The following is a 57,671-nucleotide window of genomic DNA, read 5'->3' on the forward strand; positions in this document are numbered from 1 at the left end:
ATCAAGGGTAACAAGCTGTTCATTACGCAATTGTTTTTCACGCACGTTTGCAATAATTCGCTCTCGCTCTTTAAGTGCCCTGCTCATTGCGCCAATAACAAGTGCAATTACGCTGGCACTTAAAACAAAATTAACCCACATGCCAATAAAATGACCACTCATATTCATTTGATGCATACTGTGATCGGGCATCTTTATAAGTAGCAAACTGTATGCGGCAATGGCTAATACCGCAATATAAGCTAATCCTTTTTCTCGCAGCGTAACAGCAGCGATCATTATTGGGAGCAATAATAACGAAACAAATGCATTAGTTGCACCGCCGCTTAGCGATAGTAAAACCGTTAAAAATAATACGTCTGCAGTTAACTGCATCAACATACCCAAAGGTTTAGCACGGCTTACATTACGATAAGCAAATAGGCTAATAAGCTGAAACACAGCCTCAACGGCAATAACAATAAGTAGAGGCAGTAATGCAATTTGATGTTCTAGTAAAAAATAAACGCTAAGTACCGCAATTAATTGCACGGCAATAGCGCCGCTTCGCAGCATTAATAATCGACTAATGGTGGGGTCGGTACGCATTAACAACAGGTTATTGCCCAATCAAATGTTTAATAAGGTTATTTTAACGGTTATATGATTTTTAATCATCATCCATCGAAATTAAAAACGGCGCACAAGGCGTTCCTTGGTGAAACACCATTTTCCATTGTTCATTACTTTTACGCCAAAGCGACATACGCAATGAATAATTAAACTCAGCGCGAGCAGAGCGCCTAAAAGCAGCTTGGTAACTAAGTTGCACTACATCATCGCTCAGCATTCGGCCCTTAAAATGCTGATTATAAAACTGTGGCACAACCTCGGTAGGTAAACGAGTTAGTACTTGGTATTTATTAAATGTAGTGCCATTGGCAGCAATTTCGATAAATTCATCATCGAGTAAAGCGTCTAATGCGCGCTCAGATTGGCGAACTTCTGGGTCTAGTAACTGGCGCTCAGCGTCAATCAAATGATTAAACAACGACACTTTTATTTTGCTGCTCATAACCTTCCCTATTGTTTATAAACTTGCCCGGCTTTCATAACAAATTGTACGTTTTTAAGTACGTCAATATTTTTAAGCGGTGAGCCATTCACACTGATAATATCTGCTTGTTTACCAACACTCAAGTCGCCAATGAGTGCGCTTTGCCCCAGCAGTTTAGCTGCATGTATGGTTGCTGATTTAATAGCTTGGGCTTCGCTCATACCATTGTTTACCATTAAACTAAATTCGTTAGCATTAAGCCCATGACGCGACACCCCAGAGTCTGTTCCAAAAGCTATATTAACCTTGTTTTTCAGTGCAAGTTTAAACGAAGCCTGCATTTTCGGAGTCACTTCACGCACTTTGTCGGCTATTGCCGGTGGCATATTTGGGTTTGTAAGCACCTCTTCACTTACCGTTGCCCCCGCTAAAAGCGTCGGTACTAAATAAGCCCCCGTTTTTTTAAATAACTTTATTGCCTCTTTATCTAAATAAGAGCCATGCTCAATAGAATCTACACCGGCTTTTAAGGCCGCTTTTATACCTTGTGTACCGTGTGCATGCGCTGTAACTTTACGCCCTAAGTGGTGAGCAGTATCAACAATTGCAACCAGCTCTGCATCTGTAAGTTGTTGGTTAACACCAGCAGCGGTATTACTTAGTACTCCACCCGTGGCAGTAATTTTAATTACATCAGCGCCACTTTTAATTACCTCGCGTACCGCACGGCTACAATCATCCGCGCCATTACAAATACCAATCCCGCCTGTAACCGCATCTGTAATATCTTTTCGATATCCGTGCATATCTGCGTGTCCACCAGTAGGCGATATTGTATTACCCGCTGCAAAAATGCGAGGGCCATTAATATCATTTCGCTCAATAGCGCGCTTTAGCGGAAATATTACTTTGTGATCGCTACCTAAATCTCGCACTGATGTAAAACCTGCATCGAGCGTACGTTGTAAATATTTAATTGAGCGCAAAGCATAATCGGCATCATATTCTGTTGCCCAGCGGTGAGGGTTTGCTTTAGCATCTCGCTCAAACGTAACGTGAACATGCATATCAATAAGACCAGGCATTACAAATTGATTTTTAAGATTGATAATATCGGCATCAGGTAGGTTAAGTTCTGCTTTTGTGAGGTAGCCGTTTTTAATAGCTGTTATTGTATTATCTGTTATGACTAACGTTTGCTCTGTTTTTACTTTTTGATCTTCGGATGCAAGTAAACTGCCCGCATAAATAATTTTATGCTGTTGAGCAAAAGCCCCAGTTGTTATTAATGCCAGTGTTATTGCAGTGAATGTTGTTATTAGTGTTGTTTTCATACTTGCTCCTTTTTTATACTAGCATTACCTTAAATAACCTGTAATTGCGAATATTTACGACACAAAGCATGCTATAAACTAGTCTTGAAAGCCGTTTTTTGGTATAACTCCCCCATTAGTAATACATGTCAGACCACCTTAAGAGAATATACTATGCCTTACGCACATATCACTGGTTGGGGTAAATGCATTCCACCAGCAAGCATTAGCAACGATGAAATTAGTGAAATAGTTGATACCACCGACGAGTGGATAACCACGCGTACAGGCATTAAATCTCGCCGGGTGAGCCATGTAAGTACCGCCGAGCTGGCAACTGTTGCTGCTAAGCATGCTATTGCGTGCGCAGGCGTTGATCCTAAAGATATTGATTTAGTGATATTAGCAACCTGTACACCTTCTACCGTTGTGGCAAATACCGCCTCACAAGTACAAAAAAATATTGGTGCAACAGGCGCTGCCGCAATGGATACAAACGCGGCATGTTCGGGCTTTTTATATGCGTTGCAAGCTGCTACAGCACAAATTCAAGCGGGTATGATTAAAAAAGCAGTGGTCATTGCCGCTGAACGTATGACCTGGTACGTAAACTGGGCACGTCGCGACAGCGCTGTTTTATTTGGCGATGGTGCAGGTGCAGTAATACTTGAAGCTGCCGATACACCAGCTGGTCTACTTGGTACCAAAACTGGTTGCGACAGCGAAGACCGCGATATTTTACACATCACCAACTTTGGTAGCGATTTAAATAAGTATGAGCCAATTGGCCCATCAGATTTATTATTTGAAGGTCGTGAAATTTTTAAACGTGCTGTAAAAGGTATGAGTGAAGCCTGCGACGACGTACTTAAGCAAGCTGATTTAAGCCTTGACGACATTAATGTACTCGTTCCACACCAAGCTAACTTACGTATTATTCAGGCTATTCAGCATCGCTTAAAAGTACCTGACGAAAAAGTAATGGTTAACATTGGTGAGTATGGTAATACCTCTGCTGCGACTATTGCTATTGCGTTATGTGAAGCGGTTGAGCAAGGGTTAATTAAACCGCATTCAAATATTATGTCTGCTGCATTTGGTGCAGGTCTTACGTGGGCTGCAAGTTACATAAAATGGGGCGAACGTGTAACGCCTATTAGTGTAAGTGATGCCGCTTTACCGCCATGTGATAAAACTGGTTTAGAGCTTGTAGCACCAGCTGTTAAAGCATGTAAAGAAGCCGAGCAAAGCTAACGCAGCATGTAATAAGCCACATTTAAAACGCACTTATTTAAGTGCGTTTTTTGCTTTTAAGGAATTAAACTTGAAACTTTTAGGTATTCATCACGCTGCGATTATTTGTAGTGACTATGCACGTTCTAAACACTTTTATAGCAATGTACTTAAACTTGACGTTATTAATGAGCACTTTAGAGCTGAACGCAATTCATATAAATTAGATTTAGCCATGCCCGATGGTAGCCAAATAGAGCTATTTTCGTTTGATGGAGCGCCCGCAAGACCCAGCTATCCCGAAGCACAAGGCTTAAGACATTTAGCATTTAAAGTGGCGGATGTACAGATTGCAAAAACGTATTTAGAGTCGTGCGATGTAAACGTTGAGGATATTAGAGTGGATGAAATAACCGGCAAAAAGTTTACCTTTTTTGCCGATCCAGATAATTTGCCACTTGAGCTTTATGAGGTTTAAAACTCATAAAGCTCAAGTTCTTACTATTGAATCAAAAACTTATTTATTAAAACGATTTTGTAAGTAGTTAAATACAGCACGAATACCTAATGCTTCACCACCCGTTGGGCGACCAGGTAAGGCACGTAAATTCCATGCCATTACATCAAAGTGTACCCACGGTGTTGTTGGTTCAACAAATTCTTTTAAGTAAAGCGCTGCAGTAATAGCACCACCAAATGGTGTGCTTGCACAGTTTGCCATATCAGCTACATCGCTCTTTAAGAAGCTTTTGTACTGATCAAATAAAGGCAATTGCCAAACCGGATCGCTTACGTCCATTCCTGCATCAATAATACCATTTGCTACATCGCGCTCTGTTGAGAAAAAGCCCGGAAGCTCAGTGCCCAATGCAACACGACATGCGCCTGTAAGGGTAGCAAAATCAATAATTAGCTCAGGGTTATCGTTTTGCGCTTCGCTTAATGCATCACACAATACTAAGCGGCCTTCAGCGTCTGTATTATCAATTTCGACCATAATACCTTTGCGCGTTTTAATAACATCGCCTGGGCGAAATGCATTGCGCGATACTGCATTTTCAACCGCTGGTACAAGTACACGTAATCTAATTGGTAAGTTAGCTGCCATAATAAGCTGCGCTAGTGCAATTACATGCGCCGCGCCGCCCATGTCTTTTTTCATGTTACGCATGCCAGAGCTCGGTTTTAAATCAAGTCCGCCTGAGTCAAAACATACGCCCTTACCGACTAGTGTAATTAATGGAGCATTTGTCGCGCCCCATTTTAAATCAAGTAAACGCGGTTTATTTTCGCTTGCACGACCCACCATATGAATAGTCGGGTAGTTTTGCTCTAGTAACTCATCACCAACCCACTGTGAAAATTCGCCATTGTAAGTTGCAGCTAAATCTTCCATAACTTGCGATAAATGTTGCGGCATCATATCTACCGCTGGAGTATTAACTAAATCACGTGCAAGTGTAATGGCATCAGCTTGTTGGCTAATGCGTTCATATAACGCTTTATCGCTAATGGCTAATTGCGCCTTTGCTGTTGGTTTTTCTTTGTATTCACTAAATTCGTAACCACCAAGTACAAACCCTAAAGCAACCTGCTCTACAAAAGCGCTGTCGCCTTGAATTTGATAAGTACCTGTAGGAAGTGTATTTGCTAAATTACCCGCAGCCCAAAAATCATCGCTGCTTTGCATTAAACAAAATACCTGGCTTAACTCGCCCGTTTTAGCATCAGGAATTAAAGCAACACCTTGCTTTTCAAAACCTGTATTAGTTAACCAATTTTGTATAAATGCAGGCTGCTGTGCTTGCCAGTCAGATAATTCGTTTTTAAGAATAAAAGATAAAGGAATACCAGAAGATGTATGACGTAGTAATGCACTCATTAAAAAGCTCATATAATATAAAAATGGTACTTAAGAGCATATCAATAAGCGCACCTAAAAGGTATCGCTAATTTGAAGGGATTTTAGCTACTTTTTTAAGCTGTTTTTAGATTCTTGCTTTTGATTTTCTTGATCTATTTTAGCATCTAGTTCTTTAATAGATTTGTTCATATTAAACGAACTTGGCAGTACATCAACTCCCACCAAACTCCCTAATTTAACAACTAAAGGAATTGTAAGCGGAGCAAAAGGTAATACAGCAAATACACCGAGCCCTAACCCTTTTAAAATATCAACAAATTGCTCATTTGCGCGTTTTAACTCTTCTTTACTTGTGTGGCCTTGAGTGTAACGCCTATAAATAGAGAGCATTTCTTTAGTTTCTTGTTTTTCTTGGGCGAGTGCGATTTTAAGCGCCACCATAGCACGGCGAAAACGCAGCTGTTGGCGTTTTTTACTAATTTTAACTACCCGCCAAGGTGCACGGTGAATAACTTTATATAATCGCATAACTTTTATTTTCACACAGCAGCGCAGGTTCACAAAGAATAATTTACTTTCAACACCCTTTAACTTACCCTTTGCACCAAATTAGTATTAAATACATACAACAATGCAGAATATAACAAATCAATTACCGCAAAAACCTGAAAAACCAAAATCTGATGAATGTTGCGGTGGTGGCAGTTGCTGTCCCTGCGTATGGGATGAATACAAAGAAAAATTAGCAGCTTGGCGGTACGCACAAAACATTGAAAACCCCACAAAAAAAGAAACAAATAAATAACATTTAAATGCAGTTAGCGCATTAATATTCCCCTCAATAGCCTTATTTGCACTTATTTAGTTCATTTTAGTTTTACTTTGCACCACTGTTGCATTTTTTCTTAAATTGAATCTTTTTGTTATCAAACGGTTAATTAGTAATTGCCCTTCCTGTTTTTTATCTATAGTCTGTAGATAGGACTTCACAAAAAGTAAGCTTAATTGATTAGGCTTTTGAGCTAAAACCTCAAACTTATGTGAAACAAAAAATTAAGTTAAAACAAATGATGTGAAATTTACATCAAAAATAAGAATTATTCTAACTGGGGAAAATTAGAATGAAATTAAAAAATAATGCGCTAAACCAAGCAATCAAATTTGCTTTAGCTACAACCACTGCAGGGTTATTTATTTCTGGATCTGCTATTGCGGCAGACGAGCAGGAACAAACTAAAGTAAATAAAAACGTTGAGAAAATTGCCGTAGTAGGTACGCGTTCAGCTCCTCGTTCAATAGGTGACTCACCGGTTCCAATCGACATTATTGGCGGCGAAGAGCTTGAAAAGTCAGGTAACACTGACATGCTTGAACTTTTAAAAGGTGCAGTACCATCGTTTAACGTACACCAAAACCCTATCAGTGATGCGGCTTCTCTTGTTCGTCCAGCTAACTTACGTGGTTTACCGTCAGACAGCACATTGGTTCTTTTAAACGGCAAACGTCGTCACCGTGCTTCTGTAATCGCATTTTTAGGCGGTGGTATCAACGATGGCGCGCAAGGCGCAGACATTTCAGTTATTCCAAGCATTGCGATTAAACAAGTAGAAGTACTTCGCGATGGCGCGGCTGCGCAGTATGGTTCTGATGCAATCGCCGGTGTAATGAATTTCCAACTAAAAGACGCTTCAGAAGGTGGTAAATTAGAAATCCGCCACGGTCAATTTTATGAAGGCGATGGCGATACAACACAAGTGTCGGGTAACGTAGGTTTACCGTTTACCGACAATGGTTTTGCTAATTTAAGCTTTCAATATAAAACAGCTGATGCAACAAGCCGTTCAGTTCAACGTGCCGATGCTGCAGCACTTTCAGCTGCCGGTGTGCCTGAAGTATCTTCTCTTGCACAAGTATGGGGTGCACCAGAAGTAGATGACGATATTACTATTTTTGGTAATGTGGGTTTAGAGCTAACAAACGACTCTGAATTTTACATGTTTGGTAACTACTCTGAACGTGATGTACGTGGCGGTTTTTATTACCGTAATCCGCAAACACGTTCTGGTGTTTACTCAAATGATGGTGGCGAAACATTACTTGTTGCCGACACAACACCTGATATGAGTGCTAACTGTCCAACTATCACAATAACAGACGGCAATGTACTAGATGATCCTGCTTACATAAATGGTGTAGCAAACAACCCAGATTGTTTTGCCTTTAATGAGATGCTTCCAGGTGGCTTTACACCTAACTTTGGCGGCAACATTACTGATACTTCTTTAACTATTGGTACTAAAGGTCGATTCACTGGTGGCTTCTTAAAAGATACTTACTATGACTTAAGCGGTACTGTTGGCTTAAATGAATCACGTTACTTTATTTACGACACGGTTAATGCCTCTTTAGGTGCAGATACACCACGAGACTTCAGCCCGGGTAAATACGAACAACTAGAGAAGAACTTTAACTTTGATTTATCAAAAGGTATCGACTTTGGTTTAGCTTATGATGTAAACATTGCCGGTGGTTTTGAATGGCATGAAGAAACATTTACTATCGTCTCTGGTGATGAAGCATCTTACACAGCAGGCCCTTTAACAGCACAAGGTTTTGGTATTGGCTCTAATGGTTTCCCTGGTTTTAAACCATCACAAGCAGGTGAATTTTCTCGCCGTAACTATGCAGCATATGTTGATGTTGAAGCGCCGTTTACTGAAGACTTTTTAATGGGCGTAGCACTTCGATTTGAAGATTACGACAGCTTTGGCACTACCACTAACTATAAAGTAATGGCTCAATACCATTTAACTGAAGATTTAAATATTCGTGGTTCTGTAAGCAGTGGTTTCCGTGCACCTACAGTTGGTCAAGCTAACGTAAGTAACGTACAAACAAGTTTAGATGGCGGTGTATTACAAGATTCAGCGCTTCTTCCACCAACAAACCCAATTGCAGTGCAATTAGGTGGTACAGAGCTTGAGCCGGAAGAATCGCAAAGTTATACGCTTGGTGCTGTATACACAATTGGCGAATTATTTTTAACGCTTGATTACTACAACATCCAAGTAGATGACCGTATTAGCCAATCAGATAAAATCAACTTAAGCCAAGCAGACAAAGATACCCTTGCAGCAGCAGGAGTACCTAATGTACAAGGCCTTGCTCAGGTAAGCTTTTTTACAAATGACTTTGACACAACAACACAAGGTATCGATTTAGTTGCAAACTATACAGCTGAATTAATGGGCGGTAGCTCTACATTTAGCCTTGCATATAACTGGAATGATACTGAAGTAACTAAATTTAGTGAAATTACAGGTGCGTTTAAAGTTAAGCGTTTAGAAGAAGATTTACCTAATCATCGTGCAACGTTCACATTGTCTCAACAATGGGAATCAGTTTCTGCATTTGCTCGTGCAAACTACTACGGCGAATACCAAGGTGTTCACGTTGATTATGATGCAACAGCTAAAACAGCAGATGCTGCAGTCACTATTGATGCTGAAGTAACTTACTTCTTAAATGAATCAGTTAGCTTCTCTGTAGGCGCTCAAAACTTATTCGACCAAGATGCTGAAAAACTTGATTTTGCAGATGCAACGGGCATCCCTAATAACAACTGGGGTGGTCAGTTCTACGAAACATCTCCGTTTGGTATTAACGGTGGCTTTTACTACGCTAAAGCAACATATACTTTTTAAACTATTTTCATGAAGAACCAAAGGCGAAATGTTAAAGACATTTCGCCTTTTTAATTTTATAGTGAATAAAAATAATAATGAACAATACCAATTGCATTGAATAAGTGTTCTATTATAGCGCTCAGAAAATAGCGTAATAACAAGGCGAAAACTATGATATATAGTTGCTCTATATGAATAATTTTTAACGCAGTGAGTACGCTATTTAATGCGATAGAATGATTATTTTTTAATAAAATTGGTATAACTATGCTACTTGAAAAAGCCAACCAACTACTGCAACAAAATAAACTCAAAGAAGCCGAGTTCCATTTTAAAGCAATTTTAAATAGTAACCCTGAAAATGGTGAGGCTTTATTTGGCTTAGGCAGAATTGCCTTACGACTAGAACGTTACGACGCTGCTGTATACCTACTCCAAAAAGCTTGTGAGCGCTTGCCTCATATGCTTGAACCATTACATGCCCTTGCTGATGCATTTAACGGTGTTCATTCGCCAAACGATGCACTAACGGTGCTTGAATACGCAAAAAAATTAGCAAGTCATAATCCAGAACCTCATTATTACTTAGCACAGCACTATTTAACACATGGCGAGTTAGATAAAGCTCATACAACTTTTGCTCATGCACTCAGCATTGGTGTATACCCTGTAACAGCCTATATTTTATTTGAACTTGTACAATTAGGTCGCTTTGATAAAGAACATAATTATGTAAGTAATTTGCACCACTTATTAACTCAAACGAGTAATTTACGTTTAAAAATGGTGTGTTACTACGCATTAGCAAACAGTTACGATGCACTTGAGGATACCGAGCAAGCATTTAATTATTTTATATTGGCGAATAAATTACAAAAAAAATTAAGTGAATTTAACACTAGAGATTTAATCCCTTTTTACGATGAAATAATAAAATACAACACCGAGGAGTTTATAGCCTCTGCCGATAAAAAATTTACGGATAATATCACGCCTGTATTTGTTATTGGCATGCCTCGTAGTGGTTCTACCCTTGTGGAGCAAATGTTGGCAAGCCATAGTCAGTTTTCGAGCCTAGGAGAGAGCACGAGTATTAGTAATAACGCAGTTGCTTTTATCGAACAAAAAACGGGAGTGACTTACCCGCAATGTTTAGCACATTTAACGCCGGATTTAATCAAAAAAGCCCGCGAGCTGTATATCACAACATTAAAAACAGCATCGCCCATCAGACCTTTTATAATAAATAAACTACCGAGTAACTATCAGTCGCTCGGACTTATATATATTCTATTTCCAAATGCTAAATTTATAAATTTAAGTCGTGATTTTAATGCCACTGCATTTTCTATCTTCACTAATTACTTTGCTGAAAACGAGCCTTACTTTTGCTCACTACCTGAGTTTAAGCTTTATCATAAGTTGTATGAAAAATTGATGAGCCATTGGCACTCTTTTAAAGAGATGCCAATTTATGATGTCAGTTACGAAGATTTAGTGAGTAACCCAAAAGAGCAGCTAACGCAGTTACTTGGTTTTTTAAACTGTAGTTTTGAAGAGCGCTGCTTAGCATTTTATAAACAAAAAACACCGGTAACGACCTTGAGTAAACATGCTATTCGCCAACCTATTAATAACGCCGCAATCGCTAAGTGGGAGCGTTACAAAACACCTCTTCTAAAGTTACTTGATGAGAATTAATTAATCGGATGTGCTTTAAACCAATTAAGTAAATCTTTAAATTGATCATCACGCGCACTTGGGTGGGTAAGCATATTAATATGATCGTAATCAAAATTATGCCCGTGTTTACGACCGTAAATTTGCATTTGTTGAATGCCTAGCCCCGATTCGTCCATAAATTTTTGAATATCGATTGGTTGCGCTAATGCTTTATCTTTTACCGCAGCAATATGAAGCGTTGGCGGTAAATGCAGGTTGTTTAGCGCTTTTGCATAATCAAAATTATCATCAGAATCTATCCATGGCTTCTTTTTAGCCCATTGCATACTTTGATAATGCGACTTTTGAGTTTCGTTATCGCTGCCCCACTTATAACCTTTAGCATTTAAATAGCCATGTTTTTTAGCAAGTAAAGGCGCCATAAAATACCAAATTAAATTGGCTTGTAATAATTTTTGAGGATGATTATTAAATAAAGAACGCTTAGAGCCAAAATACACACATGCTTTAACGTCGTTAATATATTCTGGAAAACGTGCAAACGCGCTGTTCATCAATACCCCGCCCCAAGAGTGAGCAACCCAGTAGTCTGGCTTTTTGCCTTCAATCAACTCTATTTGCTTAATAAAGGCAGGGATGTCTTCTAGGATAGACTCAGTTTGTCCATGTTCGGACTCACTCGAAATGATTGGCTTGCTATCACCTCGGCCACGTAAATCAGCCACATAACATCTATACCCATGCTCAGCTAAAAAAGGGGCAAGTCCTTTATTTGAGTGCGTGTAAAAAATCTTACCGTTTTCTATTGCTCCATGCATAAAAAATACGATAGGCCCTTGCTGATCTTCATCGCTAATACGGCGTAAATGAAGAGTTTGCCGAGAGTCTAAATCAACTATTATTGATTGCTGAGAAATTGCCACAGTTATTCCTTTTTATTATTTTCAACTCATCCTACCAGTAATATTAAATATACCAAAGGAAATGTCTGCACTTTACTCATCAGCATTTGTTACAATCACCACATCATATCTGTTGTTAAAATGAAGCCATGAAAGAAAATAAAGCACGTTCAAAATTACACCCTCGTAACCTACATAAAAATGGGTACGACTTCGATTTATTAACAACAGAGCATCCTGCTCTACTGCCCTTTGTTATAACCACACCTGCAAGGACTAAAAGTATTGATTTTAGTGATAACAAAGCCGTTAAAACACTTAACCAAGCTCTTTTAAAAGCACATTATAATATTGATTTTTGGGATATTCCCGAGCACAACTTATGCCCGCCTATACCTGGGCGTGTTGACTACATTCACTACTTGGCCGACCTATTAAGTGATGATAACCAACAACAAATACCTTTAGGTAAGCAAATTAAAGTACTTGATATTGGTACTGGTGCTAATTTAGTTTATCCGCTTACTGGTACAAGTGAATATAAGTGGCATTTTACCGGGACTGATATTGATACAGCCTCAGTAAAAATAGCAAAGCAAATTGCTCAGTTTAATGGTTTAAAAATAACCCTAAAACAACAAAAAAACGCATCACATATTTTTAAAGGCGTTATAAATCAAAAAGATCTATACCATTTAACGCTCTGTAACCCTCCGTTTCATGCAAGTGAAGAAGAGGCAAGTAAAGGCAGTGAACGTAAATGGAAAAACCTAGGAAAAACACCCAGTAGCACGCTTAACTTTGGTGGCCATAATAATGAATTGTGGTGTGAAGGCGGTGAAGTACAGTTTATCTCTAATATGATTAAAGAAAGCGAAGACTTTGCAGAGCAAGTACTGTGGTTTACATCGTTAGTCTCTAAAAAAGATAATATTGCAGCCCTTGAAGAAGTATTAAAAGCTCAACCAATAGAACAGTATAAAATAGTTGATATGGCACAAGGTCAAAAAATTAGCCGCTTTATTGCATGGACCTACTTTGATAAAGACACTCGTGAGCAAATTTGTAGCGAGCTTGATTAATACCAATTTTATTAAAAATAATAAAAAGGATAAGGCAATCATGATAGATTTTCGCTCTGATACAGTTACAAAACCAACAAAAGAAATGCGCGACATTATGTACAACGCACCGGTTGGTGACGATGTATATGGTGATGATGAAAGCGTTAACCAACTAGAAGCCTATGCGTGTAAGCGTTTTAATTTTGAAGCCGCACTTTATTGTAGCTCAGGTACACAAGCCAATTTACTTGCAATAATGGCGCATTGTGAACGAGGTGACGAATACATCTGTGGCCAAAATGCTCACAACTATAAGTTTGAGGGCGGCGGAGCAGCTGTTTTAGGGTCTGTGCAACCACAGCCTATTGAAAACAATGCTGATGGCAGTATCCCTTTTAGTAAAATAGCTGCAGCAATAAAACCAGACGATTGTCATTTTGCAAAAACGCGATTACTTAGCTTAGAAAATACCATAGGCGGAAAAGTACTCCCGCTTGAGTACTTAGCCCAAGCTCGTGACTTTGTTAACACGCATAATTTAGCGCTGCACTTAGACGGCGCACGTGCTTTTAATGCCGCTGTTGAGCTAAATGTTGATATCACTGAAATCACAAAGCACTTTGACTCAATTTCTATTTGTTTATCTAAAGGTTTGGGGGCGCCCGTAGGCTCTTTATTATTAGGCTCACCAGCACTTATTAATAAAGCAAGACGATGGAGAAAAGTACTTGGGGGCGGTATGCGCCAAGCCGGAATGCTTGCAGCTGCCGGGCAGTTTGCACTTGAGCACAATGTAGAGCGCTTAAAAGACGATCATGCAAATGCACGTTATTTGGCTCAACAATTAAGTGAAATCAGTGGCTTTACTGTAGATATGAGTAACACCACTAATATGGTTTACGCAACATACACTAGCAGTATAAACATTGAAGAGATTGCTGAGGCACTTAAACAACAAGGTATACTATTTAGCCCAAGCAAGCAGCTTAGGCTAGTAACGCATTTAGATATTACGCGCGAAGATATTGATACATTTTTAAATGCTTTGTCGGCCCATATTTAACGCGGCTTTATAATGTTTGCGGCATACCGAAACATATCGGTCATTGCCGCCAATTTCTACTTGGTTACCATCGGCTATTGCTTCACCATTTTCATCGGTACGCAGTACATGGTTTGCTTTACGTCCACAGTGGCATACAGTTTTAAGCTCAACTAACTTATCAGCCCACGCAAGCAAATATTGCGACCCTATAAATAGCTCGCCTCTAAAGTCGTTACGCAAGCCATAACACAATACCGGTATACCTAATTCATCAACCACATCGGTTAATTGCATTACTTGTTCTTTTGATAAAAATTGGCACTCGTCAACTAATACACAATGGCGTTTTTTATCATTGTTGAGTGATTGAATAAGATCAAAAACATCTTTGCTTGCATCAAATACATGCGCATCTGCTTGCAAGCCAATACGAGACGATACTTTACCCACGCCTTGTCTATCATCAATGCCAGCAGTCAGGATCACAGGTTCCATGCCACGTTCTTTATAATTAAATGCAGATTGTAATAACGTGGTTGATTTACCTGCATTCATTGCAGAGTAGTAAAAGTATAATTGAGCCATTGTGGTGCCATTTTATAAAAAGTGCGCTTATGCTACCTTAATATTAAATTAATACCAATTTACAAACGCGAATTTTATTTTGTCAGGGCCTGTTTATTTAAGTGTTTGTAAGTATTTAATATACACAGGTGCACTTTCGAATTTTGATAACCACTGCCACATTTGCAAGCTTAGAGCATTATTTTCTTCGTAGAATTTTTTTGAAAATACAAGGTAACCATGGCTGGTTTCGTAAGGGGGATAAATAGGTTTAACATTATTACCCTCATACGGATAACTCGACACTTTTAAGCCATCTACTTGGCATAGATCAACGCTCGCTTGCACTACCCCCTTATCTAGCAACTCAAAAGCTTTGCTTTTAGAAAACGTATTATGAATAAAAAATGGTTCTTCTTTTAACGCGCTATTTAGCCCATAACCATTAGGAATAGCTATCGTAAATGCTTTATTTTGAAATACTTCACGAGTCTCCCATTCCTTATAAAATTTATAACGCCCTATAAGGCAGCTGCCAAATTCACTTACTGCGTAGTCATCTTGTAACTTACCTTGCTCATCAACAGGGTAAACAGCAACGTTTTCTCGCCCTTTGCGGTAACTTGCAATAACAGCATTAACTCGATTAAATTCTAAATCGTTTAAGCATCTACGCCATGGCTTTCTAACAAATGATATTGCTACATTGGGCAATGCTAAATCAAGTTTTTGAAGTATTTCGATTGATGCACCAGGTTTATCTGTTGGTATATTTTGGCCATCACCTAAAAACATGGGTGCTATGTTTTTGTCTTCGTAACAAAACACGAGACTTTGCGGCTTGCTAAACGCAGTAGCGGTAAACATTAAACTGGCAATAAAAAAGTAAACTAAGCTATTAATACGCATAATAATTTTTATTAGTTGGTTATTTAAATTATAGGTTGAGTTAAGCAGACTGGCTATATTTTATCAATTAATTTACATTAATCCTTCGTGTTTCAGCAACCACAGTTTCCTTTCAAGCCCACCAGCATAGCCCGTTAACTTTGCATTTGCGCCAATAATGCGGTGGCACGGTACAATAATACTAATCGGGTTTTTACCATTAGCAGCGCCTACTGCCCTCACTGCTTTTGGGTTATTGAGTTGGTTAGCAATATAGCCGTATGTTTGCGATTGTCCAAAAGGCACAGTTAATAGTGCTTGCCATACACTTTGCTGAAATACTGTACCGGTTGTATCAAGTGGTACATCAAACATAGTGCGTTTTTTTGCAAAGTACTCATTTAACTGCGCAGCGCAAATAAGCACCGCCTTGTTAGTAACTTGCTCAAATGGCGTATAAGAGTATTCAACTGGTGGATAAAAACCAACGTAACTCACACCTTTATCAGTCGCTTGAATAATTATGTCGTCTATAGGGCTCGAAATTGATGTTTGAATGATCATTATAATTGCTGCCAAAGTTGAAACGTTAAGTAAGAGCGAAAGGGAGCGCAATTAGCAGGCTCAAAAGGGTTTGCCGCCGCTTGAGCTTTTTTAACACCTAAGTCGCCATCAAGTAATATATCGGGTTGGCTTTGTCCTCGCAGCTTTGCATAATTTACTGTCCAAGGACCAATTCCCTTTAAGCTAAGCCATTCGTCTAAATCGTCATTTTCAAGATTTAGTGCACAAAACTGGGCTAAGTTGTGTAGCGCATTTTTGCGTGCTTGTGGCATTTTAAAAAATGCAAAATCACTATTGGCAACAATTTTAGCCGTAGGAAAATAAACGGCAGCGCCCTCTTTTTCGCCTAATTCATCAACTAACTTTGTTACTAAATTATGCGCCGCAGTAACACTCACTTGTTGCCCAAGTACAGCTCTTATACCGGCTTCAAAACTTGACCAAATCCCCGGAAGTCTGAGCCCTTCACACACTGTAAACGCATTGTTTATATTGGCGCTTAAATGCGTTTCAATTAAATTAATATCGGCATCTAAATCAAGCACACGGCGTATATTATTTATAACAGGTTGTAAGTACGCCGTATTGTCTATATTGATAGATACACTAAAGTGGTTTTTACTCGCTATAAATTCAGCGGTAAAGCTTCCTTTATATTTATCACTTGCAAAAGTACGCCCGTAGCTCGTTTGTGTTATCCACTCCATTGGTTTTATCAAGCGCCTTTGTAAAAAGCCCTGCAAAGCAGGCCAATTATAAGGCGGCCTAAATGGTAGGGTTAAAATGAGTGTTGACGTTGGCTTTTTATCGCCACTGCGCAGCTTCGAGGGAGCTATATTTAACTGCTGTAAAAATGCATCATTAAAGCGCCTAATGCTTTTAAAGCCTGCGGAAAACGCTATTTCGGTAAGGGGTAAATGTGTTTCTTGAATCAGTTTTTTAGCAAAGTGGCATTGGTTAAATAATCGATATTGCGTAATCGACACGCCAAAATACTGCTTAAACAACTGCCTTAAATAACGACTACTTATACCTAAACGAGCTGCTAATTTTTCGCAGTCGTGCTCGTCATTTTGATCTATTAACTGTTTTGCTCTTAGTGCAGTCGTTTTTGTACCCTGCCATGCTGCGCTGCCAGGGGCACTATCGGGCCTGCAACGAATACAGGGCCTAAAACCATCTTGCGCCGCGTTATGGGCAAACTGATAATAAGCAACGTTTTTTTCGTGAGCCGTTGGTGCAGGGCAAATTGGTCTGCAATATATACCGGTACTTTTTACCGCTACGTAAAAAAGCCCGTCAAAACGAGGATCGCGACTCTGACGTGCTTTTTGCCAATGTAAAGTGTCCATAAACGGCTCTATAAATTAACCTAATAGAGCCTAGCTTATACAAAAAAACTCACATTACTAGCCATATTCGGCACTCAACTTACTGCGGCTAGGTAGCGTTTTTCAACTTCAGTCCAATTAATTACATTATAAAAAGCAGCAATATAGTCAGGACGCTTATTTTGATACTTCAAATAGTAGGCATGCTCCCATACATCAAGCCCCAAAATAGGGGTATTTCCCTGCATTAAAGGACTATCTTGATTAGCACTATTTTCTACAATCAACTTTTTATCTGGGGTCACACATAGCCACGCCCAACCACTGCCAAATTGACTAATTGCATCAGCAGTAAATTGGTCTTTAAACTTATCAAAACAGCCAAACTGTTCATTTATTGCCTGAGCTATACTACCTTCAGGTTCACCTCCTCCTTGCGGGCACATTACTTGCCAAAATAAGCTGTGATTAAAATGCCCTCCTACATGCTCTTGTACTGCTTTTTGTAAATCACTAGGCAGGCTGTTTATTACCTTAAGTAATTTTTCAGCATTTGCGGTTGCATAAACAGTATCTGCTAAAGCAGCATTGGCTTTATTAATATACGTTTGATGATGCAATGTGTGGTGAATATGCATTGTTTTACCATCAATATGAGGCTCAAGCGCATCGTACTCATAGTTAAGTGCAGGCAAAGTAAAAGCCATAAATACTCCTTTTTCTTTTAAATTAGTGCAGTTGATTGTTTGTAGTGCTCTGTGAGCATAAGCAAAAATTCACTTGCTCTATTAGCTCAGGTAAAAAATGATAGCGTCTTGCAAATGATACAAGTTCAGAGGACGTTTTAGTGTAATGATGCTTACTCACTATTTGTATATCGTAATGAGTATGCTTAATTAGCGAACAGAGTGTTAAGTGTACTTCGCATAGCCATTTGCATGCATTTTCAGGCTGTTGCATAGCTATATAGGTATCAGCTAAATTATGCGACGCAACAACAAGTGCGGGTATGCAATGCTCAATAGCATGGATGACATTGTTATTAATCTGAGCATATAAAAACTGCTGAAGAAGATGATCTGCAAGTGTTTTAGCTAATAAGTATTTATCGCGGGCTTCGAGAAGTGCACCTTGTTCAAATGCATAATTACCTTGCATTATATTCGACTGCCAAGGGCTTAATGCTTGATCAAGACAAAGTAAATCTGAGTGGGATTGTTTTTGATTTGAGATCATATAATCATCTGCACGTTTATTTATGGGCGTGTAGTTAACTTACACACCCACAAACCTAAATGCAAATGATTTTCATTAACTATTTAGCAAAGTCTAGTAATTCCTGCCCCGTTAAGCGATATATTATCCATTCGTTTTGCGGCTTTGCACCAATGCTATTGTAAAAATCGATAGCGGGTTTATTCCAATCAAGCACTACCCATTCAAAACGACCACAGTCATTACTAATCGCCTTATTAGCTAAGTGCTTCATAATGGCTTTACCTGCACCATTGCCACGGCTATCTGGGCTTACGTATAAATCTTCAAGGTATAGGCCATTTTTACCTAACCATGTAGAGTAATTATAAAAATAGACCGCAAAACCAATTGGCTCATCACCTTCTAAACAAATTATGCTGTGCGCAGTAGCACCATCGCTAAACAGCGTATCTAAAATAGCCTGCTCGTCTGTTTTTACTGCATCCGGTTCTTTTTCATATATGGCAAGTTCGGTAATAAAGTGCAAAATTGTTTTTGCATCACTTGGTTTTGCATCACGTATTATAACGGGTTGGCTCATTGTATTTTTACCTTAAATATACTGCTCTAATTTATCTTTTAAAATATCTAATTGAATCGGTTTGCTCAAGTAGTCATCCATTCCAGCGGTTATACAACGCTCTTTATCAGAGTCCATTGCGTTAGCCGTAATAGCAATGATCCTAATGTTTTTGTGTTGTATACCCGCCATACCTTTACGTATAGCTGCAGTTGCAGCAAAGCCATCCATAACAGGCATCTGGCAATCCATAAGAACGAGCTTAAAGAAACCAGAATCGTGAGACTCCAATATATCTATCGCTAATTGACCATTTTCGGCAATTGTAACGTCACAATTAAGCTTTTTGAGCATTAATGTAGCCACTTGCCGATTAATTGGATTATCTTCTACAAGTAATATTTGGGTAGGTTCCTGCACCTTTTCTTTTTTAAGAGAGGAAATATAGCCTGAAGTAACAAGTGGGAGTGTCTCATCTGAATCATTACTTGTTATGACTGACAGTGCAGAAATTAAATCGGCAGTGGTTACAGGTTTGGGGAAATATGCCTGAAAGCCTGCATTAGAATAGCGCTGCGCACCTTCCATACCAGCAATACTGGTCATCATTACAAGTGGCATTGATTTATAATGTTCATGTGCTTTTAGTGCTTTACACAGCTCTATACCATCCATTCCTGGCATTTGCATATCAAGCACTGCAATATCATACATACAATTGTTACTTTTATACTGCTGCGCGCACATATCAAGAGCTTCGCGTGCGTCACATGCAAGCGCAACTTTAGCGCCCCAATGCTCAAGCTGCTGTGAAATTACAATTCGATTTGTCTCGTTATCATCAACAACCAAAACGGTTAGCTCTTCCATATTAATATTAGGAATATAACGTTCTTTTTGATCTCCCGGAGTCAGCATTATAGTGGCAGTAAAAGTACTCCCTTTACCGGCTTCGCTAGTGAGAGAGATAGCTCCCCCCATTAGTTCACAAAGCTGCTTACAAATAGCCAGCCCTAAGCCACTGCCTCCATATTCACGCGTTGTTGATGCATCGACTTGAGAGAAAGGGGTAAATAATTGCTCTTGTTTTTCTAAACTAATTCCTATGCCTGAGTCCTTTATACTTACAACAAACTCTATACCTTGAGCTACTTTATTAATTTTCGCGCTTACAACAACCTCGCCTTGACTCGTAAACTTAACGGCGTTGCTTAATAAATTAGTAATAACTTGGCGAATGCGCCCAGGATCGCCGCATAACTGCGAAGGCTCTAGCGCTACCAGATCCAAAATAATTTCAATACCTTTGTCTTGAGCTGTAAATGCTTGTGCAGCAGCAACTTCTCCAATTAAATCACGTCCATTAAAGTTAATCTCTTCAAGCTCGATTTTACCTGCTTCAGCTTTAGAGAAATCTAAAATATCATTAATTACACCCAATAAAGAATGTGCACTTTTTTTGGCTATATCTACTTTTGTTTCTATTGGTTTAGATAACGACTCTAATTGAACAAGCTCTAGCATACCGAGTACGCCATTCATTGGCGTTCTAATTTCATGGCTCATGGTTGCTAAAAATTGGCTCTTAGCAATGGCTGCATCTTCAGCTTTTACAAGTGCTACTTTTAGCTCCTCACTAATTACTTTTCGTTTTTGAGAAACTAAAGTGCTTCCCACTAAAGTAGCTAATGAGCGAAGATACGTTTCTTCACTTTGCGTCCAATTGTGATGTTCGCCTACCGTTTCAGCGCACAAAATACCTAAATTACCATCACCAGTTGCTATTACTGCATCAAGCATCGATTTAATATTTAATGGCTTTGTATACGCTTCTATAAAATCAACAGTTGCTGAGTGAGTATAAACATCATCAATAGCCACTAAATTATGTTTATAAATAGCATTAAAATAAGCTGGGTAGTCTTTAGCAGTTAAAATAGCGTCGGTATCTACAAACCCTTGACCATTTATATATAAGCAATGACACGTCATCACATCTCGTTTTTCGTTAAAGATCCATATCGAAGCTCGTGTAACATTTAGCACTTCACACATAGATTTAACGGCTAGCTTTTTAACCTGTTCGACATCACTATTTTGCACTTCAGGTGCGACTGTAAGCGCGGCTAAATTTTTGTTATAACGATTTGCTTTTTCGCTCTCAAGTTCAAGACGTTTATGCGCATCAATACTTTGAAATGAACCAAACACACGTACACATTTACCGTCTTTAAGCTCGGCTTGGCCCATCGATTTAACCCAACGCTCTTGCCCAGAATAGGTCAAAATAATAAGCTCTACACTCCAGCTTTCACCTAAAGTCACTGCGCACTCAAATAAGGTACTTATAGTATCTCGGTGTATGCCTGGTTTATAAAAGTTAATTGCGGTATCTATGCTCGGTTCAAAGCCCTCTGGTACTTCGTGAATAACTTTAACTTCATCAGACCAATAAAGTGTATGCGCATCTAAGTCCATCTCCCATGCGCCAATCTGTCCTTGCTTACTCATTGATTCAAGTAGGCTTTGCTGACGATTTATTTTTAACTGTGTATTGTAACGCTCTGTAATATCTAAAATAAACCCATCTAAATACAATATGCTGCCATCATCTGCGTAAATGGCTTGGCCTTTTTCATTTACCCAATGTAAGGAGCCATCGCGGGCTGTAATCCTATACTCAACAGACCATGACTGTTTTGCACTAACACAACGTAGAATTTCATCTTTTATTTTTTTAGAATCGTCTTCGCATATCAAATCAAAAAAGCTGGGGGATTCATCATTTATCAACTCATCAGGTGAATAACCTGTTATTTCACTCGCTTGCTCGCTCATATAAAGCATGCTTAATTTATTATCAAACTTACATCGATAAATAATGCCAGGGATATTTGATACCAAAGATGCAAACCTATCGCGGCTTCCTTGCAGCTCAAGCTCTGTAGATTTTCGTTCTGATATATCTAAATGCGTACCTATCATACGTTTTGGAGAGCCATCGGTATTCCACTCAACTACTTTTGCAGTATCGAGTACCCAAATCCAATGTCCATTTTTATGCTTCATGCGGGCTTCACTAACAAAATAGTCAGTCTCACCGGCAAAGTGCTCTTGAAGTTTTTTATTTGATATCACTAAGTCGTCTGGGTGAGCATATGTATACCAAGTATCTATAGTACAAGGCTCAATCTCACTGAGTTTGTAACCTATTATCTCGGCCCAGCGGTTATTAAACGTCACTTTATTTGTATCAATATACCAATCCCAAATACCCACAGCTGTTGAGTCTATCACTAACTGTAACTGTGTTTTGTGTTGCTCAAGCTCTAGCTCTTGTACTTTAAGGGCTGTAATGTCATTACGAATAGCAATATAGTTTTGCGGTTTTCCATTTTCATCTAAAAATGGTGCAATCGTCGTATCTACCCAATATATGCCACCATGCTTAGCTTTATTGCATATTTGCCCGTTCCATATATCACCACGTTTAAGCGTTTTATACATATTTTTAAAAAATGCTTTTTCGTGTTTTCCTGAATTTAAAAGGCGATGGTTTTGACCTATTAATTCGTGTTCATCGTAGCCACTAATCTCACAAAATTTCTTATTTACAAAAGTGATGGTGCCATGCAAATCAGTTACAGCAACAATAGCGTGTTCATCTAATGCACTTTTTTGCTCGGCTAACTGTTTTAATGCAATTTGAAGTGCAGAGCGTTGCTTTTGTAATATACTTTGTTGCTCTTCTTTTACGGCTACTAAATTACGTAAACCCAATGAAAGCTGGTGAAACTCAATACTGTCGTTTATTACAGGGACTTTTACCTTGTCTCCTTTTGTAATACTTTCAACAATTTTAGCTAAGTTAATTAAAGGTCTAGAAAGTCGACGCCCAAACCACCACGATGACGTTAATATAAGCAGCAATGCCCCCGCATTTGTTAATAAAGCAAGCTGTTTATAAAAATTAGCGCCTTGTAGTGCAACTTCTTTTGGTTTTGTTACAAGTAACTGCCATCCAGATTCATTTACAAACTCTAGAGAATCAATATACCCGTATAAAGTCTCTTCATTTTTATTACTGTAAGAAAAAACACGTTGCGTTGGGGAGCCGTTTTGAGAGAAAAATAATGGTTGAGAATCTTCTGAATTATTATTTTTTTGAATTTTATTATTATGCATAACATAAAATGTTATGTCTTTATTTGCAGCGTGTATTTTACTTAGATTATTTAATAAGCCGTTTAAATTTATATCTGCGAGCAATATGGCTTGTAGCTTATTTTCGGTATTTACTAACGGTAAGCCAATAATATGATACTCACGCCCTGAGACTGTCATTGACTGAAATTGGATTTTACCTGTATTTTTAATACCAGAGAGTATGTTATTAAAACGTTGATCTTTAATAATATTAAAAAAGGGTGATGAAGGTAGTGATTTAACGAGGTTTACATCAATAAGTTCTACATTATTAACAAAGTCGTACTGCTCAACAAATTGCGCTATTAATTGTTGTTTTTTAGTCGGGCTAATATCAAACTGCGCCCTAAGCAAATATAGATCCTTAACATGCTCTGCAAACCAAATATCAGCAAATTGCTTACCTATATTATTAAGCTCGTTAAGTTCAGCGTCTGCATTTTGCTTAAGCGTGCTATTTACATGTCCAAGGCTAAACCAAGTAAGTATACAAAGTGGCCCTAAGGCTATAATTATAAAGGTTATAATTAACTTACTTCGAACAGACTGTCCTTTACCTGTTAATTCACCAAAGTTTAAACCTTTGTGCATGCTTAATATCCAGCAACTTATAATCATTTAATATTACTTACATTAATGCACTAAATATATAAAGACGCAAGTTTTGAGCGGTAAACTCCTTAAAAAATGGGTGTTTAGCGTTACAATATTAAATTCACACTTTTTAAAATATACGCCTTTATTACTAACTTATAATTAGATTTATTGACGCTACCACATCTGTAGCGGTTTTAAACCAGCCATGATATAAGCAATATTCAATTAATACATTTGAGGTCATTATGGCGCACGATCACTCACATAGTCATGTAGACGAAAACCAGAGCGATAAACAGCTAACCGTCGCTGTGGTTATTAATGTATTGCTAACCGTAGCCCAAGTTATTGGCGGGGTATTTTCGGGCAGTTTGTCACTTATAGCCGATGCACTTCATAATTTAAGTGATGCTGCCGCTATATTTATCGCGCTCGTTGCACGTAAAATTGGTAATAAACCTGCTGACACCACTCATCATTTTGGCTATAAACGCGCTGAAATACTTGCCACACTTTTTAATAGCAGTACATTGATATTAATTGGTGTGTATTTAATTTTTGAAGCCATTTCGAGCTATTTAAACCCTCAACCAATTAATGGTTGGATAGTTGTGTGGGTGGCAGCAATAGCGTTGGTAATTGATTTAGCAACCGCATTTTTAACCTACCGAGCTGGCGCAAATCACAGTATAAATATAAAAGCGGCCTTTATTCATAACGTATCAGATGCAATGGCATCTATTGTTGTTATTATTGCAGGCACCTTAATTATTTTATACCAGTGGTATATCGTTGATTTAATTGCCACTGTGCTTATTTCTCTTTATGTAATTTATCATGGCATTTTACTATTAAAGCAAAGCTGCAAAATTTTAATGCAAGCAGCGCCTAGCAACGTTGATACAGATGCAATATCACATGCTATTAGTAATGAATTTAATATCGAATCGGTAATGAGCATTAAGCTTTGGCAACTAGATGATAAAGAAAATTATTGCGAGCTTATTATTAGCACCCAGCACGTAATTGATTTAGCCGCAGTTAAAAGTTTTTTGCACCACAATTTTAAAATCGAAAATTGCATAATAGAAATCCAATCTATTACAAATAAAAGCCTAATTTAATGTTCTTAATAACAAGCTAAACCAAATACACAACTTATTTAATTGAAAACAGCTCGTATTATCATTTACAATATTGTCATTAACTCATAATGAGATACCGTTTTTGAAACTTTGGTTACGTAGAATTCATTTAGGCCTTGCCCTTATTAGCGGACTATTTTTATTAATAGTGAGCCTAACCGGTGCTGTTATGATTTATGCAAAAGACATACAGCACCTAATAGAGCCTGCAAAATGGCAAGTAACACCCCAAAAAAACTTAATGTATTACGATGAACTTATACAAAATGTACAAGCTCAAACTAAGCAAAAAATCACCTTTTTTATGCCCGAACAAGCGCCAAACGCAGCATGGCAATTTCGGTTAGCCAATAAACGCTACGCCAGTGTTAACCCCTACTCTGGGAGTGTACTAAACGTCTATGAATCAACCGATACGATTTATGGGTTTGCTATGGGATTACATCGTTGGCTGTTGTTTGAAAACAGTAAAGGTGAGAAAACCTTTCGAAATTGGATGTCGGTGTGTGCATTGCTACTTTTAATAAATGTATTACTGGGCTTTTACTTATGGGTAAAGCCCAAAAACAGAGTTAAACGTTTAGCTATAAAACCAAAAGCCAAATTTAGAGTGCTCATGTATCAATTACATACAGTACTTGGTGTTTACTTTTTTATACCACTTATGCTGATTGCCTTTACTGGTATGGCATTTAACTGGAAAATACAAACTCAATCGGTATTAGAATTTGTGACCTTAAACAAGGTAGAACAAAGACCTAAAGCACCAAAAGTAATAACCCCTTCTCAAGCTGCTTTAAACTACAATCAAGCAATTAAAAATGCAGAGAACGTATTTCCAGACGGTAAATTATATAGAGTTTACTTACCTAAAAAGGGTGACGAAGCAATTGCACTGAGAATGCAAAACCCTGGCGAAAGCCACGCTTACAGCTGGGTTTGGACTAACCCATTTACGGGTAAAGTATTAAACTCATTTGACGCCAGTAAAACAAACTTCACAACACAAGCATGGAACTTCAAATATAAGTTTCACATTGGTGATTTTGCAGGTCCTATCGTGCAGTTTTTATGGTTATTAATAGCCCTTTCACTCGCATTTTTTATTGTAGCCGGTGTATATTTTTGGTTAAAACGCCATAAATGGAAATAAATCTCATTAACACTTGTGTCATTGGTTGATAATAATTACCATTACGTAAATTATTATCAACTAAGACACCCCATGTTAAAAACTTCGCTTTGCCTTATTGCTGTTGCAATAAGTACTAACACGTTAGCAAATGAAAATAATAAAAATGAATACAGTTCTGATCAATTTGAGCATGTCATTGTTTCAGGCAGCCGTATATCAGAAAGCATTGACGAAGTACCTGCATCTATCACCGTTATTAATCAGCAACAAATACAACAGCATTTAAAAGTAAGCTCAGAATTGGGAAGTTTACTCGCGCAAATGGTTCCAGGGCTTGCCCCAGATACAGGCAGTTCAAGTAATTCAGGACAAACGCTACGTGGCCGTGCGCCTTTAATAATGATTGATGGTGTACCGCAATCAACCCCTCTTCGTAACGGCTCTTTAGGCATAAAAACACTTGATGCAAGTGCCATAGCGCGCATTGAAGTTATAAAAGGCGCGACTTCTATTTATGGTAATGGTGCTTCAGGTGGCATTATTAACTACATAACAAAACAGGCTCGCAGTGATGGTAAGCCTGAAGGTGAAATAAGTATTTCAAGCCGCTTTAGCGCTGTTAAATTAGCAGAAAGTGGCGGCGGTAGAGTATCCGCCGCAGTAAACGGCAAGATCGATAAATTAAGCTACCTGTTAACGGCAAGCTATGAAGAAAACGGCGTGCAACGCGATGCACAGGGCGATATTTTAGGCTTACAATACGGTTTATCAGACTCTGAAACTCAAAATTACTTTACTAAACTAAGTTACGATTTTGACGACGAAAAGCAATTGCAGTTTAGCTATAACTTTTACAGCTCACAGCAAAAAACTGACTTAGGTGATATTACTGGCGATGGCAATATAGGGGAAAAAACATACGCTATTCACGTACCTAAAGAACTACAAAAGCAAGGTAAGCCGCAAGGACCCGATGGCAACGTTAATATTACTCTAAAATATGTTGACTACGCGTTGTTTGAAAACACACAAATGACCCTCGATCTTTATAAACAAGATATAGAAAACGTATTCTTTTTCTCCACTAACCTAGCTAACCTCGATGAAGGCTATACCGGTGGTCAGTCCGTTATTAAATCAGAAAAGCAAGGTGCAAGGGCTACATTTAATAGCCAGTTTGATTTTGAGAGCGTAGCAGCCACCCTAATCTACGGCATTGATGCCTTAAACGATAAAACATCACAACCTTTGGTGGATGGCCGTGTGTGGGTACCAGAAATGGATATGGAAAGTGTTGCTGGTTTTTTACAAACAAAATGGGTAATAAACGACGATATTATTGTAAAAGCAGGTGTAAGAAACGAAAGTATTGATTTGAGCGTAAGTGATTACCAAACATTAAAACTGTGTAGAACCCCTTCGCAATGCTCAGTCCCATTAAATGTGCGTGGTGATACCATAAACTATGACGCTACAACGTATAATGCAGGCATAAAATACAATTTAACAGATGCATTCAGCCCATTTTTTAGTTATTCACAGGGATCTGATATTTCTGATATTGGGCGCTTACTTCGCGCTGCAACCGTTGACGATATTGCACTTATTCAGACACAAGCCTCTATAATTGACAACTACGAAGTTGGTTTTACTTCACAGTTTGAAAACGTTCGTTTTGAATTTGCACTGTACAGAAGTACTTCAGAGCTTGGCACCAGTAATGAATTTAACGAAGTAACGGGTGTTTACGAACCCGTACGCGCACCGCAAGAAATATGGGGTTACGAAGGTTTAGTTAATTATACTATTAATCAAGATCTTAAATTAAGTGCTACATATAGCTACGTAGAAGGTAAAAACACCGAAGCGGATGAATATTTAGGGGCAAAACAAATCAGCCCGCCGAAAGCCACTGCTAATTTAACATGGCAAACCAACGAAAATTTATCACTTGCAATGAGTTTTTTATATGTAGGCGACAGAAAGCGTTTTGATAAAAATGCACAGGGCCAATACTCTGGCGATCAAGGCCCTGTTAGTAGCTACAACACATTTAACTTAAGTGGCCAATACAATGTTAACGCCAGCTGGAGTGGCTATTTTGGTATCGAAAACCTGTTCAATAGCGATTACTACCCTGCCCGCGCACAATCTTACACTTACGGCGGCTATAACATCAAAGGATTAGGCACAACGGCTACCCTAGGTGCTAAATACCAGTTTTAATTAGTAATAGACTCAATAAATAGGCATCAGCATGCCTATTTATTTAAAAAGATAATATGAAAAGCAGTATCTCTACTTATTGTTTATAAATACCTCTAGTAATCATTCTCAGATACTAATACAAATAAAAAACTGTCCATAAACCAAGCAGTAACGCAAACTTAAATAAGAATCAAAACCAATAGTAACGCAATGATTTTTATAGAGAAAACTTGCAATATAGGCTATATGTACTACACTGCATACAATTGAAATAGTTGAGGCGATTTATCATGAAAGGTAATCAAAAAGTAATCGATGCGTTTAATACATTGTTAGCTAACGAATTAGCAGCAATCGATCAGTATTTTATACACTCGCGCATGTATGACGACTGGGGTTTAAACAAACTATACGAGCGCCTTAACCACGAAATGGAAGAAGAAAAAGATCACGCAGACTGGCTTATTAAGCGCATCTTGTTTTTAGAAGGTGTACCAAATATGACTAAGCGCCGTGATTTACTTATCGGTAACGATGTAAAAAGCATGATGCAAAACGATTTAACACTAGAGCTTGAAGTAGTTGCGTGTGTTAAAGACGTCATCGCAATATGTGAAGAACAACAAGATTATCAATCTCGTAGCATTTTAGAAAAGCTGTTATTTGATACCGAAGAAGATCATGTTTACTGGTTAGAGCAACAACTTGGTCTAATTGATAAAATTGGTTCTGAAAATTATCATCAAGCACAAATGGCTTAGTAGGAGCATATTATGAAAGGCGATAAAGACGTTATTGCAGCGCTTAATAAAGTACTCGCTAATGAGCTTGTTGGTATTAACCAATACTTTTTACATGCACGTATGTTTAAAGATTTTGGCTTTACACAGCTTGATAAAGCAGACTACAAAGTATCAATTCAAAAAATGAAAAACGCTGATCGTTTAATTGAACGTATTTTGTTTTTAGAAGGCTTACCAAATCTTCAAGACCTAGGCCGATTACGTATTGGTGAAAACAGCGAAGAAATGATTGCTGCTAACATGAGTTTTGAACTCGATACTATTGACGAGTTACGAAGTGCCGTTAAACTGGCTGAAAGTAAAAAAGATTACATTACCCGTGAAGCCCTTGATCACATTTTAAATGAACAAGAAGAGCAAATTGATTGGTTAGAAACTCAACAATTGCTTATTAAAAATACGGGTATTAAAAACTACTTGCAGTCTCAACTGTAAATAGTAACAAGCATAAAAAAAGCAGCTAAAAAGCTGCTTTTTTTATATCTAAATTTTTATATGTAATTAAGCAACTTGATCCGTTACATCCGCAATTTGAATAAGTCTGCGATTAAGGATCTTTTTAGTACAACCACAACACTTACCGCATTGGCTGCCTACTTTAAGCTCTTTAGTTAATTCACGCATGGTCGTTGCACCATCGTCAATTGTTTGCTCAATTTTTTTATCAGTCACACCGTGACAAAGACAAATATACATCAATACAAACCGTGTTAATTACAATCAATAGATGCATACTAATCTAAACGACAATTGTTATCAATAGCTTCTTCACTAATAAATATAAATTATTTATTAGAATATGGTATTTGTTCTCTTAACTATATTTACCTAAAAATAAAGTTATGGAATAATGGCCGCCTCTTAGGGGAGTAGCCCGCTCAGTAATGAGTAAACTTATCAACATAATTGCACCTCATGTGCATGGTAAGTTTGTAATGTTGTAGCAAGCGTTATCGGCGAGACCTAGGTAGACACTATCCTCATGGCGGGAGATAGTTGTTTGCCTTGGTTTAGTATTCCCGCCTGTAAGAATCAATAATGGAAGTTTTTTTAACCTCAACCGTCACTGTTACACTTGCCGAAATTGGCGATAAAACCCAGCTTTTATCACTCCTGTTAGCTGCACGTTTTCGTAATAAAGGCGCACTTATTCTTGGTATTTTAGCCGCAACCTTACTCAATCATGGCCTATCAGCGTGGTTTGGGCAGTGGTTAAGCAATAGTTTTTCTTCTGAATATTTACCTTGGCTTGTAAACATCAGCTTTATTGTTGTTGGCCTTTGGCTATTAGTTCCAGATAAAGACGAAGATGTAAGTAGTAAATACGATAGCTACGGGGCTTTTTTAGTCGCTTTTGTATTATTTTTTATTGCAGAAATTGGTGATAAAACACAAATAGCGACAGTGTTGCTAGGCGCACAATATCAGTCTGTGTTTTGGGTAACGGTAGGAACCACGTTAGGTATGCTAATTGCTAACGTGCCTGTTATATATGCTGGTAATGCATTACTAAAAAGAATATCTCTAAACACCGTACGTGCTATTGCTGCTTGTGTGTTTGTGTCATTAGGTATTTATGGCTTAGTTACAATTTAATCAATATTAAAGCTCGAACCTGTTAATTCAGGTGCGAGCTTTAATTTTTTCTGCACGTTATTTATGCATTGTTTACACAGTAACACCCCTTGGTTTGCGTAATTAAAAGGTTGGAATTAAAACCTGCAGCTAAATTAGTGACCGCAGTTTCAACAAAGCCACTTCCTTGGGCACACGCTAATCCTTCAGAGAGCGGACCGGCATAAACAAACTCACCGTTTTTATTAATAATAACGGCGGCAGGCGTTGCCGGAATAACGTGTTTAAGCTTTGGTGTTAATTCAACTTGTACAACCTTCATAGCTTTATTGGCAGCAAATGAGCTTAACGATGAAATATGCGGCTTAGCCTGTATGGTGCACCCGCATTTTTTTTCTGTTATGAGCACTAACGACGCTTCATTAGTGTCAACCCAGTCCAATTGCTTTTTAAAGTTATTAAACCAGTGCTTTTGCAATAAAACTTTTGAGCTATCAAACGGTTTAAGTTGCTCTAACTGAAAATAAACTAACCCTGCAACAACACAAACAAGCCATATAGCTATAAGCGAAAATACAAGAGAGTTAGATTTATTTAAACTTGGCAATGCTTTGCTCTAATACATCAATACTTACATCGATTAACTGCACCTTAGCGGTTAACTGCTGCACTATTTGCGTATCTTGGTACTGATTTTGGCGCATAGTATCAGTACTGCTTGCTATTAACTCGGTATTACCTGCCTGCTCCGCTACAACTTGTGCAACTGAGTCAGAGCTTGAAGATACTGCGGCTATTTGCTCGCTCATTGCTGAAATATTTTCTTTCATTGCAGCACTAATACTTGTTAAATCAACTACAAAACTCACACACTGACTCATTGATTGCGTTGACGTTTTACTATTATTAACAAGATCTTTTAATGTAAGACTAATTTTATCTGTTGTTGCTTTACTGTGGTTAGCCAAAGATCTTACCTCATCAGCAACAACAGCAAAACCTCGACCGTGTTCGCCTGCGCGGGCAGCTTCAATAGCGGCATTTAAAGCAAGTAGGTTTGTTTGCTCAGCAATACCTGATATTTCATTAAGAAGCCCTGAAATAACATCGCCAGCTGCCACTAAGTGATTTATTTTTTCTTCGGTATGATTAAGCAGTGTTAACAACTCTCTACTTTTAGCGTCTGTTTGAAGCACTTCTTTTAATGCATCACCTGCAGATTGTGTAATATGGTCAACTTGGCGCTTAAGCACCTCACTTTCTTCTTCTACAAGTTTAAAGCCATTGGCAACTTGAGCGCCAGAATTAGCAATATCATCGGTTTGTTGCGTACGTTGAAACGCTCCACTCGCTAACTGATCGTGAACATCAATAAGCTCTTGTGAGTTTTTTTGCAATGATTCTGATTGAGTTTGTACCTGTTTAATAACATCAGATAAGTAATCTAGTAATGTGTTAAATCCTGCTACAGCTTCGCTTTTAGTGTCATCCGCGCGAAGAGAGAGTTTAATGTTTTCAGGATCTTTCATTATTTGTTCTGTCGCATAACTTAAAGATAAGCCCGCACGACGTTCCCGTTGCAGCGTTTTTGCAATATAGCCTGCAACTAATACTTCAACTATTGCGTATCCAGCATGAATTAGCACCGTAGTAAAAGCGAGTCTATCAGGGTCAAATACGTAAAAACCCGTATTTTGAGTTTGTAAATAATAAAAAGATAAATGATGTACCGCTACAAAAATAATAGCGGTAATAAACACTCGCCACTGTACAAACATTATAAGTACAGCCATTAAGATAAATATTTCAAAATGTACTTCGATTAACCCAAAAGCCTGCTGAATATGTAAAAAAGAAAACATCATTATTGCAGCTGCAACTACATGTGCAGTGATAGGGTTATCTGGCTGTGTTTTAAGTAACCAGATAGGGAGTAAACAAAGTGGTAGTCCAACAATAAATGCTTGGGTTAACGTCCCAAAATACAAACCAATCCCTATGGATTCAACAAATAGAAGACTAAAAATTATGATAAATAACCGAGTGACACTAGACATAAAACCCTTTAATAAAATTTGTAGTGTATTAAACACATTAATATATGTACGTCACAACACCTAAATTGGAGCAATTCTCCTAATAAATATCATCCACGTTATATAAAAATGTTCAAAGCCTTACTTAATTATAGGCAGTATTTTCTTAAACGTAGGCGTTGCAGCTTTTTTTGTCCATTGAAAAATTACTATTTCAGCGCATGAAATTACAGCTCCAGCTTGACGTAGCTGCTCAATCGCCAAATTTTTATGTTGCGGGTTTCTCGAACCAACTCCGTCGTAAACAATAATAACTTCAAAGTCATTTTCTATTAAATCTAAGCATGTTTGTAAAACACACACATGTGCTTCAGTTCCCACAACAACAACTTGCTTTTTACCATGGCTATTTAACGTATCAACAAAACCAGGCTCTGCACACGCACTAAAGTACGTTTTATGAAAATACGTGGCATTAGATAACGTATTTTTAATTTGCTGATTAGTCTCGCCCAAACCTTTCACATATTGCTCCGTTACTAAACATGGAACGCCATGAATAATACCCGCTTGAGCTAACTGCAATGTGCTTTTTAAAATATTCGGAAAATCTTTAATTACAGGAGCAAGCAACTCTTGTAAGTCTATAACTAATAACACGCTGTTTTTTGCATCAACATTAGAGAAAACCAATATACTCTCCTTCTAAGCATTTACTATTATCTGTATAGAGTAGCTCACTATTTAAAAATAGAACTTTTAGCGTTATGTATATTATTTGTAATTAAAAAATAAAAACTTATGCTATATTTACTATCTAGCTAAGCATCATCCTATCTTCCACTGAGAGTGTTTATAAGTGCGTTTGAGCAAATTTTTTTTTCATATCACCATTACTTTTTTACTATGCATCCAAAGCACTTTTGCATCACAAAACTATGCTCAGCAATTACAACGAATTTCTACTGACGAAGGCCTATCACAAAGTTACGTTTTGCAGACTCAAGAGGATGATATTGGTTATATTTGGATAGCAACCCAACAGGGTTTAAACCGTTTTGATGGATATAATGTAAAAACTTTTAGTGGCGGCTTTGGCCTAGATAAACACTATATTTATGCATTATTTAAAGCCGAAGACGGAAAAATCATTGTCTCAACAGATCTTTCTGGTGCCTATATAATAGATCCCCTCACTTTAAAAACCGAAAAAATCTATTCTGGTCAAATAGATAAAGAACAAAAAATGTTCTCTCCGATCTCTGCAATGACTCAGCAACAAGGTACTTTTTACTTCGCCATAGATGCCCAAATATATACATTTGATGAGACGAGTAAACGCTTCACATTTAAGCTAATCCTGCCAAATAAAGGTGACTACATTCGGTCATTAACAATATATAAAAACACTTTATATATTGGTACAAATGATGGTTTATACACTGCAAATATAGATAATTCAGAACTTGGAAAAATACCTCTTCATCCCCCTGAAAAAAATACGATAGATAATGTAAACGTCAAATTCTTAAGTGTTGATAATGAATTAGGATTACTTGTTGGTACTGTTGAAGGCATGTATCAATTAACATTCGATAATACCAAAAATATATCTGCAGCAAATATTACAACTTTAATTCCTGATTATAATATATGGGATTATGCCAATACTGTTTACGGGGAGTTTGTAGCAACCGAAAGTGGATTGTTCAGTTATCACCGCGAAACCAAAGAACTAGAATTCGTATTAAATTATGAAAAAAGTAAGTTTAATATTAATGAAAACTCAATAAACGATCTAATGGTTGATAAGTCCGGCGTACTTTGGCTCGCATCTAGGACCCAGGGCGTGTTTACATGGCCAATTAAAACCCGACGGTTTAAACACATTACTTTACCCGGTAACAATACTGTTCATGCCACCTACCAAGACAAAAATAATATTATTTGGTTAGGAACAGAAGATGGAATTGCACGGTACGACAAAGCAACAAATAAAAGTGATGTATACCTAAGCTCAACCGACTCAAAAGCAATATACGGGGCATCTGCCGTTTATGATATTTTTGCGTCTTCAATTGGTGATAATCAATTCCTTTGGCTTGTTACTTTCGATGGTTTTAAACTGTTTGATAAACAAACGGGTAAAATTATTGAAAATAAAGACACAGAAAAAGATGTAATTAACCAATCCAACTTATTTGGCTTTGCCCAGTTATCTGCAGACACATATGCATTTATGTCGGATGATAATTTTTATGTTTTTAATGAAACAACAGGAAAAACAAGAATTATTAAGGGACTCAAAGAGCAAGTCGATCCTTTATTTTCTTACGCTTTTTATAAACACCTCGACACACATCCTGAAGAGTTTGTACTTGGCACATCAAAAAGCTTCCTAAGGTACAACGAAAAAACGAAAACTTTAACGACTATATTTCAGTCTTTTAATCCTAAAGAAGATATTTTTTACACTGTAGAAAACTTTTACTTAGACTCAAAACGAAACATTTTATGGTTAGCAACCACTCACGAAGGTTTGCTCGGCGTTGACCCTGTTACTTATGAAAGAAAGCACTATATAGGATTAAAAAATTCGTTTAATACTGATTCTATCTATTCACTACTTCCTGATGAAAACGGCTTTTTATGGGCAAGTACCGACAATGGTCTGTATCAAATAGACCTAGATACTCTCAATGTAGTGAGTTTTTCAGTAAAAGACGGTTTGAATATAAACCAATTTACACCAATAGCGGCAGCAACACTAAGCGATGGCAGGCTTATGTTCGGTAGCAATGCTGGAGCCTTACTTCTTGACCCGATAGACTTTAATGAAGATGAACAACTACAAAAAAGTAATCTAGCCATTACTGATATTAGCCTCCTTACTAGCGAACTCAATTACAATCCTCATAAATACCTTAGCAAACCACTTGAATTAAATTATGAAGACATGGGATTGACGGTTAGCTTTTCTAACTTCTCTTACCCTAATATTGATAAAGCATATTATAAAGTAATCCTTTCAGGGCCTGCGTCTCTTACATATGAAGATTTACAATCTAATCAAGTGTTTTTCACAAAGCTTCAACCTGGTAATTACTCACTAAAAATATCAGCACATAATCGCGATGGTATTGTTACAAGCGAACCTGCAACACTTAATATCAACGTGGCCTACGCACCATGGAAGTCGCCCTTTGCTATTGTCGCCTATGTAGTTTTAATAATTGCCGTGTTGTTTTTCATTTTTTGGCAATACCGCAGCCGCCAAGTTGCAATTGAACAAGCCCATAGAGCGACTATTCATTCGCAAAAGCAAACAGAACTCGCGCTTAAAAATAATAAAAGCGGCGTATGGGATTATAACTTTAAAGACGCTTCCGTAAATACGCTCAGAGGAAGTGAATTAGGCTATACAGACTTACCTGAACGCGTGCATATAGATCAATTTTTAGCGCTTATACACCCAGACGATCGACGTCGTTTTGAAAACCAATGGGAAAACTACTTCAAGTACAAAAAACAACAAAACTGGCAAGCAACTTACCGTTTACAGCATAAAAATGGCCATTGGCTCTGGTATCAAGATACAGGGCAAGTTATATACGATCCTCAAACAAATGAGCCTCTATATGTTTCTGGCATATATACCAATATCACCGAGCAACGAGCTAATGAGCAGCAAGCAAAAATTTTAGGTGAAGCGTTTAGCCAAATAAACGATTGGTTACTTATACTCGATAAGCGTTTAATGCCATTTTCTGCGAACAATAGTTTTATTGAAACATTTTCAAACGAGCAAACGGCCACCAAAATTAGCCCTAAATTGTTTATTAAAGCAATTGGTAAAGATAAGTGCAGAGAGTTTGCTAATATTTTAAAAAAATTAAAACCAACTGAAAACTGGCAAAGTGATGTTTATATAAGAACAGCAAGAAATAACGAACACCCAATACATATAAGTGCCACAGCTGTAACAAAAGACACTGCAAGTTACTATGTGATTGTTATTACAGATTTAACTGAACAAAAACGTGCTGAAAACGAACTGCGCTATTTGGCTAATTTTGACCCTCTAACACATCTACCTAATCGTAGTTTAATGTATCAAAACATTGAAAAGGCGATTAAATATGCCGATAAAAACAATACCCAATGCGCATTATTATTTATTGATTTAGATAAGTTCAAACCTGTTAATGACTCTTTTGGTCATGCAGTAGGTGACAAGTTGTTATGTAATATTACCCAAAGAGTAAGCGGCATGCTTAGCGAAGACGCTATACTTGGCCGCCAAAGTGGTGATGAATTTTTAGTGCTGATTCAAAATATAAAATCACTCCAATCTCTTCGCGATACCGTAAGAAAAATTAGTAATGAATTAGCTAATAAAGTAATTATTGAAGACTTTTCTATTAATATTTCAGCAAGTATTGGCGTAGCTCTGTACCCATTCGATGCTGTAACCACAGATATACTCATCCGTAATGCCGATGTTGCAATGATGCACGCTAAGCAAGGCGGGAGAAACGACTTTAAGTTTTTTAGCGATGAAATGAATGAGCTAATAAAACAAAAGTTACTGCTTGAAAATGATTTAAAAGATGCAGTAAAAGACAACCGATTTTTTAATCACTACCAGCCTATTATCGACATAGAAGAGAAAACAATAAATGGCGTGGAGTTACTCATGCGCTGGAAAAATGAAGGCCAGTTAATATCTCCAGCTCTTTTTATTCCTGTAGCTGAGGAAACCGGTTTAATAGAACTTCTTACTGAGCAAGCCTTGCACCGTTCACTAATTGAACTTGCACCTATACTCAGCGAAAACCCGTTGTTTTATATATCTTTAAACTTATCGCCTAAACACATTTTAAAAACAAACATAACACAGCGGTTAATGGCTATATTAGCGGACTCTCAAGTTCATCCAAGACAATTAAGGCTCGAAATAACAGAGAGTATTTTATTAGAAGATAAGCTTAAAGCAGCCAAACAGCTGCAAAACCTAAAAGCTGCTGGGTTTAAATTACTGCTTGACGATTTTGGTACAGGATACTCATCACTCACCTACTTAAGCCAATTCCCTATTAATGTTATTAAGATAGATCAAAGCTTTGTAAATAGTATTGGTATAGATAAGGGAGATGAATCAATTATTAAAACTATTTTTTCATTGGCAGAAAACTTAGATCTATACTGCATTGCAGAAGGAGTAGAAATGCGCGAACAGATGCTCTTTTTAGCCGAGGTTGGCTGCCATGTATTACAGGGTTATTACTTTGCAAAACCAATGAATGCTAAAGACTTACGTAAAAGCGATTGTTTTAGCAATATCATTGATTTGATTTGATTTGATTTGATTTGAAACATTAAAAGCGTGCTAATCATTATTACACGCTTTTATATTAATTAGATGCTATTAATGGATATGATGGCATTCATGGCTTTCGATTTGTAATACACTATTACGTACATTAAATTTTTCGGCTAATAATTGCTCTACCTTCATACGACACGCTTCATCATGTTTTTCAATCGTACAATGTTGTTTAAGGACAACGTGTGCGCCTACTACAATACCATTATATTTGCGCGTTACAGTGACGTTATGGACATTATGAACATGTTCCATATCTGTAATTTTACTTTCAATATCAGTAACTTTAGGAAGTTTCGCTTTATTTAGGCGTAAACCTTTTATACAACTAATTATGACCTTAATACCGGTGAATAATACGAAAGAAGCAATTAACATACTCGATAAAATATCGATTACAACCCAGCCTGTGAAATATATAAGAATACCGGCAACAAATGTCGATACGGTAGAAATCAGATCAAAGAATGAATGTAAAAATACCGCGTACACATTAATACTCGCTTTGCGGCCTTTATATAAAACCCATGCAGCAGCCCCATGAAATAAAAAACCAATAGCAGCAATAACCGACATTAAATAACTATTGATAGCCAGCTCATTTCCTTCATGTTGGTGTATATAGCGCTCACCACCTTCATACAAAATAATTAAACTGATTGCTAGGTATAAAAACCCGTTCACTAGGCCACCAAAAAGCTCTGCTCGTTGATGGCCATCGTTATAGGTTTTGGCAAAATGAATAGCGAGACTTGATGCTATCAGTGCGATGAATAACGAGCTATTGTGAACAAACAAATGCCCCGCATCAGCAAGAACCGCAAGCGAATTAGAATAATAAGCACCTATAACCTGAATTACCATAAACGAACACGTAATTGCTAGCGCAATGAGTAACCGACGACGAGAAGCTTGGTGTGTAGTGATTTCTGTCATGAAATGCTTGAATAACCTATACTTAAAATGCAAATAAGCCAAAGATGGCTTAGAGTAGAAATGGGTAATGATATACAGTATCAATTATAATACGTACTGCCCGCAAACGCACTAAAAACTTAGTAAATCAAAAAAAATGTGCTAATAGTTAGTAAAGAAAAAGAATTTAATTATGGCTTGAACACATGGAGAGTTGAGTGAGTAATAACCTATCAGAAGAAGCATGGCAAAACTTGGAGTTATTGCCGTTTTGTGTATTACTTTATAATGCCAATGAAGATATATTTAAAGTTAACAGCCAGGCACAGGACTTGTTTGACTTAAAAGACCAATCACATTTTTATAAAACTGATTTTTCACACATCACTTTAACCAATCATCACAATAAAAAAGATCTGTTTTTCGAGGAACTATTCTTTGATTATTTTACGGCAAATAACCAATGCCAGTTTATTTTATCGAAACAATCATCCAAATTGCTACTCAACGTAAAATTTGCAAATTTACCTAATTCAAACTCCATTATTATTATCGATATATTAAATAACAACGTGGATGAACAATATGATTTTGATAATATTATATCGAACATCTCAACTGACTTAATTGATATTCAAAATGACGATGTTGATAAGCATATCAACTATGCATTAAAAGCAGTCGGTACGGTTTGCAATGCCGATAGAAGTTATCTTTTTAAGTTTTCCGAAGATGGTAAAACTATTAATAACACTCACGAATGGGTCAATGATGGTATCAAAGCTTTTAAAGACGACTTACAAAACCTTTTAAAAAGCGACCTCCCTTATTTTTTTAGTTCGATGGCCCGTACCCACTTATTCAGAGTGAATGATGTATCGTTGCTCCCCATTCAAGCAATGAGCGAAAAAACGATTTTCCAGCGACAAGAAATAAAATCGGTACTTTGCATTGGTTTACGCTATGACAAAGAACTGGTTGGCTTTATTGGCTGTGATTGTGTTATTCAAAAGCGAGACTGGACAGATTTAGACCTTATTCGCCTAAGGTTAGTAGGTGAAATGCTTGCTAATGCTTTCAAAAATTTAAATTATAAGCAAGAGCTTCAACAAACTCAGCAGCAACTCATTAACGCCAACCAAAAACTCAATAAACAAGTCAATACTGATGGCCTTACAAACATTGCTAATAGGCGTTGTTTTGATCAGACTTTAAAATGCGAAATTAAGCGCTGTGCACGTAATAAGGAACCCATTAGTTTAATTATGTGTGATATTGATTTTTTTAAGCGTTATAACGATAACTATGGGCATCAGCTTGGCGATGAAGTGCTAAAGCGAGTGGCCAAAGCGCTACACAATATTTGTAAACGGGAAGGTGATCTAGCAGCTCGTTTCGGGGGGGAAGAATTTGCGATAGTTTTACCTGCAGTCGACACAGAACACTGTCAAAGGTTTGCTGTTCTTATTCAGGAAAAAATCGCAGAACTTGCAATTGAACATAACTTTTCAACTGTCAGTAAATACCTCACTTTAAGCATTGGGTTTTATAGTTTCATACCCAATCACAAAACAAAACCCAAAGAGGTTATAACTAACGCCGACATAGCCCTTTATAACGCAAAAGAAACAGGTAGAAATAAAATAGCTAGTTTTTAAAAACCGACTAAGGTGGCGCACTGCAGTGAGTTTTAGTGCTTTAAAGTTTGCTGTAGTGATAATCCATACACCTGAAATTATAAACAATCCAACTACTCAGTGATTTACGCGTAGTAAGCTAAGTAAGGCTCAAAAGTGAGCAACCAATTATCGCCGGTACTGAGGTTTTAGTAACTAAAAAAGAAGTGGGTGTTATGTGGGTTACGCCTAAAAGCTAATCATCACTGTAAATTACAAGTTACAGTAAAACGGGCGGCTCAAACTGCCCTTTTTTTATACCGGAGATCTGAAATACAGCGCCTTGTTCACCAACAGTATTATTAATCGCTTCATCAAATGCCGATGTCACAAGTAGTAACTCAGCATTTTCACCACCGAAGGCGGTGCACGTCGGTTTTAATGCACAAAGCTCTATTGTTTTAATTAGCTCACCGCTTGGGGATAAACACATAACACATCCCATTCCCCAAACAGCTAGCCACAAATTGCCTAATTTATCGGTTACGCAGCCATCGGGGTCAACATCAGTATTATTAAATTGATAAAAAACACGTGGCTCAGCGCAAGGTTCGCCAGTTTTCTCATCCAGATCTAATACATAAATGCAACTCGTTAAAGAGTCGCAGTAATAACCGCGTAAACGGGACTTATCAAAACACAATCCATTTGGGATACTCAAACCACTTACAACGGCTTTAAGCTGGTTTTTATAATAACGGTATATTTTACCATCCCCTTTTTTAGCATTTACATCCATTGTACTTAACCAAAAGCCACCCCATGGATCAGCACGGCCGTCGTTTGAACGTCGATTTAGCTGTGTATTTTCAATACTAAGGATAAGATGGCGAGTGCTTGAATTAATATGGTATTTGTATAATCCAGTACTTGTACCTAGCAATAAGTGCTGCTCATCAATCCACGCTATTGCACTGAGCGTATCGGGCATATTCACGGTTTTTAGTTGGCTTTTGCTGTGTATATTTTTGCTTAAAAGTAATTTTTTATTTATATCGACCCAAAAAAAAGTGTTCAGCATAGGATGCCAAAGAGGACTTTCTGCAAGCTGACTCTGTGTGCTTTCAAAAATGGTTACGCTAGGATCAAACATAAGTAGTTATTCTTTATTATTAACAAAGCCTTGTAATACTAAACCTTACCAGAAAGCAGTGAGTTTCGCGATGTGTACCCGGCTTTAATTTTTTATCATCTTCAGTAATCTCTATCGCATTTTTTAGACTGAGTTGATAACATCAAATTTCATAAAAAGGATTGGCCATGAACAACAATAATAAAAACACACTCGTCGTTGAAGGCGGTGCAATGCGCGGTATATTTGCCGCTGGTGTGCTTGATGAGTTTTTAAAACAGCAATACCAGCCATTTGAACGCTATTTTGGTGTTTCAGCTGGAGCAACTAATATAGCCGCATTTTTATGCAAACAACCAATGCGAAATTATAAAGTAATTACCGACTATTCATGTCGTCCTGAATTCATTAATTTAGCGCGCTTTATTAAAGGTGGTCATTTATTTGATTTAGACTGGTTATGGCAAGAAACTATTCGCGAAATACGCCTTCATACAGAGGTATTTGAACAAACTCCACACGAATTTTATATTGTATCTACGGCAATCGAGTCGGGCAAAGCACACTATTTAAAAGCCACCAGCGACGATATGGTGGATCAATTAAAAGCATCGTGCGCTATACCTATTGCATACCGTGACTACCCTATTATTAATGGCATAGCGATGACAGACGGCGGAGTTGCGGATTCAATTCCGGTAATAAAAGCGTACGAAATGGGCGCTCGCGAAATAACTGTTATTTTGTCTCAATGTTTAGGCTATCGTAAAAAGCCAAGTAAGGCACCTTGGCTTACTAAAAAAATGTATAAAAACTATCCTGCATTAGTTCAAGCGACCTTAGATAGGGCTAATTTTTATAATAAGTCTATCGATTTTATTATGAATCCACCAAATGACTGCAAAATCAATATTATTGCTCCACCAGCTAATTTTAAAGTTGGCCGAACCACTAAAAAGTTTGAAATACTTAATAGTGGTTACAATATGGGGATTGATGCTGCTAAGGCCTTTTTAGCTAAATAACTGCATTTTTCACCCTAATAATTGCGGCGCTTTACCCGCAATAACTGCAGTTAGTAACCCTGCTAACATAGCTCCTACAACGGTGCATATTGCACCGCCTAAAATACCATAAACACTCATAAAGCATATCAGCGCTAAACTAAATAGCAGTGTACTTAAAAAAGCTTTAGTAGGTATTGTGAGTGTGTTTTTGCGTATATTGAGCATCATTAATAATAGACTTACCATGGCAATTATAATTAGTAGTTCGTTCATGCGGGTTGTACCTCTGCTTGTAATTTTTGTGTGTTTTTTATTTTTAAGGCACCAAAAATACACGCGATACCCACCACCATAAAGCTTATATCTACTATCGCGGCAAGCGAGCTATTAAGGTTAATAACATTGCTCACGCCAAATATAATATTGAGCGGCAGCACCAAAGCAAGCGAAGCGCCGCATAGCAAAAGAGTCAGCTTAAAATAGTTTTTATAACCTACAGGCAATACACTTGAGAGTAACCATGCCAACCACGTATAAAAAAACACGGGTCCAAAAAAGCTATTTTGCGCCACACCAATAACGGTATAATTAAGTACAACTTGCAAAGGAAATAACACAAAGCTTGCTAATACCAAGCCTCCACAACTACCAATAATAAAACGATTCCAGCGTGCATATGCCTGCACACTCAGCGACGGGCTACTGCCACGTGTACGCTTTGCTAGCCACATCATCATGCCCGAAATAGGTAAAAGCGCAGTACTTAAGCCAAGCAATACCCAAAGTAATTTTACAAACACCCCTGCAAAGTTCCCAAAATGCAGCGGAAACATCAACTCAATTACTTTTATCGAAACACCGGAAATATCACCAAAACTACTCATCGACTGCACAAACTCACCATTGCCTTTATAATGCAGTAATTGAGAAGCAACTGCCTCGCCACCTAACAAACGCAAATACACCTGCGCATTCGCATCGTTATGCGCCATTATTGTGACATCCCTAATTATTGCTTCAGGGTAACGACTATGAACATTGTCTAAAATAGTGTCTATTTTTGTAGGTTGCTTAATGTGGCTAACTACCGGCTCAGGAATTGCGGTAAACGTTTCTATTAACTTATCTTGATCGCCACCAAAGCTCACAAACGCAGCAGCTGGTAATAAAATAACGGTCGCAAGCCCTAAAAATGATCCTGTAAAACCAATTACAATATTAAATACGCTGCCCCAAATACCTATGACCTTATGAGCATCGCTCACTGCAATATCTAATCCTTTATCTCGCCTAAACGTAAAGAGCTCTTTTATCAATTTACGATGAATAAACAAGCCTGTAACTGCACTTACTAAAAGTGTTAAACCTAAAAAACCAGTGAGAATTAACCCAATTGGTCGCCCTAAATGCAAATCTGCATGAAACTCACCTATGTAGGTTGGCGCATCTGTTTTTTTATTAGCGTAAAACTCTTTACTAGGCCCATAGTAAGTATTTTCCAGCGCCAAAGTATCCGGATGAAACTGGAATACTCTGGCCACCTCTTGGTCATAGTTTTCATCGCCATGATGGGATTCAAATACCAACGTTAATAAATGAAAGTTATGTCCACTTGGTAAAAACACATGAATGTTTTCACCAAATTCACTAGGCACCTGTTTATGGTATTCGTTTACTAGTCGATTAATTTGCGCGCTGGCAACGTGTTGGCTAGATTGTAGCTCTGGATTTGCCCATATTTTTAACTCAGGTCGCGACAGAACTGCTAACGCCCCACTAAATGCAACAATAAATAGCAGTACAGCAGTAATAATTCCTACCCAGCTATGTAATAAAAATAGCTTTTTTAAAGTAATCGACTTCATCCCTGCCCCTGCGTTAACGCCCAAAAACTCAATAAACCATGTAATACACACAGTGCAATCATTACAACAAACGGTTGCCATACCTTTTGCGCCAAATACGCATAAATAAACAACGCAGTCCAAATAACAGGAAAGAGTAAAATAGGCAGTAATATTTGTTCATTCATTTGAAACGGTAAATAAGTTGTCATACCCGGAATCATTATTACCGCAGTAATTAGCGCTAACACACATGCAATTAGGTGCCTTCGCCGTGTAGCTGTAAACGTTTTTTTATTATTCATTATTCGCTCATTAAATTTGCCCAAACATATACAAAACAGCATATGCAAATGATAACAATTGTTATTATATTGTGCATTTAACACTTAATGCAATTTATTAAACACATTAATTCTAAAAATACTGTTGGTTTGCTTTAAGAGCTTTTATGCTACGCCTCGCAATTTAGGTACGCAGTAATGCGTCATTTCAGTTAAGCCGAGTTCGGGCTTTTTAATTTTTCAGGAAGCAGTAAACCGTGGATATAATTAACGCGATTATTTTAGGTATTATTGAAGGTATAACAGAATTTTTACCCATATCATCAACTGGACACTTAATTGTAGCGTCAAAGTGGTTAGGCATTGAATCAACAGACACTAACCTCGCCTTCGAAGTCATTATCCAACTTGCCGCCATTTTAGCGGTACTAGCTAACTATAAAGATAAGTTCAGCCCTAAACATTTTAATTTATGGATTAAAGTTGCCATTGCATTTATTCCTTTGGGTATTATTGGTTTTATATTTAGTGATGTAATAAAAACACTGTTTAGCGTACCGGTAGTAGGTGTTATGTTTATTGTAGGCGGTGTGATTTTTTTACTATTAGAGCGCAGTTATAAAGAGACTCGCTGCACAACTACCGATGTAACCCAAGTTACTTATAAACAAGCTCTTTGGATTGGCGTAGCACAAGTATTTGCGTTAATTCCGGGAACTAGTCGTGCTGGGAGCTCTATTGTTGGTGCCATGTTGTGTGGTTTAAACCGAAAAACCAGCGCTGAATTTTCATTTTTACTTGGTTTACCCGTAATTGCAGCGGCCTCAGGGTACGACTTACTTAAACATTACCAACTGTTTAACTTAGATGACCTAACTGCCCTTGCTGTGGGCTTTTTAACGTCTTTTATAGTTGCTTATTTTACTATTAAACTATTCATACGCTTTCTAGAAAATTTCACTTTTGTTAGTTTTGGTCTTTACCGAATCGTATTTGGTGTTATTTTATTAACTAACCTGAATTCTGGTTAAGAGATTTAAAAACACTATAAATAATAACGATATTTAAGTCTGTTTCTCTCTAGCTAGAAATTTTTGGTGAAAACAAGGCGAATTTACGCGTCAATAGCTGGTCTATTGCAAGGAAATTCAACGCAGTTAGCGCTAAAAATAGCTGATTGAGATAGATTTATTATCCAGAACTCAGGTTAGCTATAGCCTACACATAAGAGAACATTATGAGCGAAAAAATAAACGAAGAAGCACTCCACGCCCTAAAAATAGCTTTTACTTACATGCCTAAAGCGATTGAAGTGACAAAGTATGAATATGGCGAGCGCTACCAAAGCGTACTTGATCACATTGAAGCTGTACGTGAAACACTGCTTATTAACGATGTAGACCCAGAGGAAGTAGGCGGCGATATCAACCCGCAATATACCCCAAATTCAACGTATTAAAAGTATACCGCTGAGTATTATATGCTCGGCGGCATGTTGCGCTATATACAAGGGCCTGTTTATCTTTCGAGGTTAAGTTTGCAGCAGACTGTTTGGTATTTAGGCAAGGCAGAGCCTATTTAGTGTGGTTATTCCCCATAAATAGGCGATAACGCAGCATAAATGCCAAACATGCGTTGCCCTTTGGGTTCTGCCTAGGGACAATTTTTAATCCTGAAAGGTCAACAGGCCCTACTACTATTAATAAACCACTAACTTAGTTCATAAAAACATAAGGTTATAAAATTTAATACGTATCAATTTTAGTTATTAGTAATTAAAACTGCTAAACTGGATTTTAAATTAATACCAATGCCCTTATTGGCCTATGTATTATATAAATTGAACAAAAGCTTACGGGGTGTTTTCTTTTGAATTTTTTACGATGTTTTCACGATATAGTTTCTAATCAATCTCTTGATTTTGAAAATAAAATTAATAAGCTCTTAGTGTTTGGGTTAGAGGTATTTGACCTTGAGCTAGGTATTATTAGTAAAGTAGATAAAAACAGCTACACCGTTTTATATGCCAAAACCCCTGACAACTCACTTTTACCCGGTACCGTGTTTGAATTACAAGGCACCTATTGCGTACATACGCTCGCTGCTGGCTCTGCACTTGCCTTTCATAAAGCATCTCAAAGTGCAATTGCAAACCACCCCTGTTATATAAACTTTCAGTTAGAGTCTTATATTGGCGCGCCAATAAAAATTGGTGATAAAATATTTGGCACCGTTAACTTTTCATCCGCAAAAGACTCCCTCGCTTTTAACGATGATGCTTATGACTACATCGAATTATTTGCACAATGGCTTGGATCGGAATTTGCTCGCACCCAAGCTAAAGAACAACTCATAAAAAATAGTAATACTTTATTAAAGTTAGAGCACGTTGCAAATATAGGTACATGGGAGGTTGATCTAGTCTCCGATAAAATTACCTGGAGCGAGCAAACCTACCTCATACATGAGGTGGATGAACAATTTCAACCGCAAATGAATTCTGCAATCGAGTTTTATAAAGAAGGTCCAAGTCGTGAAGGCATTACTCGCGCGGTAGAATTAGCCATAGAAAAAGGCAAAAAATGGAATCTAGAGCTTGAAATAGTAACCGCTAAAAATAAACACTTATGGGTGGCTACCTTTGGTGAGGCCGAATTTGATGAAAGCCGATGTGTCCGATTATTTGGCACCTGCCAAGATGTAACCGAATCGGTAATGCTCCGAGAAGAGCTTAAACAAAAGCAAGCTCAAGCAGAGCGCCTACTTGAAGACAGAAGCATGCTCTTTGCTAAAATCAGCCACGAGCTAAGAACACCGCTCAATGGTATTACAGGTATGCTTACAACATTAATCGACGAACATAGTGAAGAAGTGCGTGCCGAAAAAATTAAAATCGCACTTAGAAGCGCCGATATTTTACTCAGTATAATTAACGAAGTTCTCGACTTTTCAAAAATAAATCATGGTGAGCTAAAGCTAGAACCTACTGACTTTTTACTAAAAACAATTTTCTCCGATTTAACATCCTTATACACACCCTTATTTAAAAATACTCATGTTGCCCTACAAGTAGAAAATACGATTGATGATAATTGTTGGGCATTTAGTGACAACACACGCCTAAGCCAAATAACCTCTAACTTACTAAGCAATGCGCTGAAATTTACTGAGAATGGTTCAGTTACACTAAACACAAACCTTTCTAAAATAAAAAATAAACTAATTTTAAATATTGAAGTGTCTGATACCGGCCGCGGAATGAGTAAAAACTTTTTAGAATCACTGTTTTCTCCTTTTTCTCAAGAAATTGATGCTAAAAATTCAAAAGGTGGCACAGGTCTTGGCCTTGCAATAGTAAAAGAGCTTGTTGAATATATGGGCGGCAAAATAAAGGTAAAAAGCACACCAAATAAAGGCACTACGTTTTTGGTCAATATTCCTATTGAGCAAGGAACAGAACAAAAACAAGAAAGCCTTAAATCAACTTTAGATATTAATGGCAGTGAATTATCAGTGCTTGTAGTCGATGATAACGACATCAATCGGTTGGTACTTCATGCCTCTTTAGGCAAGCTTAATATTAAAGCAGACTCAGCAGTAGATGGCCAAGATGCAATATTAAAATGTCGTCAAAAGCATTATGACCTTATTTTTATGGACTGTATAATGCCCATCCTCGATGGATTTGAAGCAACTAAGCAACTTAGATCGGAAAACATCTGCTCGCATGAAAAAACTTACATAGTAGCAATAACAGCTAACACCTCATCACAAGACAAACTTGCCTGCAAACAAGCCGGTATGAATATGTTTATATCAAAACCGTTTAAACTCCCCATACTTGAAAGAGCAGTTATTAATGCGCTTGAGCATACCGTAAAAATCAGCTAGTTTTTACTGCACTGCCACTGGTAAAAAATAAGAACATAATTAGAACTATATTACTAACAGTGCTTATTGTTGCAGTATTTAAAGGCGTTTCCACTGGGCAATGGAGCTCATCAATAACAATAGTTATCGTATCAGGCGTATTGCTGTTAGTTACATTTATCAGTGCTAAGTCATCACGTGGATCATCTGCTTATACTGGCAGTGACTCAGCAGTTTCCTCTAGCAGTAGCTCATCGCATTCTCATACAAATTGTAGCGGCGGTGATTCTGGCGGTGGGTGCGATTAAATCGTGAGCTAATTCTTAAGCATTAAAAAAGCCGCCTTTGGAGAAGGGCGGCTTGGGTTAACAAACAGCTATGGGTGTAGCCTTGCTGTTATATCAAGAGAGTTTTTACTAATTACATTAAGCAGCGCTTTGATCTTGCTCGGTTTCATCGCTGTGGCGGATTAAATAATCAAATGCACCTAAACTTGCTGTTGCACCGCTGCCCATTGCAATAATAATTTGTTTAAACGGAGTATTGGTTGCATCTCCCGCGCCGTAAATTCCTGGTAATGAAGTTGCGCCTTTAGCATCAATCAGTATTTCACCAAATTTACTTAATTCAAGGTCGCTGTCTTTTAACCACTCAGTATTTGGTATTAAGCCTATTTGTACAAATATACCGGCAAGTTCAAGCTCTTTGCTCTCTCCCGACACTCTATCTGTGTACATTAAGCCAGTTACTTTTTTGCCATCACCAAGTACTTCGGTTGTTTGTGCACTTTTGATAATAGTAATATTTGCCATACTTTTAGCTTTACGAATAAGCACTTCATCAGCACGTAGTGTGTCTGCAAATTCAAGTACCGTAACGCTTTGCACAATATTGGCTAAATCGATTGCCGCTTCTATACCTGAATTACCACCACCAATTACAGCAACAGGTTTGCCTTTAAATAAAGGGCCGTCGCAATGTGGGCAATATGCCACACCGTGGCCACGATATTCTTGCTCCCCTGGTACGTTCATTTCGCGCCAGCGTGCACCTGTTGCAAGTACGAGCGACTTAGCTTTAAGTACTGCGCCATTTTCTAGTGTAATTTCGTAACCATTGTTATAACCAAGTGCCGCTGCACGCTGATTATGCATCACATCTACATTGTATTCTTTAACGTGCTCTTCAAGCTGAGCAACCAATTTAGGACCTTCAGTCGCTTTAATCGAAATAAAGTTTTCTATTGCTAATGTATCTGCAACTTGTCCACCAAATCTATCAGCCACAATGCCTGTATTTAACCCTTTTCGTGCTGAGTAAATTGCAGCCGACGCGCCCGCTGGGCCGCCACCAACTACAAGTACATCAAACTCGCCTTTTTCGCTTAGTGCTGCTGCTTGTTTAGCAGCCCCTTTGCTATCTACTTTATTAAGTATGTCAGTAAGGCTTAGTGCACCTTGGCTAAATGGTTCGCCATTTAAATATACAGCCGGTACAGCTAAAATATTTCGCTCTTCTACTTCATCTTGAAATAATGCGCCATCAATCATGGTCGCTTTAATATTGCTGTTTGTCGCTGCCATAGTATTAAGTGCTTGCACTACTTGCGGGCACGTTTGGCAACTTAAACTTATGTATACTTCAAAGTTCAGCTCTTGAGTAAGCGATTGTATTTGCTCAATGTCTTCGCTTTTAGCTTTACTTGCGTGTCCGCCAGTATGCAAAAGTGCTAACACTAAACTTGTGAATTCATGACCCATAGGTACGCCTGCAAACGTAACATGAGTGTTTTTAATAGGCGAATGTACAACCATTGACGGGCGACGTGCGCTTGTATCAGGATTGCTTATTACAGTAAATTTATCGCTTAGTGTGGCTAAATCATTTGCTAAGCTTTCTACTTCTGCTGATTTTTTGCTGTCATCCAAGGCAATAAGCAGCTCAACAGGTTGAGTAAGCGATTCGAAATGGCTTTTTAATTGATTTTTTATGTTGTTATCTAACATGGCTTAACCCTTTTAGGAAAATTTAAACAGCAAGCCTCCCATGCCAAATAATGCATGTGCTTAAACAAGTATATTGATATAGGAGGCACCAACAAACGAATGTTCGTTGATTTAAGGGCAGTTACCTGCCCTTATAGTAGGAATAAACCTATATTTAGATTTTACCAACTAAATCTAGTGAAGGTGCAAGTGTGTCTTCACCTGGCTGCCAAGATGCAGGGCAAACTTCACCATCGTGAGTTGCAATGTATTGTGCAGCTTGTACTTTACGAACTAGTTCTTTAGCGCTTCGGCCAATTCCTAAATCGTGAGTTTCGATTACTTTAATTTCGCCTTCTGGGTTCATTACAAATGTACCGCGAAGTGCTAAACCTTCTTCTTCAATCATTACACCAAAGCTACGTGTAATACGCCCTGTTGGGTCGCCAATCATTGGGTAAGTAATTTTACCGATAGTGTCTGACGTGTCGTGCCATGCTTTATGAGTAAAATGAGTGTCAGTAGATACTGAGTAAACTTCTACGCCCATTTCTTTAAGTTGTGCATAGTAATCTGCAAGGTCACCTAATTCGGTAGGACATACAAATGTAAAGTCTGCTGGGTAAAAGAAGAAGATAGACCATTTACCTAGAACATCTTTTTCAGACAATTCTACAAAGTCACCGTTGTGGTAAGCGGTTGCATTGAATGGTTGTAATTTTGTATTGATTAATGAAGTGCTCATGGTATTTCCTCATCTATATTTAATGTATTTAAAAAGTAATCAACGCTCTCGTTTAAAACGACCTTCTGCGTTGGCTTGGTTAATACAATAAGGCTAATGGATAATTAAATAAAATTGATTGTTTAGATTAAAACAATCGGTTTTTTGGATTGAACTATATAATCCCTGTTATCGTAAGCATTATTTGGATTGTAAACGCTGGCGAATTATTAAGACCGCTAATCGCAATACTGCTACAATAGCCCCGCTTCAGATAAGTCATTAAATATAAGGCACACCGTAATGGAAAAATTTGTTAACCATATACAGCTAGGTTACCTAGGCTTAATCCCGTTTTTAGGGTGTGTAGGTTGGCCGCTCATGTTTGGCAGTAATAGCCTTAACTTGGAGTTTTTTACTTTTTACAGTATCGCCATTTTAGCATTTATGGCGGGTAACTTATGGCGCGCCGGAGAGCAAACTTATAGCAATGCTATAAAAGCTGTTGCGCCTGTAATACCTATACCATTTTTATCATTTTTACCTGTTGAGTGGGCACTCGCTTGGTTAGGTGCTAGTTTTTGGCTAGTACTTTTATTTGAAAAAGCCACGCCGCAATGGCAAACCTATCATAAAGATTATCAAAAAATGCGCTTTGTACTTACCTCTGTTGTATTTGTTTGTCACATTTTGACTATTGGTATGGGTATTTACCCTAAATAGCAGCTGTAAACTTAAATATTGCGTGGTAATAAGGTAATATCCGCGCACTGCTATTTGAGGACACACCATGATTGACCAACTACGCCAACAACTCGACGAACTTGGCGAAAACTACGTAGAAAAAAACGCTGCATTTAAAATCAAAGTGATCCCATTTTTTTGTGCTATTCGCATTAAAAAAGATCATAAAAGCGAAGGTCGTTTAAGCTTTTATTCAAGTCAATTACTCGAAATATTTTTAGTCGTCTTATTTTTGCTATTCGGTTTAACACTGTACGATACAGATGCAGGATTTACTCACGGCCCTATTCATATTGCCTTTGCCATTTTAATTACCTTTAATCTTATTATTAAACAAATCGCTATTGAAGGGTTAAAAACCAGACTTGCGTTTCATCGTTTACTAGCAAAAGACTCACAAACAAATAGCGATATAAATAATACTGCTACAAACATAAACGCTAAATAAAATATGTATTTAAATCCTCAATGGCGAATACTCACCGTAGGCGATGGCGATTTATCGTTTTCGAACGCTATTTACACTCATCTATCGCCAAAAGCTTTGGTTGCATCCACTTACGATGACCAAACTACTATTGAGCAAAAATACCAGCGCAATGCACTTAGCAACTTAAAAGCGCATGACGTTGAGGTACTTAATAGTTTTGATGTAACAAACCATGCATGTTGGCAAGCTCTAAGTGAAAACCAGCACAGCTTTGATGTGGTTATTTTTCAGTTTCCGCTTATACCTGCATTTGTTGGCCGTGAAGCGTTTGAAAACAACACGCGCCAAACCAGCATGAACGTATTAAACCGCGCTTTACTGCACCAATTTATTAAATACGCTAACGAATACGCGCTTGATAAAAATGGGCCAATGCTTTGTTACATCACCTCAAAGGATGTAAAACCTTATCGAGAATGGAATATAGAGGGGAGTTTAAATAACGGTTTAACCGCAGATTATTTAGGCCAAATCCCATTTGATATTAGCCATTTTGAAGGTTATAAAATTCGTAATGTTGACCGCGACAAACACGTTAAAGACACAAGCGGCATAACTTACGTTTTCAGCCCAAAAAGTCTCGATAAACATACTAGCGAATTAAGCTCACGCCTTACAAAGCCTGCATACTTAACATCTAACCATTGCCCCCTATGCCGCGTTGGGCCTTATGTGGCAAGCGAGGACGAAGCCAAGCATCTAAACGCTAAAAAGCATCAGCAAATGCTACATCTTGAAAGCGATTGGCAACAATGGCTAAATGAGTTTTATCGCTAATTAATAGCCCTGCTATTGTTAATTCAATTATACGTTTTCGTGTTTAATTAAATCAGCCGCTTTTTCAGCAATCGCAATTACCGGCGCATTTGTGTTGCCGGTAATAATAGTAGGCATAATCGACGCATCAACTACGCGTAAGTTACTTACCCCGTGTACTCGTAAATTAGTATCTACTACTGCCATTGAGTCTTGCCCCATTTTACATGTCCCTACTGGGTGATATTCGGTATCTGCAGTTTGGCGTATAAACTCAATTAGCTGCTCATCATTATTTATATCAAGCGGGTAGAGCATTTTACCGCGTATGTTATCAAAAGTGTTGCTTTGCATAATAGCGAGTGTTTTTTTAAGACCAGCAAGCATTACAGTTAAATCATCTGGATGGCTTAAATAATTAGGGTCAATAAGCGGTGCACTACGCGAATTGTTATCAGCTAATGTAATAGTACCTCGGCTTTTGGGGCGCATAATACTGCTGTGTATACTGTAACCATGCCCAGTGTGTAATTTACGACTATGATCGTCCACCAACCCAATTACAAATTCTAGCTGCACATCGGGCGCTGGCGAGCCTTCAAACAATTTAATAAACGCGTGCGACTCTGCAAAATTACTGGTTAATCGCCCTTCTCGTTTACTAAACCAATTAACGCACCCTTTAAAAATACTGGCAATGCCTAGCGGGCTTATACCAAATGTGCCTTTATTTGTTTTTGATTTATAATGTGGCACTACCGTTAAGTGATCTTGTAAATTAGCGCCAACACCTTCAAGTACGTGCTGAACCTTAATGTTATGTGCGCTTAACTGCTCTTTTGGGCCAATACCTGAAAGCATTAATATTTGCGGCGAATTAATAGAGCCAGCACTAAGTATTACCTCTTTTTTAGCACGTAAATTAATAACCTCTTTATTACGCTCTATTTGCACGCCTTGCGCTATCTTATTGGTTATATTTATTTTATTAACGTGGCTATGGGTTAATACCGTTAAATTTGGGCGGTTTAAATGCGGTGTTAAATATGCTTTTGCTGCACTACAACGCTCGCCATTGTGCTGAGTTACCTGCGATAAACGTGCGCCGCTTTGCTCTTTACCATTTATATCGTCGCTTAAATTAACGCCCTGCTCAGCACAGGCATTTAAAAAATATTGGTTTACATTGCTTGGGTTACTTAGCTCTTGTATATGTAGCGGGCCTTTTATTCCGTGCAGCTCATTATTTATAAACGCTTTATTGTTCTCAGCTTTAATAAAGTACGGGAGTAAACTATCAAAATCCCATCCCGTGTTGCCATTAGCAGCCCATTGGTCGTAATCGTATTTGTTACCGCGAATATAAACCATTGCATTGGTAGAGCTTGACCCACCCAATACTTTGCCGCGCGGCACAAAACCACAGCGGTTATTAAGCTCTTTTTGTGGCACCGTATTGTAATGCCAGCTATTTATGCCATAAGGCACACTCGCTGCTATGCCAGCTGGCATTTGCACAAATGCACTTTTATCGCTGCCGCCAGCTTCAATTAAACACACACTGACATTTTTATCCTCAGACAATCGCGATGCCATAACGCAGCCGCCACTGCCTGCGCCAATCACAATGTAATCAAATGTTGTATTGTTCATGGTGTACCTTAATAAAAGTTTTAAACGGCCTTAACAGTAATAGTGCATAGAAAAACCCAATAAAACTTGATATTTTTAGACATCACTTATTTGGGGTTAACCATGAGCAGCCTAATCAGAGCCACGTCATTACAAGGTATAGACACGCTAATTAGCGAATTTGGCGGCGATCCGCATGAAATAATGCAAAGCTGTAATATTAGTAACGTTGACTTTAAAAATCTCGACAACCAATATTTACCTTATCGAGATTACTCTGAGCTTTTAGAATACTGTGCTTGTAAGTTCAATTGCTCTAGTTTTGGCCTTAAGCTCGCAAGTAGACAAAACTTTGATATTTTAGGACATATTGCAATAGCTGCCAAAAGTAGTACTAATTTAGGTGATGCACTTAATTGGGTTATTAAATACCTTCACTTACACAGCCCTGCACTTAGCTTAAACTCGCACCCTTTAGAGAATGATAAAAGCTTGTTTTTATCATTCGAAATTAATTTAAAACCATTACCGAACATTAACCAAGTGATTGAGCTAACCATTGGTTTGGCATTGGCTGTTATTAAAAAGCTGAGTAATAACCGCTGCAAACCAATTAATATATTTTTGCCAAAAAAGTTAAGTACTAATACTCGTGCCTATAACACTTACTTTGGTTGTAACGTTATAGAGCATCGCAACAGCGCTGGCATTGTAATCTCAAAAAGTGATTTAACTCTTGAGCTTGATCACCCTAAACTAAATAAAGTACAAGCAGCGTTAAACTTCTTGGCAAAAAACAAAGAACACACACAACCGTTGCCCAACCAAGTTAGTGCGCTAATTAGGCCTATGCTTCCTATTTATCAATGTAGTAACCAAACTATTTCAGCTGCGCTGGGTATGCACCCGCGTACTCTGCATCGAGAACTTATCAAACATAATACGAGTTTTGTAAAACTAAAAGATGCCACTCGCCGCGCTTTAGCTGCACACTATTTAGCGCAAAACCAATTTACAATCTCAACCATATCTGAGCTTTTAGGATATCAGGAACAAGCAACACTAAGTGTTAATGTTAAACGCTGGTTTGGATGTTCTCCTCGAGCATATAGAACTAAAAAAATGTTAAACTAAATACTCTTATTATTTTTATTTGAGCTAAGGAGTGAGCATGAACTTTGTTATTGTTGGCACCAATTTTATTAGCGACACATTGTTAGCCGCTGCAAATACGTTAAACGATTTTAATTTATATGGGGTGTGCTCGCGCGCAGTATCTAGCGGCGAAGCATTTTTAGCCAAACACCCACAAAATGCACAAGCAAAAATTTTCACCTCAATCGAGCAAGTTTGCCAAGATAAACATGTCGATGCTGTCTACATAGCCGCCCCTAATAGCTTACACAAACAATATGCCGTTATGTGTCTAGAAGCGGGTAAACATGTCCTTGGCGAAAAACCATCAGCTGCCAATTCTAAAGAGCTTGCAAGCATTATAGCTACAGCAAAAAAGCATCAGTGCCTTTACATGGAAGCCATGATGACCACTCACTTGCCTAACTATGAACAGCTACAACAGGCAATGGTAAAAATTGGCACACCACGTAAATATATTGGCCAGTACAGTCAATACTCATCGCGTTACGATAAGTATAAAAATGGAGAACGCCCAAACACATTTTTACCCGAGTTTGCAAATGGTGCTTTAGTTGATTTAGGGATTTACCCGCTGTATTTATTAATTGCACTTTGGGGGGCACCAAAAAGCGTGAGTGCCAGTGGCGTATTGCTCGATACTGGTGTAGATGGTGCGGGCGATGTATTACTAAACTATGCAGATAAACAAGCCGTTATTAGTTACTCCAAAATATCGCAAGGCGACAACATAACCGAAATACAAGGCGAGCTTGGGCGCATACGTATAGAAGCCGTATCGCAACTTAAAAAAGTGGAATTTATTGCTAATAATGGTGATGTAGAGATTATATCCCAGCCGTTTGATGAGCACTTTATGAAATACGAAGTTGAGCATTTCATGTCATTAGTGAAGCAAAATATCCTTGAGTCACCTGTTAATACGCACATTTTAGCCAGTAACGTAATGAGCGTTCTTGATGAAGCGCGCAAACAGCTTGGGGTTGTGTACCCTAGGGCGTGTTGACCTTTCGTGATTGATTTTGCAGCTGTATGTTTGGTTTTTAGGCAAGGCAGAGCCTATGTAGTGTGGTTATTTCCCATAAATAGGCGATAACGCAGCATAAATGCCAAACATGCGCTGCCCTTGGGTTCTTTCTAGGGACGATTAACTCTTTGTTGCTCGGTTTTTACTTAGCCCACTAGGTTACAAACCTCGCGCCGCGATTAAACCGTCCCTAGATTGAACAAACTTCAATCCACAAAGGTCAACACGCCCTAACGACTAATTAAATAAAATATGGGCGTTAACCAACGACAGCTAACGCCCAGAAGAAAGCTTAAATAGCTCTCGTACAACGACAGATTTTACAAAACACTTTAAAATAGCGATCCCCATCCATGGGCAATCAAATACTTCTACAACAAACTTAACACTGACAACCCAACTCGGTTTATTACCAATATTTATTACTCCATAACCTAAATCTAACCTAA

At 37.9% G+C, this 57,671-nt stretch carries 50 protein-coding genes (1 of these 50 cut by a window edge); 24 read left to right on the forward strand and 26 right to left on the reverse strand.

Translation table 11 applies throughout. The annotated features are described in order from the left end of the window. The 3 genes from H5115_RS01790 to H5115_RS01800 all read right to left on the reverse strand — a co-directional run. Positions 1 to 588 carry the start of a sensor histidine kinase gene (locus H5115_RS01790; RefSeq protein WP_182753317.1) on the reverse strand. 654 nt of this gene lie to the left of the window's left edge, so only the first 588 of its 1,242 coding nucleotides appear in the window; its start codon is at positions 586 to 588; its stop codon lies off the left edge, out of view. Positions 589 to 649: 61 nt separating this feature from the next. Beyond that, complete coding sequence (locus H5115_RS01795; protein WP_182753319.1) at positions 650 to 1,054, reverse strand: DUF4440 domain-containing protein; 405 nt, start codon at positions 1,052 to 1,054, stop codon at positions 650 to 652. Between the two features lie 8 nt (positions 1,055 to 1,062). Continuing rightward, entirely contained in the window at positions 1,063 to 2,370 is a 1,308-nt protein-coding gene (locus H5115_RS01800) for an amidohydrolase family protein (protein WP_182753321.1), read from the reverse strand. A 153-nt stretch (positions 2,371 to 2,523) separates the two neighbouring features. Between H5115_RS01800 and H5115_RS01805 the strand changes: the two genes are divergently transcribed. Both H5115_RS01805 and H5115_RS01810 read left to right on the forward strand, forming a co-directional pair. Then, a complete protein-coding gene (locus H5115_RS01805; protein WP_101216126.1) occupies positions 2,524 to 3,603 on the forward strand; it encodes a ketoacyl-ACP synthase III in 1,080 nt (359 codons plus the stop codon). Positions 3,604 to 3,673: 70 nt separating this feature from the next. Next, a complete protein-coding gene (locus H5115_RS01810; RefSeq protein ID WP_182753323.1) occupies positions 3,674 to 4,060 on the forward strand; it encodes a VOC family protein in 387 nt (128 codons plus the stop codon). A gap of 39 nt (positions 4,061 to 4,099) precedes the next feature. On the opposite strand, the gene H5115_RS01815 is transcribed toward H5115_RS01810, so the two are convergent. Beyond that, a complete protein-coding gene (locus H5115_RS01815) occupies positions 4,100 to 5,464 on the reverse strand; it encodes a M17 family metallopeptidase (protein ID WP_182753325.1) in 1,365 nt (454 codons plus the stop codon). Between the two features lie 87 nt (positions 5,465 to 5,551). After that, positions 5,552 to 5,974, reverse strand: a complete 423-nt coding sequence (locus H5115_RS01820) for a hypothetical protein (RefSeq protein WP_002959004.1) — start codon at positions 5,972 to 5,974, stop codon at positions 5,552 to 5,554. 103 nt (positions 5,975 to 6,077) lie between these two features. Between H5115_RS01820 and H5115_RS01825 the strand changes: the two genes are divergently transcribed. The 3 genes from H5115_RS01825 to H5115_RS01835 all read left to right on the forward strand — a co-directional run bounded on the left by H5115_RS01825 (position 6,078) and on the right by H5115_RS01835 (position 10,833). After that, complete coding sequence (locus H5115_RS01825; protein ID WP_076914924.1) at positions 6,078 to 6,251, forward strand: oxidoreductase-like domain-containing protein; 174 nt, start codon at positions 6,078 to 6,080, stop codon at positions 6,249 to 6,251. 316 nt (positions 6,252 to 6,567) lie between these two features. Beyond that, positions 6,568 to 9,150 (forward strand): TonB-dependent siderophore receptor, encoded by a 2,583-nt coding sequence (locus tag H5115_RS01830; protein WP_182753327.1) that lies wholly within the window; start codon positions 6,568 to 6,570, stop codon positions 9,148 to 9,150. 249 nt (positions 9,151 to 9,399) lie between these two features. Beyond that, positions 9,400 to 10,833 (forward strand): sulfotransferase, encoded by a 1,434-nt coding sequence (locus H5115_RS01835; protein WP_182720150.1) that lies wholly within the window; start codon positions 9,400 to 9,402, stop codon positions 10,831 to 10,833. Here the strand turns inward: H5115_RS01835 and H5115_RS01840 are convergent. After that, positions 10,830 to 11,738, reverse strand: coding sequence for an alpha/beta fold hydrolase (locus H5115_RS01840; RefSeq protein WP_182720149.1), 909 nt, complete (start codon positions 11,736 to 11,738; stop codon positions 10,830 to 10,832). The genes H5115_RS01835 and H5115_RS01840 overlap by 4 nt on opposite strands. A 128-nt stretch (positions 11,739 to 11,866) precedes the next feature. On the opposite strand from H5115_RS01840, the gene rlmF reads away from it, so the two are divergent. After that, the gene (gene rlmF / locus H5115_RS01845; RefSeq protein WP_182753329.1) at positions 11,867 to 12,799 is read left to right on the forward strand and encodes a 23S rRNA (adenine(1618)-N(6))-methyltransferase RlmF; all 933 of its coding nucleotides are present in this window, start codon (positions 11,867 to 11,869) and stop codon (positions 12,797 to 12,799) included. 40 nt (positions 12,800 to 12,839) lie between these two features. Continuing rightward, positions 12,840 to 13,844 carry a low-specificity L-threonine aldolase gene (gene ltaE / locus H5115_RS01850; RefSeq protein WP_182753331.1) on the forward strand — a complete coding sequence of 335 codons (1,005 nt, stop codon included), beginning with the start codon at positions 12,840 to 12,842 and terminating at the stop codon, positions 13,842 to 13,844. On the opposite strand, the gene H5115_RS01855 is transcribed toward ltaE, so the two are convergent. The 8 genes from H5115_RS01855 to H5115_RS01890 form a co-directional block, all read right to left on the reverse strand. Beyond that, positions 13,818 to 14,411: a thymidine kinase gene (locus H5115_RS01855; protein WP_182753333.1), complete on the reverse strand. Its 594-nt coding sequence runs from the start codon at positions 14,409 to 14,411 to the stop codon at positions 13,818 to 13,820. The genes ltaE and H5115_RS01855 overlap by 27 nt on opposite strands. Before the next feature lie 93 nt (positions 14,412 to 14,504). Continuing rightward, on the reverse strand, positions 14,505 to 15,299 hold the full coding sequence (locus H5115_RS01860) for an amino acid ABC transporter substrate-binding protein (RefSeq protein ID WP_182753335.1): 795 nt from the start codon (positions 15,297 to 15,299) through the stop codon (positions 14,505 to 14,507). 72 nt (positions 15,300 to 15,371) lie between these two features. Continuing rightward, positions 15,372 to 15,842: a methylated-DNA--[protein]-cysteine S-methyltransferase gene (locus H5115_RS01865; RefSeq protein WP_182671096.1), complete on the reverse strand. Its 471-nt coding sequence runs from the start codon at positions 15,840 to 15,842 to the stop codon at positions 15,372 to 15,374. Beyond that, positions 15,842 to 17,194 (reverse strand): DNA-3-methyladenine glycosylase 2 family protein, encoded by a 1,353-nt coding sequence (locus tag H5115_RS01870; RefSeq protein WP_182753337.1) that lies wholly within the window; start codon positions 17,192 to 17,194, stop codon positions 15,842 to 15,844. The genes H5115_RS01865 and H5115_RS01870 overlap by 1 nt, the downstream gene beginning before the upstream one ends. Positions 17,195 to 17,268: 74 nt before the next feature. Beyond that, positions 17,269 to 17,880: a superoxide dismutase gene (locus H5115_RS01875; protein ID WP_182753339.1), complete on the reverse strand. Its 612-nt coding sequence runs from the start codon at positions 17,878 to 17,880 to the stop codon at positions 17,269 to 17,271. Between the two features lie 22 nt (positions 17,881 to 17,902). Beyond that, positions 17,903 to 18,409 carry a hypothetical protein gene (locus H5115_RS01880; RefSeq protein ID WP_182753341.1) on the reverse strand — a complete coding sequence of 169 codons (507 nt, stop codon included), beginning with the start codon at positions 18,407 to 18,409 and terminating at the stop codon, positions 17,903 to 17,905. 79 nt (positions 18,410 to 18,488) lie between these two features. Further along, complete coding sequence (locus tag H5115_RS01885; protein ID WP_002958990.1) at positions 18,489 to 18,971, reverse strand: GNAT family N-acetyltransferase; 483 nt, start codon at positions 18,969 to 18,971, stop codon at positions 18,489 to 18,491. A 12-nt stretch (positions 18,972 to 18,983) separates the two neighbouring features. Beyond that, a complete protein-coding gene (locus H5115_RS01890) occupies positions 18,984 to 23,747 on the reverse strand; it encodes a PAS domain-containing protein (RefSeq protein WP_182753343.1) in 4,764 nt (1,587 codons plus the stop codon). 251 nt (positions 23,748 to 23,998) lie between these two features. On the opposite strand from H5115_RS01890, the gene H5115_RS01895 reads away from it, so the two are divergent. The 5 genes from H5115_RS01895 (at position 23,999) to bfr (H5115_RS01915) (ending at position 29,479) form a co-directional block, all read left to right on the forward strand. Beyond that, entirely contained in the window at positions 23,999 to 24,877 is an 879-nt protein-coding gene (locus H5115_RS01895) for a cation diffusion facilitator family transporter (RefSeq protein ID WP_182753345.1), read from the forward strand. A gap of 103 nt (positions 24,878 to 24,980) precedes the next feature. Beyond that, on the forward strand, positions 24,981 to 26,051 hold the full coding sequence (locus tag H5115_RS01900) for a PepSY domain-containing protein (protein WP_182753347.1): 1,071 nt from the start codon (positions 24,981 to 24,983) through the stop codon (positions 26,049 to 26,051). 72 nt (positions 26,052 to 26,123) lie between these two features. Continuing rightward, on the forward strand, positions 26,124 to 28,259 hold the full coding sequence (locus tag H5115_RS01905; protein WP_182753349.1) for a TonB-dependent receptor: 2,136 nt from the start codon (positions 26,124 to 26,126) through the stop codon (positions 28,257 to 28,259). Between the two features lie 272 nt (positions 28,260 to 28,531). Continuing rightward, positions 28,532 to 29,002, forward strand: a complete 471-nt coding sequence (gene bfr, locus H5115_RS01910; RefSeq protein WP_002958985.1) for a bacterioferritin — start codon at positions 28,532 to 28,534, stop codon at positions 29,000 to 29,002. Between the two features lie 12 nt (positions 29,003 to 29,014). Further along, on the forward strand, positions 29,015 to 29,479 hold the full coding sequence (gene bfr, locus H5115_RS01915) for a bacterioferritin (protein WP_002958984.1): 465 nt from the start codon (positions 29,015 to 29,017) through the stop codon (positions 29,477 to 29,479). Positions 29,480 to 29,545: 66 nt separating this feature from the next. On the opposite strand, the gene H5115_RS01920 is transcribed toward bfr (H5115_RS01915), so the two are convergent. Further along, complete coding sequence (locus H5115_RS01920) at positions 29,546 to 29,740, reverse strand: (2Fe-2S)-binding protein (protein ID WP_002960627.1); 195 nt, start codon at positions 29,738 to 29,740, stop codon at positions 29,546 to 29,548. 342 nt (positions 29,741 to 30,082) lie between these two features. Between H5115_RS01920 and H5115_RS01925 the strand changes: the two genes are divergently transcribed. After that, positions 30,083 to 30,640 carry a TMEM165/GDT1 family protein gene (locus tag H5115_RS01925; RefSeq protein WP_024597356.1) on the forward strand — a complete coding sequence of 186 codons (558 nt, stop codon included), beginning with the start codon at positions 30,083 to 30,085 and terminating at the stop codon, positions 30,638 to 30,640. Positions 30,641 to 30,701: 61 nt separating this feature from the next. Here the strand turns inward: H5115_RS01925 and H5115_RS01930 are convergent, their stop codons facing one another. The 3 genes from H5115_RS01930 to H5115_RS01940 form a co-directional block, all read right to left on the reverse strand. Then, on the reverse strand, positions 30,702 to 31,226 hold the full coding sequence (locus tag H5115_RS01930; protein ID WP_182753350.1) for a DUF6436 domain-containing protein: 525 nt from the start codon (positions 31,224 to 31,226) through the stop codon (positions 30,702 to 30,704). After that, complete coding sequence (locus H5115_RS01935; RefSeq protein ID WP_182753352.1) at positions 31,210 to 32,676, reverse strand: methyl-accepting chemotaxis protein; 1,467 nt, start codon at positions 32,674 to 32,676, stop codon at positions 31,210 to 31,212. Before H5115_RS01935 ends, H5115_RS01930 begins: the two co-directional genes overlap by 17 nt. A 120-nt stretch (positions 32,677 to 32,796) precedes the next feature. After that, entirely contained in the window at positions 32,797 to 33,348 is a 552-nt protein-coding gene (locus tag H5115_RS01940) for an isochorismatase family protein (RefSeq protein ID WP_182753353.1), read from the reverse strand. A gap of 166 nt (positions 33,349 to 33,514) precedes the next feature. Between H5115_RS01940 and H5115_RS01945 the strand changes: the two genes are divergently transcribed. Then, complete coding sequence (locus H5115_RS01945; protein WP_182753354.1) at positions 33,515 to 38,014, forward strand: EAL domain-containing protein; 4,500 nt, start codon at positions 33,515 to 33,517, stop codon at positions 38,012 to 38,014. Positions 38,015 to 38,083: 69 nt separating this feature from the next. Here H5115_RS01945 and H5115_RS01950 read toward each other — a convergent pair whose 3' ends face one another. After that, positions 38,084 to 38,977: a cation diffusion facilitator family transporter gene (locus H5115_RS01950; RefSeq protein WP_002960617.1), complete on the reverse strand. Its 894-nt coding sequence runs from the start codon at positions 38,975 to 38,977 to the stop codon at positions 38,084 to 38,086. Positions 38,978 to 39,174: 197 nt separating this feature from the next. On the opposite strand from H5115_RS01950, the gene H5115_RS01955 reads away from it, so the two are divergent. Beyond that, positions 39,175 to 40,614: a diguanylate cyclase domain-containing protein gene (locus tag H5115_RS01955; RefSeq protein ID WP_182753355.1), complete on the forward strand. Its 1,440-nt coding sequence runs from the start codon at positions 39,175 to 39,177 to the stop codon at positions 40,612 to 40,614. 238 nt (positions 40,615 to 40,852) lie between these two features. Here the strand turns inward: H5115_RS01955 and H5115_RS01960 are convergent, their stop codons facing one another. Next, a complete protein-coding gene (locus tag H5115_RS01960) occupies positions 40,853 to 41,725 on the reverse strand; it encodes an SMP-30/gluconolactonase/LRE family protein (protein ID WP_182753356.1) in 873 nt (290 codons plus the stop codon). A gap of 167 nt (positions 41,726 to 41,892) precedes the next feature. Here H5115_RS01960 and H5115_RS01965 point away from each other — a divergent pair, with 167 nt between their 5' ends. Further along, on the forward strand, positions 41,893 to 42,729 hold the full coding sequence (locus tag H5115_RS01965) for a patatin family protein (protein ID WP_182671080.1): 837 nt from the start codon (positions 41,893 to 41,895) through the stop codon (positions 42,727 to 42,729). 9 nt (positions 42,730 to 42,738) lie between these two features. On the opposite strand, the gene H5115_RS01970 is transcribed toward H5115_RS01965, so the two are convergent. Genes H5115_RS01970 through H5115_RS01980 form a run of 3 tightly spaced genes read right to left on the reverse strand, consistent with a single transcriptional unit; the run spans position 42,739 to position 44,860 of the window. Continuing rightward, positions 42,739 to 42,984, reverse strand: a complete 246-nt coding sequence (locus H5115_RS01970; protein ID WP_024597364.1) for a hypothetical protein — start codon at positions 42,982 to 42,984, stop codon at positions 42,739 to 42,741. Next, positions 42,981 to 44,576, reverse strand: coding sequence for a PepSY domain-containing protein (locus tag H5115_RS01975; RefSeq protein WP_182671079.1), 1,596 nt, complete (start codon positions 44,574 to 44,576; stop codon positions 42,981 to 42,983). The genes H5115_RS01970 and H5115_RS01975 overlap by 4 nt, the downstream gene beginning before the upstream one ends. Beyond that, positions 44,573 to 44,860, reverse strand: coding sequence for a hypothetical protein (locus H5115_RS01980; RefSeq protein ID WP_024597366.1), 288 nt, complete (start codon positions 44,858 to 44,860; stop codon positions 44,573 to 44,575). The genes H5115_RS01975 and H5115_RS01980 overlap by 4 nt, the downstream gene beginning before the upstream one ends. Positions 44,861 to 45,096: 236 nt before the next feature. On the opposite strand from H5115_RS01980, the gene H5115_RS01985 reads away from it, so the two are divergent. The 3 genes from H5115_RS01985 to H5115_RS01995 all read left to right on the forward strand — a co-directional run bounded on the left by H5115_RS01985 (position 45,097) and on the right by H5115_RS01995 (position 48,730). Continuing rightward, entirely contained in the window at positions 45,097 to 45,870 is a 774-nt protein-coding gene (locus tag H5115_RS01985) for an undecaprenyl-diphosphate phosphatase (RefSeq protein ID WP_182753357.1), read from the forward strand. Between the two features lie 206 nt (positions 45,871 to 46,076). Further along, positions 46,077 to 46,298: a hypothetical protein gene (locus tag H5115_RS01990; protein ID WP_007581825.1), complete on the forward strand. Its 222-nt coding sequence runs from the start codon at positions 46,077 to 46,079 to the stop codon at positions 46,296 to 46,298. Between the two features lie 410 nt (positions 46,299 to 46,708). Beyond that, on the forward strand, positions 46,709 to 48,730 hold the full coding sequence (locus H5115_RS01995) for an ATP-binding protein (RefSeq protein ID WP_182753358.1): 2,022 nt from the start codon (positions 46,709 to 46,711) through the stop codon (positions 48,728 to 48,730). 404 nt (positions 48,731 to 49,134) lie between these two features. Here H5115_RS01995 and ahpF read toward each other — a convergent pair whose 3' ends face one another. Both ahpF and ahpC read right to left on the reverse strand, forming a co-directional pair. Further along, positions 49,135 to 50,715 carry an alkyl hydroperoxide reductase subunit F gene (gene ahpF, locus H5115_RS02000; RefSeq protein WP_182753360.1) on the reverse strand — a complete coding sequence of 527 codons (1,581 nt, stop codon included), beginning with the start codon at positions 50,713 to 50,715 and terminating at the stop codon, positions 49,135 to 49,137. Positions 50,716 to 50,869: 154 nt separating this feature from the next. Further along, positions 50,870 to 51,439: an alkyl hydroperoxide reductase subunit C gene (ahpC, locus tag H5115_RS02005; RefSeq protein ID WP_182753362.1), complete on the reverse strand. Its 570-nt coding sequence runs from the start codon at positions 51,437 to 51,439 to the stop codon at positions 50,870 to 50,872. Positions 51,440 to 51,721: 282 nt separating this feature from the next. On the opposite strand from ahpC, the gene H5115_RS02010 reads away from it, so the two are divergent. The 3 genes from H5115_RS02010 (at position 51,722) to H5115_RS02020 (ending at position 53,429) form a co-directional block, all read left to right on the forward strand. Beyond that, positions 51,722 to 52,141: a DUF3429 domain-containing protein gene (locus tag H5115_RS02010; RefSeq protein ID WP_182671073.1), complete on the forward strand. Its 420-nt coding sequence runs from the start codon at positions 51,722 to 51,724 to the stop codon at positions 52,139 to 52,141. Positions 52,142 to 52,208: 67 nt separating this feature from the next. After that, positions 52,209 to 52,610 (forward strand): hypothetical protein, encoded by a 402-nt coding sequence (locus H5115_RS02015; RefSeq protein WP_002960599.1) that lies wholly within the window; start codon positions 52,209 to 52,211, stop codon positions 52,608 to 52,610. 3 nt (positions 52,611 to 52,613) lie between these two features. Further along, a complete protein-coding gene (locus H5115_RS02020) occupies positions 52,614 to 53,429 on the forward strand; it encodes a class I SAM-dependent methyltransferase (protein WP_182753364.1) in 816 nt (271 codons plus the stop codon). 27 nt (positions 53,430 to 53,456) lie between these two features. On the opposite strand, the gene H5115_RS02025 is transcribed toward H5115_RS02020, so the two are convergent. Next, the gene (locus tag H5115_RS02025) at positions 53,457 to 55,061 is read right to left on the reverse strand and encodes a GMC family oxidoreductase (protein WP_182753366.1); all 1,605 of its coding nucleotides are present in this window, start codon (positions 55,059 to 55,061) and stop codon (positions 53,457 to 53,459) included. Positions 55,062 to 55,163: 102 nt separating this feature from the next. Between H5115_RS02025 and H5115_RS02030 the strand changes: the two genes are divergently transcribed. Together H5115_RS02030 and H5115_RS02035 are read left to right on the forward strand one after the other, a co-directional pair. Then, positions 55,164 to 56,174 (forward strand): AraC family transcriptional regulator, encoded by a 1,011-nt coding sequence (locus H5115_RS02030; RefSeq protein WP_182753368.1) that lies wholly within the window; start codon positions 55,164 to 55,166, stop codon positions 56,172 to 56,174. A 37-nt stretch (positions 56,175 to 56,211) separates the two neighbouring features. Beyond that, on the forward strand, positions 56,212 to 57,201 hold the full coding sequence (locus H5115_RS02035; RefSeq protein WP_182753370.1) for a Gfo/Idh/MocA family protein: 990 nt from the start codon (positions 56,212 to 56,214) through the stop codon (positions 57,199 to 57,201). Positions 57,202 to 57,671 lie beyond the last annotated feature (470 nt).

Source organism: Pseudoalteromonas sp. SR44-2 (assembly GCF_014163745.1).
In the GTDB taxonomy this organism is placed as follows: Bacteria; Pseudomonadota; Gammaproteobacteria; order Enterobacterales; family Alteromonadaceae; genus Pseudoalteromonas; species Pseudoalteromonas distincta.

What these genes read in the sequence shown, in the direction of transcription:
- H5115_RS01795 (WP_182753319.1), bottom strand. Translation starts at nt 1,054, where the DNA reads ATGAGCAGCAAAATAAAAGTGTCGTTGTTTAATCATTTGATTGACGCT.
- H5115_RS01800 (WP_182753321.1), bottom strand. Translation starts at nt 2,370, where the DNA reads ATGAAAACAACACTAATAACAACATTCACTGCAATAACACTGGCATTA.
- H5115_RS01805 (WP_101216126.1), top strand. Translation starts at nt 2,524, where the DNA reads ATGCCTTACGCACATATCACTGGTTGGGGTAAATGCATTCCACCAGCA.
- H5115_RS01815 (WP_182753325.1), bottom strand. Translation starts at nt 5,464, where the DNA reads ATGAGTGCATTACTACGTCATACATCTTCTGGTATTCCTTTATCTTTT.
- H5115_RS01820 (WP_002959004.1), bottom strand. Translation starts at nt 5,974, where the DNA reads ATGCGATTATATAAAGTTATTCACCGTGCACCTTGGCGGGTAGTTAAA.
- H5115_RS01825 (WP_076914924.1), top strand. Translation starts at nt 6,078, where the DNA reads ATGCAGAATATAACAAATCAATTACCGCAAAAACCTGAAAAACCAAAA.
- H5115_RS01830 (WP_182753327.1), top strand. Translation starts at nt 6,568, where the DNA reads ATGAAATTAAAAAATAATGCGCTAAACCAAGCAATCAAATTTGCTTTA.
- H5115_RS01835 (WP_182720150.1), top strand. Translation starts at nt 9,400, where the DNA reads ATGCTACTTGAAAAAGCCAACCAACTACTGCAACAAAATAAACTCAAA.
- rlmF (WP_182753329.1), top strand. Translation starts at nt 11,867, where the DNA reads ATGAAAGAAAATAAAGCACGTTCAAAATTACACCCTCGTAACCTACAT.
- ltaE (WP_182753331.1), top strand. Translation starts at nt 12,840, where the DNA reads ATGATAGATTTTCGCTCTGATACAGTTACAAAACCAACAAAAGAAATG.
- H5115_RS01855 (WP_182753333.1), bottom strand. Translation starts at nt 14,411, where the DNA reads ATGGCTCAATTATACTTTTACTACTCTGCAATGAATGCAGGTAAATCA.
- H5115_RS01860 (WP_182753335.1), bottom strand. Translation starts at nt 15,299, where the DNA reads ATGCGTATTAATAGCTTAGTTTACTTTTTTATTGCCAGTTTAATGTTT.
- H5115_RS01865 (WP_182671096.1), bottom strand. Translation starts at nt 15,842, where the DNA reads ATGATCATTCAAACATCAATTTCGAGCCCTATAGACGACATAATTATT.
- H5115_RS01870 (WP_182753337.1), bottom strand. Translation starts at nt 17,194, where the DNA reads ATGGACACTTTACATTGGCAAAAAGCACGTCAGAGTCGCGATCCTCGT.
- H5115_RS01875 (WP_182753339.1), bottom strand. Translation starts at nt 17,880, where the DNA reads ATGGCTTTTACTTTGCCTGCACTTAACTATGAGTACGATGCGCTTGAG.
- H5115_RS01880 (WP_182753341.1), bottom strand. Translation starts at nt 18,409, where the DNA reads ATGATCTCAAATCAAAAACAATCCCACTCAGATTTACTTTGTCTTGAT.
- H5115_RS01885 (WP_002958990.1), bottom strand. Translation starts at nt 18,971, where the DNA reads ATGAGCCAACCCGTTATAATACGTGATGCAAAACCAAGTGATGCAAAA.
- H5115_RS01890 (WP_182753343.1), bottom strand. Translation starts at nt 23,747, where the DNA reads ATGCACAAAGGTTTAAACTTTGGTGAATTAACAGGTAAAGGACAGTCT.
- H5115_RS01895 (WP_182753345.1), top strand. Translation starts at nt 23,999, where the DNA reads ATGGCGCACGATCACTCACATAGTCATGTAGACGAAAACCAGAGCGAT.
- H5115_RS01905 (WP_182753349.1), top strand. Translation starts at nt 26,124, where the DNA reads ATGTTAAAAACTTCGCTTTGCCTTATTGCTGTTGCAATAAGTACTAAC.
- bfr (WP_002958985.1), top strand. Translation starts at nt 28,532, where the DNA reads ATGAAAGGTAATCAAAAAGTAATCGATGCGTTTAATACATTGTTAGCT.
- bfr (WP_002958984.1), top strand. Translation starts at nt 29,015, where the DNA reads ATGAAAGGCGATAAAGACGTTATTGCAGCGCTTAATAAAGTACTCGCT.
- H5115_RS01920 (WP_002960627.1), bottom strand. Translation starts at nt 29,740, where the DNA reads ATGTATATTTGTCTTTGTCACGGTGTGACTGATAAAAAAATTGAGCAA.
- H5115_RS01925 (WP_024597356.1), top strand. Translation starts at nt 30,083, where the DNA reads ATGGAAGTTTTTTTAACCTCAACCGTCACTGTTACACTTGCCGAAATT.
- H5115_RS01935 (WP_182753352.1), bottom strand. Translation starts at nt 32,676, where the DNA reads ATGTCTAGTGTCACTCGGTTATTTATCATAATTTTTAGTCTTCTATTT.
- H5115_RS01950 (WP_002960617.1), bottom strand. Translation starts at nt 38,977, where the DNA reads ATGACAGAAATCACTACACACCAAGCTTCTCGTCGTCGGTTACTCATT.
- H5115_RS01960 (WP_182753356.1), bottom strand. Translation starts at nt 41,725, where the DNA reads ATGTTTGATCCTAGCGTAACCATTTTTGAAAGCACACAGAGTCAGCTT.
- H5115_RS01965 (WP_182671080.1), top strand. Translation starts at nt 41,893, where the DNA reads ATGAACAACAATAATAAAAACACACTCGTCGTTGAAGGCGGTGCAATG.
- H5115_RS01970 (WP_024597364.1), bottom strand. Translation starts at nt 42,984, where the DNA reads ATGAACGAACTACTAATTATAATTGCCATGGTAAGTCTATTATTAATG.
- H5115_RS01975 (WP_182671079.1), bottom strand. Translation starts at nt 44,576, where the DNA reads ATGAAGTCGATTACTTTAAAAAAGCTATTTTTATTACATAGCTGGGTA.
- H5115_RS01980 (WP_024597366.1), bottom strand. Translation starts at nt 44,860, where the DNA reads ATGAATAATAAAAAAACGTTTACAGCTACACGGCGAAGGCACCTAATT.
- H5115_RS01990 (WP_007581825.1), top strand. Translation starts at nt 46,077, where the DNA reads ATGAGCGAAAAAATAAACGAAGAAGCACTCCACGCCCTAAAAATAGCT.
- ahpF (WP_182753360.1), bottom strand. Translation starts at nt 50,715, where the DNA reads ATGTTAGATAACAACATAAAAAATCAATTAAAAAGCCATTTCGAATCG.
- ahpC (WP_182753362.1), bottom strand. Translation starts at nt 51,439, where the DNA reads ATGAGCACTTCATTAATCAATACAAAATTACAACCATTCAATGCAACC.
- H5115_RS02010 (WP_182671073.1), top strand. Translation starts at nt 51,722, where the DNA reads ATGGAAAAATTTGTTAACCATATACAGCTAGGTTACCTAGGCTTAATC.
- H5115_RS02015 (WP_002960599.1), top strand. Translation starts at nt 52,209, where the DNA reads ATGATTGACCAACTACGCCAACAACTCGACGAACTTGGCGAAAACTAC.
- H5115_RS02020 (WP_182753364.1), top strand. Translation starts at nt 52,614, where the DNA reads ATGTATTTAAATCCTCAATGGCGAATACTCACCGTAGGCGATGGCGAT.
- H5115_RS02025 (WP_182753366.1), bottom strand. Translation starts at nt 55,061, where the DNA reads ATGAACAATACAACATTTGATTACATTGTGATTGGCGCAGGCAGTGGC.
- H5115_RS02030 (WP_182753368.1), top strand. Translation starts at nt 55,164, where the DNA reads ATGAGCAGCCTAATCAGAGCCACGTCATTACAAGGTATAGACACGCTA.
- H5115_RS02035 (WP_182753370.1), top strand. Translation starts at nt 56,212, where the DNA reads ATGAACTTTGTTATTGTTGGCACCAATTTTATTAGCGACACATTGTTA.